The following is a 57,671-nucleotide window of genomic DNA, read 5'->3' as shown; positions in this document are numbered from 1 at the left end:
CCGGAGACGGAGGAGGTGGCGACGATCGCCCCGCCGCCGGCCTCCCGCAGCGCCGGTGCGGCGGCCCGGATCCCGAGCACCACACTGCGCACATTGATCTCGAACAGGCGGTCGAAGCGCTCGACCGCGCCCGGGGCCTCCAGCGGACCGCCGCCGCCCGTGCCCGCGTTGAGGACCGCCGCGTCCAGCCGCCCCCAGCGCTCCTGGGCGAGGGCGACCGCACGGAGGTTGGTCTCCTCGGACGACACGTCACCGGCCAGGGTCGCGATGCCGTCGACGGCGGCGAGCGCGTCCAGGCCCGCCTTGTCGACGTCCACGGCGACCACGCGATGGCCGCGCTCGGCGAACAGCCGGGCCGTCGCCTCGCCGATGCCCGACGCCGCGCCGGTCACCAGTACTACGGGGTGGGTCATTCCTGTTTCCTTCCTCTGGGCGGGTAGTGCGGGAGAGGTGGCCGGCGGCTCAGGACGTGCGCCGCTCGATCCCCTTGATCCCCTCGATCCCCTCGATCCAGCGGCGGACGGCGTCCGCGGTCGACGGGGTGTGGTGCTCCAGCACGGTGAAGTGGTCACCGGTGATGTCCTGGACCTCGTGCGGCACGGGCCAGTACGCCCGCCAGTCCTCGCGTTCCGTGCTGTCGACGACCATGCCGCGCAGCGGGGTGTCCGCCCGCAGCGCCAGGACCGGCGCCGCGACCGGGCCCGGCTGCCAGCCCGCGAACACGTTGTTGTAACCGCCCATGGCGGTGAGGCTGGCGTCGCTCCAGACCATGTCGTACTGCTCGATCCGGTCGATCATGCCGCCGAGCATCGAGTGCAGCCACCACTCCCCCATCCCCTCGCGCGCCGCGGCGTCGATCGGGTACGAGTCGACCAGGACCAGCCCGGCCACCGACCGGCCGCGCGCCTCCAGCCGCTCGGTGACGGCGTGCGCGACGCAGCCACCCATCGAGCGGCCGACGACCACGAACGGACGGTCTTCGTCGAGGAGTTCGAGCACGGCCTCGGTCTGCATGGCGAGGTAGGTGTCGAGGTCGTCGGGCAGCAGCTCGGACGGGTCCCAGCCCGGGGAGGGGACGACGAAGACGTCCCGCTCGCCCTCGAAGGCGTGCCCGAGCCGGGCGTACTCGTGCGGGCCGGAGATCGCGCTCAGCGCCGGGAAGGCGACCACGGCCAGCCCGCCGTCCCCGGAGGCGAGCCGGATCGGCTTGAGCGCGCGCTCGGCCCGTTCCTCGACGCCGAAGCGGTCCCGCAGGCCGGAGGCGACGCCGATCAGCGCCGAGGCCTCCGGGAAGCCGCCCCGGGCCGCGAGGCGGCGGTAGAGCGTGGACAGCGGGTTCCGCGGATCGTCGACCGCCCGGGCGCCGGCACCCCCGGCCGGTGCGGCGGGGACCGCCGGGTCCACCGTCGAGCTCGCGATCAACTCCGCCAGGTGAGTGGCGAGTTCGTTCGGGTCCGGGTGGTCGAACGTCACCGTCGGCGGCAGCCGCAGACCGGTGACGGCGGTGATCCGGTTGCGCAGCTCGACCGCGCTCAGCGAGTCCAGGCCCAGGTCGTTGAACGCCTTCCCGGACGGCACCGCGGCCGGCTCGCTGCCGAGCACGGCCGCGACCTCGGTGCGGACCAGCTCCAGGGCCGCCGCGACCCGCTCCTCCTCGCCCAGCGCCAGCAGCCGGGGCAGCAGGCTCGGCGCCGCGGCGGCCGGGGTCGCCGCACTCGCAGCGCGCCGGGCGGCCGGGACCAGGCCGCGCAGCAGCGGCGGCACCTCGCCCTGCGCCCGGACGGCGGCGAGGTCGAGCGGGACGGCGGCCAGGAAGCCGGCGCCGACCCGCTCGGCGGCGTCGAACAGGGCCGTCCCGCGCTCGGTCGGGATCGGCCGCAGCCCGGCGCGGGCGGCCCGGCGCAGGTCCGCCTCGGTGAGGTGCCCGGTGATGCCGCTGGTCTCGGCCCACTGCCCCCAGGCCAGCGACTGGGCGGGCAGACCGATGCTGCGCCGGTGGGCGGCGAGCGCGTCCAGGTAGGTGTTCGCGGCCGCGTAGCTGCCCTGCCCGGGGCCGCCGAGCACGGCGGCGACGGAGGAGTAGAGCACGAACGCCGCCAGGTCGTGGCCGCGCGTCAGCTCGTGCAGGTGGCGCGCGCCGTCGGCCTTGGGGGCCCAGACGGCAGCCAGCCGCTCGGGCGTGAGCGCGCTCAGCACGCCGTCGTCGACCACACCGGCCGTGTGGACGACGGCGGTCAGCGGGTGCGCCGACGGGACGGACGCGATCGCGGCGGCGAGCGCCTCGCGGTCGGCGGTGTCGGCGGCCGTGATCGTCACGTCCGCACCGAGGGAGGCGAGTTCGGCCCGCAGTTCGCCCGCGCCGGGCGCCTCCGCGCCACGACGGGACAGCAGCAGCAGATGACGCACCCCGCGCTCGGCCACCAGGTGCCGGGCCAGCAGGGCGCCGAGGGTCCCGGTACCACCGGTGATCAGCACCGTGCCCTCCGGGTCCCACACCCGCGCCGAGGTCTCGACCTCGGGAACGGCCACCCGGACCAGACGCGGCACCAGCGCCCGGCCCTCGCGCAGGGCCAACTGCGGTTCGCCGCCGGCCACCGCCGCCGCCAGCGCGGCCTGCGACGCCCCGGTGCCGTCGGTGTCGACCAGCACGATCCGGCCCGGACTCTCCGACTGCGCCGAACGCACCAGACCCCACACCGGGGCGGCGGTCAGGTCCGGCGTCTCCGAACCGTCGACCGCCACGGCCTGTCGCGTCAGCACCACGAGCGGGTCACCCTCACCGGAGTCCTGCGCCAGCCAGGCCTGGAGGGCGGCGAGCGTCTCCACCGCGTCCCCGTCGACGGGCAGCACCTCCCCCAGCGGCCCGGCCGCGCCCGTGAGCGCCACCTCCGGCCAGTCGAGCCCGAACAGCGCGTCCCGCCCGACGCCGCCCGCCGGGGCCAGCTGCTCGGCGGAGACCAGCCGGGCCCGGAGCGCCTCCACCGAGGCGACCGGCGCGCCGTCGGTGTCCGCGACGTCGACGGCCAGCACCTCCGGCTCGGTGTAGCGGAGCCGGACCCGCAGCGCGCTCGCCCCGCCGGCGTGCAGCCGCACCCCGCTGTAGGCGAACGGGAGGCGGCTCACCCCGGGCGGGCTGTCCACCAGCCGCTGGTGCACGGTGAGGTGGACCGCCGCGTCCATCAGCGCGGGGTGCAGGCCGAACCGGGCGGCCTCCCCGGCCTGGGCCTCGGGCAGCGCCACCTCGGCGTAGAAGGTGTCGCCGTCCCGCCAGGCGGCCCGCAGCCCCCGGAAGGCAGGCCCGTAGGCGAGTCCCCCGGCGGCCAGCTCCTCGTAGAGGTGCTCGATGTCCAGCGCCTCCGCTCCGGTCGGCGGCCACTGTTCCAGGCTGACCACCGGAGCGGCGGCGGGAGCGCCCAGCAGGGTGCCGCTCGCGTGCCGGGTCCAGGTGTCGTCGACGGCCGAAGGGCCTCCGGCCGGCCGCGAGTGCACGGCCACCGGGCGCGCGCCGACCGCGTCCGGCGCGCCGACGATCACCCGCAGGTGCAGCGCGCCGTTCTCGGGCAGCAGGAACGGCGCTTCGACCACCAGCTCGTCCAGGGTGCTCGCGCCGACCTCGTCGCCCGCCCGGACCACCGACTCCAGCAGCGCGGTGCCCGGGACGACCACCGTCCCCTGCACCGCGTGGTCGGCGAGCCAGGGGTGGGTGGCGAGCGAGAGGCTGCCGGTGAGCACCGCGCCCTCGCCGTCGGGCAGCGCGACCACTGCGCCGAGCAGCGGGTGACCGGTGGGCGTCAGGCCGAGGCCCCCGGGGTCGCCGGTCCGGGCGGCGGGCTCCAGCCAGTAGCGGCGGCGCTGGAAGGGGTAGGTGGGCAGCACGACGGACGGACGGGCGGCGCCCAGCAGGGCGGTCCAGTCGACCCGGTGGCCCCGGACGTGGATCCGGGCGAGCGCCGTGAGCGCCGTGCGCTGCTCGGGGCGCTCGCGGCGCAGCACGGCCGTGGCGGTCAGGTCCGGGTCGGCGGCGGTGTCGAGGATGCCTTCGACGAGGCCGGTGAGGGTGCCGTCGGGGCCGAGTTCGACGAAGGTCGTGGCGCCCTCGGCGGCCAGGGTGGTGACCACGTCGGCGAACCGCACGGCCCCCCGGACCTGGCGCACCCAGTACTCCGGATCGGTGATCTCCTCGGCGGTCGCGACCCCGCCCGTCACGTTGGAGATCACGGGAAGCGTCGGCCGGTGGAAGGTGAGCGTCCTCGCGACGGCCAGGAAATCGTCCAGCATGCCGTCCATGTGCGCCGAGTGGAACGCGTGGCTCACCCGCAGGCGACGGGTACGACGGTCCGCGAAGCGCTCCCGCACCGCCTCCACCGCAGCCTCGTCGCCCGAAACCACCACCGAGCGGGGCCCGTTGACGGCAGCGATGTCCGCGCCGTCCACCAGAACGGCCCGCACCTCTTCCTCGGTCGCCTCCAGCGCGACCATCGCCCCGCCACCGGGCAGGGCCTGCATCAACCGCGCACGGGCACCCACCAGCACCGCCGCGTCCTCCAACGACAGCACCCCCGCCACGTGCGCCGCCGCCAGCTCACCGATCGAGTGGCCCGCCACGAAGTCCGGCCGCACACCCCACGACTCGAACAACCGGAAGAGGGCCACCTCCACCGCGAACAACGCCGGCTGCGTCCACCCGGTCCGGTCCAGCCCCTCGCCGGACTCGATCACCTCCGCCAACGGCAGACCCAGGGCCTCGGCCACCGCATCGAAAGCCCCCGCGAAGACCGGCTGCGACGCGTACAACTCCCGCCCCATACCCACCCGCTGCGAACCCTGCCCCGAGAACAGGAACGCCAGACCACCCGAACCAGCCACCCCACGCACCACGTCCGCACCCTCGGGATCACGCAGCAACGCCGCATCCCCCAGCACCACCGCCCGCTCCTCCAACGCCGCGCGTGTGGCGACCAGGGACCTGGCGAGCTCCAGCGGATCGGTGACGAGAGCCAACTCCGCAACCCGGCTGCCCTGTTCGCGCAGCGCCTCCGGCGAACGCGCCGACACGACGAACGGCAGCAGCGCACCGTCCACCGTCGGCACCACAGTCGTCGCCGTCGTGGACTCCTCCACCGGCGCCTGCTCGACGATCACGTGCGCGTTGGTGCCGCTCGCACCGAACGCGGAGACGCCGACCCGGCGCGGACCGTCCACGGCCGGCCAGTCCCGGGCTTCGGTCAGCAGTTCCACGGCGCCCGCCGACCAGTTGACGAAGGGGGTCGGCTCCTCGATGTGCAGGGTCTTCGGCAGCACGCCGTGGCGGATCGCCTGCACCGACTTGATCACGCCCGCCACACCGGCCGCCGCCTGGGTGTGACCGATGTTGGACTTCAACGAGCCCAGCAGGAGCGGCCGTTCGGCATCCCGTTCGCGGCCGTAGGTGGCCAGGATCGCCTGCGCCTCGATCGGGTCGCCGAGCCGGGTGCCGGTGCCGTGCGCCTCGACGGCCTGGACGTCGGCGGCGGACAGCCGGGCGTCGGCCAGGGCGGCGCGGATCACCCGCTGCTGGGCCGGACCGTTGGGGGCGGTGAGGCCGTTGGAGGCGCCGTCCTGGTTGACCGCGCTGCCCCGCAGCACCGCCAGCACCTCGTGACCGTTGCGGCGCGCGTCCGAGAGCCGCTCCACCAGCAGCAGACCCACGCCCTCCGCCCAGCCCGTCCCGTCCGCACCCGCCGCGAACGCCTTGCACCGCCCGTCGGCGGACAGGCCGCGCTGCCGGGAGAACTCCACGAAGCCCTGCGCCGTCGACATCACGCTGACCCCGCCGGCCAGGGCGAGGTCCGACTCGCCGGAGCGCAGCGACTGCGCGGCCAGGTGCAGCGCCACCAGCGAGGAGGAGCAGGCCGTGTTGACGGTGACGGCCGGGCCCTCGAAGCCGAAGGTGTAGGAGATCCGGCCGGAGGCCACGCTGTCCAGTCCGCCGATACCGAGATAGCCCTCCAACTCGCCCGGGGCGTCGTGCAGTCGGGGCGTGTAGTCGGTCCCGGCCAGGCCCGCGAAGACCGCCGTCCGACTGCCGCGCAGCGCCGTCGGGTCGATGCCGGCCCGCTCGAACGCCTCCCAGGCGGTCTCCAGCAGCAGCCGGTGCTGCGGGTCGGTGGCGAGGGCCTCGCGGGGCGAGATGCCGAAGAACTCGGCGTCGAACTCGGCGGTGGTGTCCAGGAATCCGCCGTGCCGGGTGTAGGAGGTGCCGGGGTGGTCGGGGTCCGGGTCGTAGAGGGCGTCGAGGTCCCAGCCCCGGTCGGCCGGGAACCCGGTGATGGCGTCGCCGCCGTCGGCCACCAGCTGCCAGAGGTCCTCGGGCGAGGCGATGCCGCCGGGCAGGCGGCAGGCCATGCCGACGATCGCGATCGGTTCGCGCTTCGCCCGCTCCACCTCCTCCAGACGGCGGTTGGCCTGGCGCGCGTCGGCCAGGGCGCGCTTCAGATAGTCGCGGAGCTTCTGGTCGTTGGACATCGGTGCCTCTCGCAGGTGCGGTCGTACGGGTGCTGGCGGGTGGGGGCCCGACGGCCGCCGCGAGGGGCGGCCGTCGGGGAAGGCGGACGGCAGAGGGGTCAGGCGGACGGGGAGGCGTCGCGGTCCATCAGGGCGAACAGCTCCTCGTCCGTGGCGTTCTCCAGGTCCAGGTCGTCGAGGTCCCCGCCGTCCTCCGCGTCGGCCCCGTCGCTCCGGCCGGTGTCCCAGCGGTCCACCAGCGCCTTCAGCCGGGCGAGCACCGAGGCCCGCTCCCCCTCGGGCCCCGCCGGGCCGGCCAGGGACCGTTCCAGGGCGGCCAGGGCCGCGTCCGGGTCGGGCTCCGCACCCACCGGCACCCGCTCGGGGTCCGGGAGTTCGGTGAGCAGGTGGGCGGCGACGGCGGCCGGGGTCGGGTGGTCGAAGACCAGCGTCGCGGGCAGCTCCAGACCGGTGCCGGCGCCGATCCGGTTGCGCAGTTCGACGGCGGTGAGCGAGGTCAGCCCCAGTTCGCGGAAGGCCCGGTCGGCGGCGACGGCGGCGATTCCGGCGTGGCCGAGCACGGCCGCGGCCTCCCGGCGGACCAGGTCGAGCAGCACCGCCTCCCGCGCCTCCGGACCGTCCGCGCCCTCCAGCCTGAGCAGCCAGGGCGCGGGCCCGGCGGCCGCGCCGCCGGTGCCGGTCGCGGCTGCCACCGATCCGGCCACCGTCGTATTGGTGACGGTCGCGTCCAGCCAGTAGCGCTGCCGCCGGAACGGATAGGTGGGCAGGGCCACCGGTCGCGGACCGGTCCCGGCGAAGACGGCCGACCAGTCGAACGCCACGCCCCGCACCCACAGTTCGGCGGCGGAGAGCAGGAACCGGTCCGGCCCGCCGTGGTCCCGGCGGAGCGTGCCCGCCACCACCGAGCGCTTTCCGGCGCCGACGGAGGCGAGGGTGTCCTCGATCGGCACGGTCAGCACGCCGTGCGGGGACACCTCGACGAACACGGTGTGGCCGTCCTCGGCGAGGCGCCGGGTGGCCTCCTCGAAACGGACCGTCTCGCGCAGGTTGGTCACCCAGTACTCCGCGTCCAGCCCGGCCGTGTCGAACCAGTCGCCGGTGACGGTGGACAGCAGCGGCACGGTGCCGGTGCGCGGCCGGACCGGGGCCAGCAGCTCCACCAGCTCCTCCCGCAGACCGTCCACCTGGGCGGAGTGCGAGGCGTAGTCGACCGGGATCGTGCGGGCCCGGACGCCCTCCGCCCGGTAGGCGTCGACCAGTTCGGCCAGCGCCGCCGGCTCGCCGGAGACCACGGTCGCCGCCGGGCCGTTGACCACGGCTATCGAGAGCCGGTCGCCGCGGTCGGCGATCCGCTCCGCCACCCGGGCGGCGGGCAGGGCCACCGAGGCCATGCCGCCGGCGCCGGCCAGCGCCAGGATCGCCCGGCTGCGCAGGGCCACCACCCGGGCGCCGTCGGCGAGCGAGAGCCCGCCCGCGACCACGGCGGCCGCGATCTCGCCCTGGCTGTGGCCGACCACGGCGTCCGGCCGCACCCCGTGCGCCCGCCACAGCTCGGCCAGCGAGACCATCACCGCCCACAGCACCGGCTGGACGACGTCCACCCGGTCCAGTCCGGGGGCGCCGGGGGCACCGCGCAGCACGTCCGGCAGCGACCAGTCCGTGTGCGGGGCCAGCGCGGCCGCGCACTCCTCGATCCTGGCGGCGAACACCGGCGCGGTGTCGAGGAGTTCGACGGCCATGCCGGCCCACTGCGAGCCCTGGCCGGGGAAGACGAACACCGTGCGGCCGCTGACGTCGGCGGTGCCCGTGACCAGGGCGGCGGCCGGGTCCCCGGCGGCGAGCGCCCGCAGGGCCTCCGGATCGCCGACGGCGACGGCCCGTTCCTCCAGCGCGCCGCGGGCGGTGGCGAGGGCGTGCGCGACGTCGAGGTCCCGGCCGTCGGGCGCCGGGAGCAGCTCCGCCACCTGGGCGGCCTGGGCGAGCAGCGCGGCCGGGGTCCGGGCGGAGACCAGGTAGGGCAGCGGGCCGGGCGCGTCGGCGGCGTCGGTGGCCTCGGCGGCGACCGGCGCCGGGTCCGGGGCCTGCTCGATGATCACGTGGGCATTGGTGCCGGACACCCCGAAGGAGGACACGGCCGCGCGGCGCGGCCGCCCCAGCTCCGGCCAGTCCCGCTGCTCGGTGAGCAGCTCGACGGCGCCCGCCGACCAGTCCACGTACGGCGAGGGCTCGTCCACGTGCAGGGTGCGCGGCAGCACCCCGTGCCGGATCGCCTGGACCATCTTGATCACGCCCGCCGCACCGGCCGCGGCCTGGGTGTGGCCGATGTTGGACTTCAACGAGCCCAGCCAGAGCGGCTGTTCGGCCGGCCGCTGCTGCCCGTAGGTGGCGATCACGGCCTGGGCCTCGATCGGGTCGCCGAGGGTGGTGCCGGTGCCGTGGCCCTCGACCGCGTCCACGTCGGCCGCGCCGAGCCCGGCCCGCTCCAGCGCCTGGCGGATCACCCGCTGCTGAGCGGGACCGCTGGGCGCGGTCAGGCCGTTGGAGGCGCCGTCCTGGTTGACCGCGCTGCCGCGGACCACCGCGAGCACCGGGTGACCGTTGCGGCGCGCGTCGGAGAGCCGCTCGACCAGCAGCAGCCCGACGCCCTCGCCCCAGCCGGTGCCGTCCGCGGCGTTCGCGTACGCCTTGCAGCGGCCGTCGGCGGACAGGGCCCGCTGCCGGGAGAACTCGACGAAGGTGGTCGGGGTGGACATCACGGCCACCCCGCCGGCGAGGGCGAGGTCGCACTCGCCGGAGCGCAGCGACTGGGCGGCCAGGTGCAGCGCCACCAGCGAGGAGGAGCAGGCGGTGTCCACGGTCACCGCCGGGCCCTCGAAGCCGAAGGAGTAGGAGATCCGGCCGGAGGCCACGCTTCCGGCGGTGCCGTTGCCGAGCCAGCCCTCCAGTTCGGCCGGCACCTCGCGGACCCGGGGCGCGTAGTCGTGGTACATCACGCCCGCGAAGACACCGGTCCGGCTGCCGCGCAGGGCCGTCGGGTCGATGCCCGCGCTCTCCAGCGCCTCCCAGGTGGTCTCGAGCAGCAGCCGCTGCTGCGGGTCGGTGGCGAGGGCCTCGCGCGGCGAGATGCCGAAGAACTCGGCGTCGAACTCGGCCGGCCGGTCGAGGAACCCGCCGTGCCGGGTGTAGGAGGTGCCGGGCTTGTCGGGGTCCGGGTCGTAGAGCGCGTCGAGGTCCCAGCCGCGGTCGTCCGGGAAGTCGGTGACGGCGTCCCGGCCCTCGCTCACCAGCCGCCACAGGTCGTCCGGGGTGGCCACGCCGCCGGGCAGGCGGCAGGCCATGCCGACGATGACGACCGGGTCGTCCTCGACGGCGGGGGCGATGCCGACGGCGGGGGCGGTCCCGGCAGCGGCGGCGGGGCTCACCTCGGCGGTGGCGCCGACCAGTTCGGCCCGCAGGTGCTCGGCGAGCGCGGTCGGGCTGGGGTGGTCGAAGACCAGGGTGGCCGGCAGCCGCAGGCCGGTGGCGGCCGCGACCCGGTTGCGCAGCTCGACGGCGGACAGCGAGTCCACGCCGATGCTGGTGAACGACCGCCGGGCGCCGACCGCTTCGGCCTCGGTGCCGAGCACGGCGGACACCTCGGCGCGGACCAGCCGGAGCAGCTCGGCCTGCCGCTCGGCGTCGTCGGGCAGGGCGGCGAGCCGCTGGGCGAGCGCGGCCCGGCCGTCCGTGCCGGGGGCTGCGGCGGCGGTGCCGGGCAGCGCGGCGCCGGCGGTGCGCCGGGCGGGCCGGACCAGGCCGCGCAGCAGCGGCGGCACCTCGTGCCGGGTCCGGTCCTGCTGCGCCCGCACGGCCGCGAGGTCGAGCGGGGCGGGTACCAGGGCCGCCCGGTCGCCCAGCCGCTGGGCGGCGTCGAACAGGCGCATGCCCTCGGCGGAGCCGATCGGCCGGATGCCGAACCGGGCCAGCCGGGCGTGGTCGGTGGCGCTGAGGTGCTCGGTGATGCCACTGGCCTCGGCCCACTGCCCCCAGGCCAGGGACTGGGCGGGCAGGCCGATCGCGCGCCGGTGGGCGGCGAGCGCGTCCAGGTAGGTGTTCGCGGCCGCGTAGCTCGCCTGCCCCGGGCTGCCGAGGGTGGCGGCGACGGAGGAGTAGAGGACGAAGGCCGCCAGGTCGTGGGACCGGGTGAGTTCGTGCAGGTGGCGGGCGCCGTCGGCCTTGGGCGCCCGGACGGCGGTCAGCCGCTCGGGCGTGAGGGCGGTCAGCACGCCGTCGTCGAGGACGCCGGCGGTGTGGATCACGGCGGTCAGCGGGTGGGCGGCGGGGACGGCCGCGATCGCGGCGGCGAGGGCCTCGCGGTCGGCGGTGTCGGCGGCCGTGACGGTCACCGTGGCGCCGAGGGCGGTGAGTTCGGCCCGCAGCTCGGCCGCGCCGGGCGCGTCGATGCCGCGGCGGGAGAGCAGCAGCAGGTGGCGGGCGCCGCGCTCGGTGACCAGGTGCCGGGCCAGCAGGGCGCCGAGGGTCCCGGTGCCACCGGTGATCAGCACCGTGCCCTCCGGGTCCCAGGCCCGGGCCTCGACGTCGGAGGCGGCCACCCGGGCCAGTCGCGGCACCCGCGCCCGGCCCTCGCGCAGAGCCAACTGCGGTTCGCCGCCGGCCACGGCTGCCGCGAGTACGGCTTCCGAGGCCCCGGTGCCGTCGGTGTCGACCAGCACGATCCGGCCCGGACTCTCCGACTGCGCCGAACGCACCAGACCCCACACCGGGGCGGCGGTCAGGTCCGGCGTCTCCGAACCGTCGACCGCCACGGCCTGCCGCGTCAGCACCACCAGCGGCGCTCCGGCACCGTCGTCCTGCGCCAGCCACTCCTGGAGGGCGACCAGGGTCCCGGTCACGTCCCCGTCCACCCGCAGCACCTCGCCCGGCAGCGCGTCGGCCGCGTCAGCGACCGCCACCTCCGGCCACTCGACGGCGAACAGGGTGTCCCGGCCCACGGCGGGCCCGGCGCCCGGGCCGTCGGTGGGAACCGGCCGGGTGACCAGCGACTCGACGGTGATCACGGGCCGACCGGCCGGATCGGTGGCTTCCAGGCGGTAGGAGTCGGCTCCGGTCGCGGTGACCAGGACCCGCAGCTCGGTCGCGGCGGCGGCGTGCAGGGTGACGCCCCGGTAGGCGAACGGCAGCCGGCGGGTACGGGCGGCGGCCGGGTCGCCGTCGGCGGGGTCGTGCTCCGCCCCGTCGAGGGCGGGCAGCTGGGCGGCGGCGTCCAGCAGCGCGGGGTGCAGGCCGAACCGGGCGGCGTCCCCGGCCAGGGGCTGCGGCAGGACGGCGTGCCCGTGCAGCGTCGCACCGTCCCGCCAGACCTCGCGCAGCCCGCGGAAGGCCGGACCGTAGTCCAGCCCGACGGCGGCCAGCAGCTCGTACGCCTCCTCGGGGGTGAGGTGTTCGGCGCCGTCGGCGGGTGCACGGACGGTGGGCGCGGCCGCGCCGGACCGGTCGGCGGACAGCAGACCGCTCGCGTGCCGGGTCCAGGCGCCGTCCCCGGCGGCCTCCGACGGCCGGGAGTGGATCGTCACCGGACGCACGCCGGCCCCGTCCGGCGCGCCGACCGCCACGTGCAGCTGCAGGGTGCCACGCTCGGTCAGCACGAGCGGGGCCTCGACCACCAGCTCGTCCAGGGTGCTCGCGCCCACCTCGTCGCCCGCCCGGATCGCCAGCTCGACCAGGGCCGCACCGGGCGCCAGGACGGTGCCCAGCGCCACGTGGTCGGCGAGCCAGGGGTGGGTGGCGAGCGAGAGGCTGCCGGTGAGCAGCACACCCGCCGAGTCGGCCGGGGTGACGGCCGCGCCGAGCACGGCGTGCTCGACGGCCGTCAGGCCGAGCCCGCGCGCGTCGGCGGCGGTCCGGGCGGCGGGCTCCAGCCAGTAGCGGCGGCGCTGGAACGGATAGGTCGGCAGGGCGAGCCTCGGGCGGTGCCCGCCGCCGAACAGGGCGGTCCAGTCGACCCGGTGGCCCTGGACGTGGATCCGGGCGAGCGCCGTCAGCGCCGTCCGCTGCTCGGGGCGCTCGCGGCGCAGGACCGGGACGGCGGTGACGGTGTCGTCCAGAACGGCGCCGACGAGGCCGGTGAGGGTGCCGTCGGGGCCGAGTTCGACGAAGGTCGTGGCGCCCTCGGCGGCCAGGGTGGTGACCACGTCGGCGAACCGCACGGCCCCCCGGACCTGGCGCACCCAGTACTCCGGATCGGTGATCTCCTCGGCGGTCGCGACCCCGCCCGTCACGTTGGAGATCACCGGGATCTCGGGGCGCCGGAAGGTCAGACTCTGTGCGACGGCCAGGAAATCGTCCAGCATGCCGTCCATGTGCGCCGAGTGGAACGCGTGGCTCACCCGCAGGCGACGGGTACGACGGTCCGCGAAGCGCTCCCGCACCGCCTCCACCGCAGCCTCGTCGCCCGAAACCACCACCGAGCGGGGCCCGTTGACGGCAGCGATGTCCGCGCCGTCCACCAGAACGGCCCGCACCTCTTCCTCGGTCGCCTCCAGCGCGACCATCGCCCCGCCACCGGGCAGGGCCTGCATCAACCGCGCACGGGCACCCACCAGCACCGCCGCGTCCTCCAACGACAGCACCCCCGCCACGTGCGCCGCCGCCAGCTCACCGATCGAATGGCCCGCCACGAAGTCCGGCCGCACACCCCACGACTCGAACAACCGGAACAGGGCCACCTCCACCGCGAACAACGCCGGCTGCGTCCACCCGGTCCGGTCCAGCCCCTCGCCGGACTCGATCACCTCCGCCAACGGCAGACCCAGAGCGTCGGCCACCGCATCGAAAGCCCCGGCGAAAACAGGCTGCGACGCGTACAACTCCCGCCCCATACCCACCCGCTGCGAACCCTGCCCCGAGAACAGGAACGCCAGACCACCCGAACCAGCCACCCCACGCACCACGTCCGCACCCTCGGGATCACGCAGCAACGCCGCATCCCCCAGCACCACCGCCCGCTCCTCCAACGCCGCGCGGCCCACGGCCAGCGACTGGGCGAGCTCCGCCGGATCGGCGGTGAGCGCCAACTCGGCCACCCGGTTGCCCTGTTCGCGCAGCGCCTCCGGCGAACGCGCCGACACCACGAACGGCAGCAGCGCACCGTCCACCGTCGGCACCACAGTCGTCGCCGTCGTGGACTCCTCCACCGGCGCCTGCTCGACGATCACGTGCGCGTTGGTGCCGGAGACACCGAACGCGGACACCGCGGCCCGGCGCGGACGCTCAAGCGCCGGCCACTCCCGCTGCTCCGTGAGCAGCTCCACCGTGCCCGCCGACCAGTCCACGTGCGGAGACGGCGCATCCACGTGCAGAGTGCGCGGCAGCACCCCGTGCCGGATCGCCAGCACCGACTTGATCACACCCGCCACACCGGCCGCCGCCTGGGTGTGCCCGATGTTCGACTTCACCGAACCCAGCCACAGCGGCTGTTCGGGCGATCGCTGCTGACCGTAGGTCGCGATCAGCGCCTGCGCCTCGATCGGGTCGCCGAGGGTGGTGCCGGTGCCGTGCGCCTCGACCACGTCGACCTCGTCGGGCGCCAGGCCAGCGTTTGCCAGCGCCGCCCGGATCACCCGCTGCTGCGAAGGACCGCTCGGGGCGGTGAGGCCGTTGGAGGCACCGTCCTGGTTGACCGCGCTGCCGCGCAGCACCGCCAGCACCTCGTGACCGTTGCGGCGCGCGTCCGAGAGCCGCTCCACCAGCAGCAGACCCACACCCTCCGCCCAGCCCGTCCCGTCCGCACCCGCCGCGAACGCCTTGCACCGCCCGTCGGGCGACATGGCGCGCTGGCGGGAGAACTCGACGAAGGTGGTCGGGGTGGTCATCAGCAGCACGCCGCCGGCGACGGCGAGGTCCGACTCGCCGGAGCGCAGCGACTGCGCGGCCAGGTGCAGCGCCACCAGCGAGGAGGAGCAGGCGGTGTCCACGGTCACCGCCGGGCCCTCGAAGCCGAAGGAGTAGGAGATCCGGCCCGAGGCGACGCTGCCCGCGTTGCCGATGCCGAGGTAGGCCTCCAGTTCGGCCGGGACCTGCTGGGCGCCGCTCGCGTAGTCGCGGCCGGAGATGCCCGCGAAGACGCCGGTCCGGCTGCCGCGCAGCGCCGTCGGGTCGATGCCGGCCCGCTCGAACAGCTCCCAGGTGGTCTCCAGCAGCAGCCGCTGCTGCGGGTCGATCGCGGGGGCCTCGCGCGGCGGGACGCCGAAGAACTCGGCGTCGAACTCGCCGATGCCGTCGAGGAATCCGCCGTGCCGGGAGTAGGAGGTGCCGGGCTTGTCGGGGTCGTCGGGCGCGTACAGGGCGTCGAGGTCCCAGCCCCGGTCGGCCGGGAACCCGGTGATGGCGTCGCCGCCGTCGGCCACCAGCCGCCAGAGGTCCTCCGGCGAGGCGACACCGCCCGGGTAGCGGCAGGCCATGCCGACGATGACGATCGGATCGGTGTCCACAGCCGTGCCGGGGGCCGGGGCGGCCGTCCGGTCGGCCCGGGAGCCGGCCTGCGGGTCGGCGTCGGCCGCGCCCCACAGCTCGTCCGCCAGCCAGTCCGCGAGCGCGGCGGGCGTCGGGTGGTCGAAGACCGCGGTCGCGGGCAGGCGGCGGCCGGTGACCGCACCGAGGCGGTTGCGGAACTCGACGGCCGTCAGCGAGTCGAAGCCCTGCTGCTGGAAGGCCCGGGCCGGGTCGACGGCGTCCGCCGAGCGGTGCCGCTGCACGGCCGCGGCCTCGGCCCGGACGACGCCGAGCAGGCTGCGGCGGCGCTCGGCGGCGGGCAGCGCGCCGAGCCGGACGACGAGGTCGGCCCCGGTGGACACGTCTCCGCCGTCCCGGTGGGCCGGACCGTCCGCGCCGTCGCGGGGCAGCAGTTCGGCCACCAGGCGCTGGTCCCGGCCCCGGAAGAGCGCCGCCCAGTCGACGTCGGCGACCACGAGGTGGCTCTCGCCCAGGTCCAGTGCGGCGCCGAGCAGTTCGACGGCCTGCGCGGGCGGCAGCGAGGCGAGCCCGTGCCGGAGCAGTTGCCGTTCGGCGCCGTCGGCGGCGATCCCGGCGCCCGCCCAGTGGCCCCAGGCGATCGAGGTGGCGGGCAGTCCGGCGGCCCGGCGCTCGGCGGCGAGGGCGTCCAAGTAGGCGTTGCCGGGCGCGTAGTTGGCCTGGCCGGGGATCCCGGCGACGCCCGCGAGCGAGGAGAACAGGACGAACGCGGTCAGCGGCAGGTCCGCGGTGAGCTCGTGCAGCAGCCGGGCGGCGCCCGCCTTGGCGCGCAGGGCGGCGGCGAGCCGGTCGGCGCCGAGGGTGGGGAGCAGTCCGTCGTGCAGGGCGGCGGCGGTGTGGACGACGGCGCCGAGCGGCAGGTCGGCGGGGATCCCGGCGAGCACGGCCGCGAGCTGCTCGCGGTCGGCGACGTCGGCCGCGGCGAAGGTCACCCGGGCGCCGAGGGCGGCGAGTTCGGCCTCCAGCACGGCGGCGCCGGGCGCCTCGGCCCCGCGCCGGCCGACCAGCAGCAGGTGTTCGGCGCCGCGCGCGGCCAGCCAGCGGGCGACGTGGCCGCCGAGCGCGCCGGTGCCGCCGGTGATCAGGGTGGTGCCGCGCGGCTCCCAGGGCTGCTCCGCCGGGGCGGACGGCGCGGCGGGGGCCAGCCGGCGGGCGAAGGCGCCGGCCGGGCGCAGGGCGAGTTCGCTCTCCCGGTAGGGCGAGCGGTCGGTGACCAGGGCGGCGACCTGCTGCCAGGTGTGCCGGTCGGGCTCGGCGGGCAGGTCGAGCAGGCCGCCGTGCAGGGCGGGCTGCTCGGCGGCCAGGATCGCCCCGAAACCCCAGGTCAGGGCCTGCTCGGGGGCGGTGACGGGGTCGGTCGCGGAGTCGGCGGGCCCGGTGCTGACGGCGCCCCGGGTGAGGTACCAGACGGGGGCGGGCGCGGCCGCGTCGTCGAGGGCCTGGGCCAGGGCCACCTGGGCGGCGTGCGCCCAGGGCAGCTCGGGGTGCTCGGGGTGGGCGCCGGGGCGCAGGGCGAGCAGCGAGACGACGCCGCTGAACGGGCCGTCCGCGGCGGTCAGCCGGGCCAGTTCGGCGGCCAGGGCGGGCCGGTCGGCGCCGGCGGTGAGCACCGCCACGGTGGCGCCGAGCGCGCCGAGCGCCTCGGTGAGCGCGTCGGCCCACGGGTGGCGGGCCGGGTCGAGAGCCTCGTCCAGGCCCTCCGGCAGGACGAGCAGCCAGCGGCCCCCCGCGGCGGTCGCGGTCGCCGCCGGGGTGCCGACCGGCCGCCAGACGACGCGGTACCGCCAGCCGTCGGCGGCGGTGGCGGCGCGGCGCCGGTCCCACCAGGAGGCGAGTGCGGGCAGCACAGGGACCAGCCGGTCGCCGTCCACCCCGATCGCCTCGCCGAGGCGGCCGGCGTCCTGCTCGCCGACCAGGTCCCAGAACACGCTGTCCCCGGCGGGCCCGCCCGGGGCGGCGGCCAGCTCCGGGGAGCGGCTGGCGTCCAGCCAGTAGCGCTGCCGCTGGAACGGGTAGCCGGGCAGCTCGGCGTGTGCGGGCCGGGCGCCGGCGAAGGCGGCCGTCCAGTCGACGGCCACGCCGCGCACGGACAGCTCGGCGACGGAGGTGAGCCAGCGCTCGCGGCCGCCCTGCCCGCGCCGCAGCGAGCCGGTGACGACGGCGGACGCGGTGGCGCCCGGGGTCACGGCGTCGAGGGTGTCCTCGATCGCGCCGGTGAGCACCGGGTGCGGGGAGACCTCGACGAACACGGTGTGGCCGGTCTCCGCGAGCCGGCGGGTGGCCTGCTCGAAGCGGACGGTGTGGCGCAGGTTGCGGTACCAGTAGCCGGCGTCCAGGGCGGCGGTGTCCTGCCAGTCGCCGGTGACGGTGGACAGCAGCGGCACGGTACCGGTGCGCGGGCGCAGGTCGGCGAGCAGGGTGAGGAGTTCCTCGCGCAGCGCCTCGGTCTGGGCGGAGTGCGAGGCGTAGTCGATGTTGACCGGCCGGACGGTGGCGCCCTCGGCGGTGTACGCGGCGGTGAGTTCGGCGAGCGCGTCGAGGTCGCCGGAGACGACGGTGGCCTGCGGGCCGTTGACGACGCCGACGGAGAGCCGGCCGGGCCAGGCGGCGATCCGCTGCTCGACCTCGGCGAGCGGGCGCGGCACCGAGACCATGCCGCCGCGGTGGGAGATCCGGGCCAGCAGCTTGGCCCGGAGGGCGACGATCCGGGCCGCGTCGGCGAGGTCGAGACCGCCCGCGACGTACGCGGCGGCGACCTCGCCCTGGCTGTGGCCGACGACGGCGTCCGGGCGGACGCCGTAGGCCCGCCAGAGTTCGGCGAGCGAGACCATCACCGCGAACAGCACCGGCTGGACGACGTCCACCCGGTCCGGGTCGGGGCCGTCGGCGGCGCCGCGGACGACGTCGAGCAGCGACCAGTCGGTGTGCGGGGCCAGCGCCTCGGCGCAGCGGGTGAGCGCGGCGGCGAAGGCGGGTTCGGTGTCGAGCAGTCCGGCGGCCATGCCGGCCCACTGGGAGCCCTGGCCGGGGAAGACGAAGACGGTCCGGCCCGGGGTGGCGGCCCGGCCGCGGACGACGCCGGGGCCGTCGAGCGCGCGCAGGGCCCCGGCGGCGTCGGCGGCCGGGGCGACGACGACGGCGCGCTCGTCGAGTGCGGCGCGGCCGGTGGCCAGGGTGTGCGCGGCGTCGACCGGCCGGGTACCGGGCAGCCGGTCGGCGATCCGGGCGGCGTGGGCGATGAGGGCCGCGGGGGTGCGGGCTGAGAGCACGTACGGGAGGACGGCGGGGGCGGCGGCGGGCTCGGGCGCGCCGGGGTCGGCGGCGGGCTGCTCGGCCGGGGCCTGCTCGACGATGACATGGGCGTTGGTGCCGGAGACACCGAACGCGGAGACGGCGGCCCGGCGCGGACGCTCCAGCGCCGGCCACTCCCGCTGCTGGGTGAGCAGCTCGACCGTGCCCGCGGACCAGTCCACGTGCGGAGACGGCGCATCCACGTGCAGGGTGCGCGGCAGCACCCCGTGCCGGATCGCCAGCACCGACTTGATCACACCCGCCACACCGGCCGCCGCCTGGGTGTGCCCGATGTTCGACTTCACCGAACCCAGCCACAGCGGCTGTTCGGCACTGCGACCCGCACCGTAGGTCGCGATCAGCGCCTGTGCCTCGATCGGATCGCCCAGCCGGGTACCGGTGCCGTGCGCCTCGACCACGTCCACGTCCCCGGCGGTGAGCCCGGCGGAGTCGAGCGCCGCCCGGATCACCCGCTGCTGCGAGGTCCCGCTCGGGGCGGTGAGCTGGCTGGAGCGGCCGTCCTGGTTGACGGCGGAGCCGCGCAGCAGGGCGAGCACCCGGTGGCCGTTGCGGCGGGCGTCCGAGAGCCGCTCCAGGACGAGCAGGCCGGCGCCCTCGCCCCAGCCGGTGCCGTCGGCGGCGGCGGCGAAGGGCTTGCAGCGGCCGTCGGCGGCCAGGCCGCGCTGACGGCTGAACTCGATGAACATGCCCGGCGCGGCGAGCACGGTGGCGCCGCCGGCCAGGGCGAGCGAGCTCTCGCCGGAGCGCAGCGAGCGGGCGGCGAGGTGCAGCGCGACCAGCGAGGAGGAGCAGGCGGTGTCGACGGTGACGGCCGGGCCCTCCAGGCCGAGGGTGTAGGCGATCCGGCCGGAGGCGACGGAGGTGGTGGTGCCGGTGAGGACGTAGCCGTCGGTCTGCTCGGCGGGCAGGTGGTGCATGCTCGGCCCGTACTCCTGGGCGATCACACCCGCGAACACGCCGGTGCGGGTGCCGCGCAGGGCCTCCGGGTCGATCGCGGCGTCCTCCAGGGCCTGCCAGGCGGTCTCCAGCAGCAGGCGCTGCTGGGGCTCGGCGGCGAGCGCCTCGCGGGGCGAGATGCCGAAGAAGTCGGCGTCGAACTCGCCCGCGTCGTAGAGGAATCCGCCCTCGCGGGCGTAGCTGCGGCCGGCCCGGTCGGGGTCGGGGTCGTAGAGGTGGTCGAGGTCCCAGCCGCGGTCGGTCGGGAAGGGGCCGACGACGTCGCGCTCCTCGGTGACCAGCCGCCACAGCGCGTCGGGGGTGTCGGCGCCGCCGGGGAAGCGGCAGGCCATGCCGACGATGGCGATCGGCTCCTCCGCGGCGGGGCCGGTCGCGCCGTCGGCGGCGGTGTCGCTGACGGCGGCGCGGGCCTCCGCGTCGCGCAGGCGGCGGCGGGTCTGGTGCAGCTCGGCGGCAACCTTGTTGAGGTAGTCGCGCAGCTTCTGCTCGTTGGTGCTCATCTCTGCGGTGCCTCTCTCAGGAAATGCCGAGCTCGTTGTCGATGAAGTCGAAGATGTCGTCGTCACTGACATCGGTGATGCGGGTGGCGAGGTCGCCGTCGCCTTCACCAGGGGGCGGGCCGGTCAGGCCGGCGAGCAGCGCGGTGAGCCGGTCGACGGCCCCGGCGCGGGCGGCCGGGTCGGCGGCGAGGGCGGTCAGGGCGCGCTCCAGCCGGTCGAACTCGACGGCCGCGTCCACGGGTTCGACCGCGTCGGCGGGGCCGGCCGGCGCTGCTGACGCTTCGGCCGGTGCCGGGGCGAGCCGCTCGCGCAGATGGGCGGCGAGGGCGGCCGGGGTGGGATGGTCGAAGAGGGCGGTGGTGGGCAGTCGCAGACCGGTCGCGGTGTTGATCCGGTTCCGCAGCTCGATCACTCCGAGGGAGTCGAACTCACTGTCCATGAAGCCGAGTTCCGGCCGGATCGCAGTCGCGTCCGGGTGGCCGAGCACGGCCGCCGCGGTGGTGCGGACCAGCGCCAGCAGCTGCCGTTCCTGCTCGGCCGCCGGCTGCCCGGCCAGTCGGGCCAGCAGCGCGGCCGGGCCGTCGGCGCCGCCCCGGGCGGCCGGGCGGGGCCGGTGCCGGGCGAGTCCGCGCAGCACCGGTGCCAGCCGGTCGGCGGGCACGGCCGCCGGGTCGAGCCGGGCCGCCACCAGGGCGGCGTCCGGGACGCCCCGGGTTCCCGGAGCGGCCGTCGGGGAGCCGAGCGCGGCGTCGAACAGCGCGAGCGCCTGCTCGTCGGTCATCGGCGCCAGACCGGTGGCGCCCAGGCGCTCCCGCTCGGCGGCGCCGAGGCCGGCCGCCATACCGCCCTCGGCCTGCGCCCAGTGGCCCCAGGCGAGCGAGACCGCGGGCAGCCCCCGCACCGTCCGGTGCTGCGCCAGCGCGTCCAGCTCGGCGTTGGCGGCCCCGTAGTTGGCCTGGCCCGGATTGCCCAGCAGGCCCACGGCGGAGGAGAACAGGACGAACGCGGCGAGGTCCTGGGAGCGGGTCAGCTCGTGCAGGTGCCGGGCGCCGTCGGCCTTGGGGCGGCCCACGGTGCGCAGCCGCTCGGCGGTGAGCGAGCCGAGCACGGCGTCGTCCAGTACTCCGGCGGTGTGCACCACGGCGGTCAGCGGGCGCTCGGCGGGGACGGCCGCGAGCAGTTCCGCGACGGCGTCCCGGTCGCCGAGGTCGGCGGCCCGCACGGTCACCTCGGCACCCGACTGCGCCAGTTCGGCGACCAGTTCGGCCACGCCCGGGGCCGACGGCCCGCGCCGGCTCGCGAGCAGCAGGTGCCGCACGCCGTGCCGGTCGACCAGGCGGCGGGCGACGAGCCGGCCGAGGGCGCCGGTACCGCCGGTGACGAGCACGGTGCCCTCGGGGTCGAGCGGGGCGGGCAGGGTCAGCGCGAGCTTGCCCGTGTGCCGGGCCTGGCTCAGCCGGCGCACCGCCTGCGGGGCCTGCCGGACGTCCTGGGCGTGCACCGGCAGCGGGCGCAGCGCGCCCTCGGCGAAGAGCCCGGCGAGTTCGGCGAGGATCGCGGCGATCCGGTCGGGGTCGACGTCGAACAGGTCGAAGGCCAGGTAGGCGGCGCCGTCGTGGTCGGCGGCGACGACGGCAGGGTCGCGCGGGTCGGTCTTGCCCATCTCGACGAACCGGCCGCCGGGGGCGAGCAGGCGCAGCGAGGCGTCGGTGAACTCGTGGGCCAGCGCGTTGAGGACGACGTCGACGCCCCGGCCGCCGGTGGCCGTGCGGAAGGCCGGTTCGAAGTCGAGGGTGCGGCTGGAGGCGACCCGGTCGCCGACCAGGCCGAGCCCGCGGAGCACGCCCCACTTGCCGGGACCGGCCGTGGCGAGCACCACCGAGCCGCCGTGCCGGGCGAGTTGGACGGCCGCCTGGCCGACGCCGCCGGTCGCGGCGTGGATCAGCACGGACTCGCCGGACCGCAGCCGGGCGAGGTCGTAGAGGCCGTGGTAGGCGGTGAGGAAGGCGACCGGGGCGGTGGCGGCCTCGGCCCAGCTCCAGCCCTCGGGGACGGGGAGGAGCAGTCGGTGGTCGGTGACGGCGACCGGGCCGAGGGTGCCCTGCACCAGGCCCATCACCCGGTCGCCGGGCCTCAGTCCGGTGACGCCGGGGCCGGTCTCCAGGACGGTACCCGCTCCCTCGGCGCCGATCCGGGCGCCGCCCGGGTAGAGGCCGAGGGTGATCAGCACGTCCCGGAAGTTGAGGCCGGCGGCGCGCAGGGCGATCCGGACCTCCCCGGCGGCCAGTGGCCGGCGGGCCTCGGGGGCGGGCAGCAGGGCGAGCGAGTCCAGGCTGCCGGGGGTGGCGGTGTCGAGCCGCCAGGTGTCGGCGGCGCCGGGGTCGAGCCGGTCGCCCGGGCGGGGGCGGCCGATCCTGGGGACGAGGATCTCCCCCGCGCGGAGGGCGAGTTGGGGCTCGCCCTCGGGAGCGGTGCGCTGCGCGGCGGCGAGCGCCGCACCAAGGGCGGCGCGACTCGCGGGGGTGCCGTCGGTGTCCAGCAGGACGAAGCGGTCGGGGTGTTCGGCCTGGGCGGTGCGGACCAGGCCCCAGACCGCGCCGGCCGCCGGTTCGGGGACGTCCTCGCCGGGGTGGGTGGCGACGGCGTGCTCGGTGAGCAGCGCGAGGATGCCGGTGTGCGTGGCGTCCAGCCAGCCGTGCAGCAGGGCGAGTGCCTGTTCGGCGGTGCGGACGGGGGCCAGCACGCTCTGCCCGGGGGCGGCCCCGGCGAGGGAGGCGAGCACGGGCTGTCCCTCGACCGGGTCGGCCGGGTCGACCGGCGCGGCGGACTCGGCGGACTCGGCGGACTCGGCGGACTCGGCGGCTGAGGCTGCTGAGGCCGGGTCGGCCAGCAGGGCCCAGTCGACGGGCGGGGCGTCGGCGGCCGTCAGCGGGTGCCAGTCCAGCCGGTGGAGCGAGTCCGGGCCGGCGGCGGCCGGGGCACGCAGGGTCAGTGCGCCGACGGTAGCGACCGGCAGCCCGGCCGGGTCGGTCAGCTCCAGCGCGACGGTGTCGGGCCCGGCCGGGGTGATCCGGGCCCGCAGGGCGCCGGTCCCGGTACCGGTGCGGTGCACGGTGACGTCCCGCCAGGAGAACGGCAGCACCGTCCGGTCGGCGTCCAGCACGACGGCGTGCAGCACGGCGTCCAGCAGGGCCGGGTGGAGGGCGTAGGCCTCGGCCCCGACGGCGGGCAGCACCGGCGGCGCGGTGACCTCGGCGTAGCGCCGCTCGCCGTCGACGGCGGCGGCGGTGAGGCCCCGGAAGGCGGGCCCGTAGTGGTAGCCGCGCTCGGCGAGGCGGTCGTAGGCGTCGGCGAGGTCGAGCGGCACGGCGGCAGCGGGCTCGGCGGAGGCGTCGGGCCCGGCGGAGGCGTCGGGCCCGGCGGGCTCCCCCGGGGCGACGGCGACCGCGCCGGTCGCGTGGGTGGTCCAGTCGGCGTCCCCGGAGTCCCCGGCCTCGGGCTGGGAGCGGATCCGCAGCGGGCGGCGTCCCTCCTCGTCGGCGGCGCCCAGCAGCACCTGGAGCCGCACCCCCGCCCTCGCGGCGGCCGGCAGGGCCAGCGGCGCGGCCAGGTCCAGCGTCTCCACCCGGGCGGCACCGGACCGCAGCGCGGCCTGCACGGCCAGCTCAAGGAAGGCGGTGCCCGGCAGCAGGACGGCACCGGCCACGGAGTGGTCGGCCAGCCACGGGTGGGTCCGCAGCGAGAGCCGGCCGGTGAACAACCAGCCCTCGCCGTCGGGGAGTTCGGTGACGCCGGTGAGCAGCGGGTGGCCGGTCGGGGCGAGACCGCCGGGGCCGTCGGCAGTGTGCCCGGCCGGAGTGTCCAGCCAGTGCCGGCGGCGTTCGAAGGGGTAGGTGGGCAGCTCGGGGCGGCCGGCCCCGGGGGCGGCCGGCAGGGCGGCGGCCCAGTCGACCGGCACCCCGTGCACGTGCAGCCGGGCCAGCGCCTCGGCGACGGTCGCCCGCTCCGGCCGGTCGGCGCGCAGCAGCGCCGCGATCGCCCGCGCGGGCGGGGCGGGGAGGGCCGTGTCCGCGTCGGCGAGCGCCTCCTCGGCGAGGGCGGTCAGCACGGGGCCGGGGCCGAGTTCCAGGTAGGCGGTGGTGCCGAGGCCGTCCAGGGTGCGCACGCCGTCGTGGAAGCGGACCGCCTCCCGGATGTGCCGCACCCAGTAGCCGGGGTCGGTCAGCTCCCCGGCCCGGGCGAGGCCGCCGTGCAGGTTGGAGACGACGGGGGTGTGCGGCTCCTGGTAGTCGAGCCGCTCCGCGACCGCGCGGAACTCGTCCAGCACGGCGTCCATGTGCGGCGAGTGGAACGCCCGGCCGACCGTCAGCAGCTTCACCCGCCGTCCGCGTGCCCGCCAGTCCTCGGCCAGTCGGCGGACCTCGGTCTCGTCACCGGAAAGGACCACGGACGACGGGCCGTTGACGGCGGCGATCGCCACCCGGTCGGCGAGCGCGGCAAGTTCGGGCGCGACCTCGGCCTCGGTGGCCCCGATCGCGGCCATCGCGCCGTGCGCGGGCAGCGCCTCCATCAGCCGGCCGCGCGCGGCCACCAGCGCCACCGCGTCGGGCAGGGTGAGCACACCGGCCAGGTGCGCGGCGCTCAACTCGCCGATGGAGTGGCCGATCAGCCGCTCCGGACGCAGGCCGTACGCCTGGACGGCGAGCCGGTGCAGGGCGACGTGCAGGGTGAACAGGGCGGGCTGGGTGTAGGCGGTGGTGTCCAGCAGGGCGGCCGGTGCGGTGCCGGGTTCGGCGAACAGCACCTCGGTCAGCGGCGTGGCCAGGTGCGGGGCGAACAGCTCCGCGAGCTCGTCCACGGCGGCCCGGAACACCGGCTCCCCGGCGTACAGTTCGCGGCCGGCGCCCGGCCGCTGGCTGCCCTGGCCGGAGTAGAGGAAGGCCGGTCCGGACGGGCGGGCGGCCTCGGCCCGGAGCAGGCCGGGCGCGTCCTGCTCGCCCTCGGCGAGTGCCCGCAGGGCCTCGGTGCGGGCCTCGACCGGGCCGGCCAGGACGGCGGCCCGGTGCGCGAAGTGGGTGCGTCCGGTGGCCAGGGCCCGGGCGACACCCGGGGCGTCGGGCGCGACCGCGTCCAGCAGCCGGGCGGCCTGGGCCCGCAGGGCGGCGGGCGTCCGGGCCGACAGCAGCAGCGGGGCGTCGGACAGCGCCGTGTGCTCCTCGGAAAGCTCGGGCTCCTCCGGTGCCGCCTCCAGGATCAGGTGCGCGTTGGTGCCGCTGATCCCGAACGAGGACACCGCCGCCCGGCGCGGCCGGCCCGTGACGGGCCAGGCGCGCGTCCCGTCGAGCAGTTCCACGCTGCCCGCCGACCAGTCGACGTGCGGCGAGGGCGCGTCCAGGTGCAGCGTGCCCGGCAGTTCGCCGTGCCGCAGCGCCTGGACCAGCTTGATCACCCCGGTGACCCCGGCGGCGGCCTGGGTGTGCCCGAGGTTGGACTTCGACGAGCCCAGCAGGACCGGCTGTCCGCCCGGGCCCCGCTGCCCGTAGGTGGCGAGCAGCGCGCGGGCCTCGATCGGGTCGCCGAGCGCGGTACCGGTGCCGTGCGCCTCCACCGCGTCCACCTCGGCCGGGGTGAGACCGGCGGCGTCGAGCGCCTGGCGGATCACCCGCTCCTGGGCCGGGCCGTTGGGGGCGGTCAGCCCGTTGGAGGCGCCGTCCTGGTTCACGGCACTGCCCCGCAGCAGCGCCAGCACCCGGTGCCCGTTGCGGCGGGCCGCGGAGAGCCGCTCCAGCAGCACCAGCCCGACGCCCTCGGCCCAGGCGGTGCCGTCGGCGGCGGCCGCGAACGGCTTGCAGCGGCCGTCCGGGGCCAGGCCGCGCTGACGGCTGAACTCGGTGAACATGCCGGGCGAGGACATCACCGTGGCACCGCCCGCGAGGGCGAGGTCGCACTCCCCCGCGCGCAGCGCCTGCGCGGCCAGGTGGATCGCGACCAGCGAGGACGAGCAGGCGGTGTCGACGGTGATCGCCGGCCCCTCCAGCCCGAGCGCGTAAGCGAGCCGACCGGAGGCGACGGAGGTCAGGGTGCCGGTGAGGGCGTGCCCCTCGTACCCGGGCGGCGTCTCGTGCAGGCGCGGGCCGTAGTCCTGCGGCATCACGCCGACGAACACGCCGGTGCGGGTGCCGCGCAGGGCCGCCGGGACGATGCCGGCCCGTTCGGTCAGCTCCCAGGCGGACTCCAGCAGCAGCCGCTGCTGGGGGTCGGTCGCGGCCGCCTCGCGCGGCGGGATGCCGAAGAAGGCGCCGTCGAACTCGTCGGCGTCGTGGAGGAATCCGCCCTGGCGGGTGTAGGAGGTGCCGGGCCGCTCGCCGTCCGGGTCGAACAGGGCGTCGAGGTCCCAGCCCCGGTTCTCCGGGAACGGGCCGATGGCGTCCCGGCCGTCGCGCAGCAGCTCCCACAACTGCTCGGGGGTGTCGGCGCCGCCCGGCCAGCGACCGCTGAGGGCGACCACGGCGACCGGGTCGTCCGCCTCCCGTGCGGCGGCCGTTCCGTGAGCGGCAGGACCGGATCCCGCACCCGCACCTCGGGCTCCCGCACCGGTGGCCTCCGGCCGGGCGGCGTCCGGCCGGGCGGCGAGGAACGCCGCGACCGCGCGCGGAGTCGGCCGGTCGTACACCAGGCTGGTCGGCAGGGCGCGGCCGACCGAGCCCGCGAGGCGGTCGCGGAACTCGACCGAGGCGACGGAGTCGAAGCCGAGGTCCTTGAAGGTGCGGTCCGGGTCCACGGCCTCCGCCCCGCCGGGCTCGCCCAGCACGATCGCCGCGCCCGCGCGGACGGCGGCCAGGGCGGCGGCCTCGTCCAGGGCGGGCGCCTCGTCCACGGTGGGCGCCCCGTCCGGGGCGGGAGCCTCCGGGACGGCCACCGGCTCCTCGGTCACCGGACGGCCCGGCCCGGTCGCCACCGCGACCGGCCCGCCGTCCGGCAGCCAGAGCCGGCGCCGCTGGAACGCGTACGTCGGCAGCCCGGTGAGCCGCTGCCCCGGCCCGGACCAGGCGTGCCAGTCGACCGCGCCGCCGCGCACGAACAGCTCGGCGACGGAGCCGCCGAACTGGTCCAGGCCGCCGTGGTCGCGGCGCAGCGTTCCGGTGACCGCGGCCGCGCCGTCCGTCAACTCGCCCAGGCCGAGGGTGAGTACGGGGTGGGGGCTGCTCTCGACGAAGGCCCGGTGGCCGTCGGCCAGGGCGGCCCGCACGGCCCGGTCCAGCCGGACGGTGCCGCGCAGGTTGCGGAACCAGTACCCGCCGTCCAGCCCTGCGGTGTCGAGGCGGCCGCCGGTGAGCGTCGAGTAGAACGCGACATCACCGGTGCGCGGGCGGATCCCGGCCAGCAGTGCGGGCAGGGACTCGCGCAGCGGCTCCATCTGTGCGGAGTGCGAGGCGTAGTCGACGGGGACGAGCTTGGCCCGCACGCCCTCCGCCCGGTAGCGCTCGACCAGCGCCTCGACGGCCTCCCGCTCGCCCGAAACCACCGTCGAGGTGGGGCCGTTGACGGCGGCTACACCGATCAGGGCCGGGTCCGGCACGGCGGCGATCGCGGCCTCGACCTCGGCGACGGGCAGCGGGACGGCGGCCATCGCGCCCCGGCCGGTCAGGCCGAGCCCGGCGATCGCCCGCGACCGAAGGGCGACCACGGCGGCCGCGTCCTCCAGCGAGAGCGCGCCGGCCACCTGCGCGGCGGCGATCTCGCCCTGGGAATGGCCGATCACGGCATCGGGCCGCACCCCCGCCGCCTCCCAGAGCGCGGCCAGGGCCACCATCACGGCGAACAGGGCGGGCTGGACGACGTCGACCCGGTCCAGGCCGGGCGCTCCCGCCCGGCCGCGCAGCACCGCGTCGAGCGACCAGTCCACGTGCGGGGCGAGGGCCCGCTCGCAGTCCTCGATCTTCGCCGCGAACACCGGTGCGGTGTCGAGCAGTTCGCGCGCCATGGCGTCCCACTGGGCCCCCTGGCCGGGGAAGACCAGCACGGTGCCGCCCGACGCCGACAGCGGCGACGGCAGCACCGCCCGGCCCTGCACCAGACCCGGCAGCTGGCCGCCCCCGGCGAGGGCGTCCAGACCGGCGAGCAGCTCGGACCGGTCGGTGCCGGTGACGGCGGCCCGGTACTCGAAGGCGGTCCGGGTGGTGGCCAGCGCCCGCCCGAGGTCCGCCGGCGCCAGATCCTCCCGCCCGGCCGCGAACTCCCCGAGGCGGAGGGCCTGTTCGCGCAGCCCGGCCGGGGTCCGCGCGGACAGCGGCCAGAGCGCCGGCCACGGCGTCGGCTCCGCCGGGGTGCCTCCCCCGGCCGCGCCCGGGGCCGCCTCCGGAGCCGCCTCCGGAGCTGTCTCCGGGGCGTCGGCGACCAGGACGTGGGCGTTGGTGCCGCCCACGCCGAAGGAGCTGACCCCGGCGATCAGCCGGCCCTGCGGGTCCGGCCACGGACCGGACCCGGTACGGACGGCCAGGCCGAGCCGGTCGAAGTCGATGTCCGGGTTGGGCGTACGGAAGTTGAGGCTGGCGGGCAGCCGGCGGTGGCGCACCGCCAGGACCGTCTTCAGCAGGCCGACCAGGCCCGCCGCGCCCTCCAGGTGGCCCACATTGGTCTTCGCGGAGCCGACCAGCAGCGGCCGGTCCGCCGGGCGGCCCGCGCCCAGCGCGGCACCGAGGCCGGCGGCCTCGACCGGGTCGCCGACCCGGGTGCCGGTCCCGTGCAGTTCGACGTACTGGACCAGGCCGGGGGCGACGTCCGCACGCCGGGCGGCGGCGCGGATCACCGCGGCCTGGGCCTCGGCGCTCGGCACGGTGAGTCCGTCGGTCCCGCCGTCGCTGTTGACCGCGCTGCCGAGCAGCACGGCGTGCACCGGGTCGCCGTCGGCGACGGCGCGGGCGAGCGGCTTCAGCACCAGCAGCACCGCGCCCTCACCGCGCGCGTAGCCGTCGGCCCCGGCGTCGAAGGTGGCGCAGCGGCCCTCGGGCGACAGGGCGCCGAACCGCTCGACGGTGAGGGTGGACCCGGGGGCGAGGTTGAGGTTGACGCCGGCGACCAGGGCGACGTCCGACTCGCCGGTGCGCAGGCTCTCCAGCGCGAGGTGGACGGCGACCAGCGAGGAGGACTGCGCGGAGTCGACGGTGAGGCTGGGGCCGCGCAGGTCGAGGGCGTGGGAGACGCGGTTGGCGATCAGGCCCCGGTTGACGCCGGTGAGGCTGTGCCGGGTGATCGCGTCGGCCCCGGTGGTGAGGGTGCTCCAGTCACCGGCGATGGCGCCGACGAAGACGCCGGCCCGCCGCCCGGCCAGGGCGGCGGGAAGGATGCCCGCGTCCTCCAGGGCCTCCCAGGCGAGTTCCAGCACGAGCCGCTGCTGCGGGTCGGCGGCGGCGGCCTCCCCGGCCGCGAGGCCGAAGAACTCGGCGTCGAAGAGGTCGACCCGGTCGAGCCAGCCGGCGGCCAGCCGCGGACGGGTCGCGTCGGCGAACCGGCCCGGCGGGACGGTGCCGACACTGCTGGTGCCGGTGTCGAGCAGCCGCCAGAACGCCTCGGGGTCCGCCGCGCCGGGCAGGCGGCAGGCGGCGCCGACGACGGCCACCGCCTCCGGCGGGCCGGACTGCGGGACGGACGGGTCGAGGGGTTCCAGGGGCGCCATGGTGGTTCCACTCCTGAGGGCCGGCGGCTCGGGTGACGGACCTCAGCGTTCCGTGGCCCCCGGCCCACCGGCCCCCTAGCCAACCCCTGTCGAACCCCTATGACGCCTCCGACCAGGCCGGGAACGGCCTCCGGCCGCCCCGGGAGGCCGTCGGCACCCGGTGCGCCGACGGCCCGTCACCACCGGCCGACGGTCCGTCACCGCCGGGAGCCGGCCGCGAGCCGGGCGGGACCCCGACCGCGAGCCGGAGGCCGACCCCGACCGGACCGCCGGCCGGGAGCCGACCCCGCCAGGGCCGCCCGTCACCGCTCGGCGACGGCCTCCAGCGGCCCCAGACCGGCGGCCCGGCGGGCCGGGACGGCGGCGGCGAGCGCGCCGACCACCGGCGACGCCAGGCAGATCAGCAGCAGCGTCGGCCAGGGCAGCTCCAGCCGGTACTGCGGGACGGCCCCGCCCGCCAGGGCGCCGACCCCCCAGGCACCGAACAGTCCGGCCGCCAGGCCCAGCACGGTGCCGAAGAGCGCCACCGTCACCGCCTCCAGCCGGATCGTCCGGCGGACGGCGGCCCGGTCCATGCCGACCGCGCGCAGGACGCCGATCTCGCGGGTGCGTTCGGTGACCGACATGACCAGGGTGTTGACGATCCCGAGGGCGGAGATCAGGACCCCGATCCCGAGCAGCCCGTACGTCAGGCTGAGCAGGCTGCTCGTCACGCCCCCTGCCGCCCGGACCAGCTCGGCCCGGCTCTCCACCCTCAGCAGCGGGTTGTCGCCGACGGCGGTGCGCAGCTGCCGCGCGGTGGCCCCGTCCGCGCGGACCAGGATCCGCTGGACGCTGCCGGGGCGGAAGGCGTCCCGCTGGACGTCCTCGCGGACGGCGAGCGCGTCGCGGGCGGTGGGGTTGTCCTGGTAGACGCCGACGACGGTGACGGTGGCGGGCTCGCGGTTGCGGCCGATAGACGTGGTGACCCGGTCGCCGGTGGTCAGTCCGTTCTCCCGGGCGGTGCTGCGGGAGACGGCGATCCGGCCCGGACCGAGGTCCTGGAGGGAGCCGCTGACGAAGTCGAGCCGCAGGACGCGCCCGGCCGTCGCCGGGTCGACGCCGGAGACCTCCCGGACCGTGCCGCCGAGGAACAGCGTGGAGTCCGCGACGGCCGCGGCCGTCCGCACCCCCGGGACGGTGGCGACCCGCCGCACGGCCTCCGGGTCGATGCCGGTCATGGTGCTGCCGGTGGCGACCACCCAGTCCGCGTCGAGCCCGGCCGCGGCCTGCCGGTCGAGCGCCCGCCCGGTGGAGTGGCCGACCGTGGCGAGCCCGCCGACCAGTGCGGTACTGACGAGCAGGGTGGCGGCGGTGGCCGCGGTGCGGCGCGGGTCGCGCAGCACGTTCTGCCGGGCGAGCAGGCCGGTGACGCCGAAGCGCCGGGTGAGCGGCCCGGTCAGCCGGACGGCCGGGGCGGCGAGGGCGGGCGCCAGCACGATCAGGCCGACGACGAGGGCACCGCAGGCCAGCATGGCATTGCGCAGGTTGGCCTCGGAGGCGTCCTCCGCGTGACCGGCGAGGGCGACCAGCAGGCCGGCCCCGAGCAGCAGCAGTCCGGCCCCGGCGACGGGGCGCAGCCGCGAGCGGGCGGCGGGGCGCTCCGCCGCGCGGAGTGCCTCGACGGGGGCGATCCGGGCGGCCCGGCGGGCCGGCAGCCAGGCGGCTAGCACGGTCACGCCGACACCGACGAACAGTGCCGCCGCGACCGGCCGGGGCCCGATCACCAGCGGGCCCTCCGGCAGCCGGTCGCCGTCGGTGCCCAGCAGGCCGGGCAGCAGTTCGGCGATGCCGAGGCCGAGGACGAATCCGGCCGCGGAGGCGGCCAGGCCGACCAGCAGCGCTTCGGCGAGCAGCGAGCGCACCACCTGGCGGCGGGTGGCGCCGACCGCCCGCAGCAGCGCGATCTCCCGGGTGCGGCGGGTGATCAGCATGGTGAAGGTGTTGACGACCAGGAAGGAGCCGATGAAGAGCGAGACACCGGCGAAGACCAGCGGCAGCTTCTGGTAACCACGGGTCAGGGTGCCGACGTAGCGGGCCTGCTGGTCGGCCAACGCGAGGCCGGTGGTGGCCTCGGCCCGGTCGGCGGGGAGCAGTTCGGTGATCCGCCGCGCCAGCTCGTACTGACCGGTGCCGGGGGTGGCGGAGACGTCCAGGGCGGTCCAGTGGCCGGGGGTGGCGAACAGCCGCTGGGCGGTCGCCCGGTCGAACAGGACGAGGGTGCCGCCCGCGGTGATCCGGGTGTCCGTGGTGGTGACGAGGCCGGTCAGACGGGCGGTGCGGGCCGGGCCGTCGGTGGCGAGGGTGACGGCGTCGCCGAGGCGCAGGTGTCCGGCGGCGGCGGTGCCCCGGTCGAGGGCGATCTCGTCGGCGCCGACGGGGGCGCGGCCCTCGACCAGGGGGTGCCGGGGGTCGGTGCCGTCGGCGCCGGGCGTGTACGCGGCGGCGAGGTTGGCGCCGGGCCGGACCCGCAGCGGGCCGCCGTCGGCGGCGTTCAGCACGGCAGTGCCGTCGGCCCGGGGCCGGACGGCGGCCACGCCGGGGACCTCCGCCAGCTTCGCGGCCAGCGCGTCGTCGAGCACGCCGTCCGGTCCGCCCCCGGCGGCCGTGCCCGGCGGGGGTTCCGCCGCGGTGACGGGGGTGAGCGCGGTGACGGTCACGGCGGTGTCGGCGAAGTCCTTGGAAGCGGCGGCCCGGTGGGCGGCGGCCGTGGAGTCGGCGAACACGAGGGTGCCGGAGGCGAAGGCGACGCCGAGGCAGATCGCGAGGACGGTCATCAGCAGGCGGGCCTTGTGCGCCAGGACGTTGCGCAGGGCTGTTCTCAGCATGGCGGGGCTCTCGGTGGCGGTGGTGGCGGGCGGAGGGTCCGGCGTGTTCGCGAGCGCGGCCACGGTCACGGTCGGGGTCGCGGTCACGGTCGGGGTCGCGGTCACGGTCGGGGTCGCGGTCGCGGTCGCGGTCGCGGTCGCGGTCGCGGTCGCGGTCAGGGTCGCGGTCGCGGTCAGCCGGTGCGCACGCGGGTGTCGACGGTCCGCATCACGTCGAGCACCCGCTCGGGCGTCGGGTGGGCCAGCTCGTCCACCGGGCGGCCGTCGGCCAGGAACAGCACCCGGTCCGCGTAGCCCGCCGCGACCGGGTCGTGGGTGACCATGACGACCGTCCGCCCCAGCTCGTGGACGGACTCGCGCAGGAAGCCGAGCACCTCGGCCCCGGCCCGCGAGTCGAGGTTGCCGGTGGGCTCGTCGGCGAACACGATCGCGGGCCTCGAGGCCAGGGCGCGGGCGACCGCCACGCGCTGCTGCTGGCCGCCCGACAGTTCGGCGGGCCGGTGGCCGAGGCGTTCGCCCAGGCCCACCATGGCGACCACCCGGTCCAGCCACTCCGGGTCGGGCCGGCGCCCGGCCAGCGCGAGCGGGAGCGTGATGTTCTCCAGCGCGCTGAGCGCGGGCAGCAGGTTGAACGCCTGGAACACGAAACCGAGCCGGTCCCGGCGCAACCGGGTGAGCTCACGGTCGCGCAGGCCGCCGAGTTCGGTGGTGCCGATCCGGACCGAGCCGGCGGTGGGGGTGTCCAGACCGGCGGCGCAGTGCAGCAGGGTGGACTTGCCGCAGCCGGACGGGCCCATGATCGCGGTGAACTCGGCCTCCCGGAAGGCCACGGTGACCGCGTCGAGCGCGGTGACCCGGGTGTCCCCGCGACCGTAGACCTTGGTGAGGCCGGTGGTGGCGGCGGCGATCCCGGGCGCCGGGTACGGGGCGCGGGCCGGGCGGGGGGCGAACGGGTCGGTGATCACGGGGCGGAACTCCTCCTCGGGTGCGTTCGGTGCACTTCGAAGGGTGTCCGGGCGACGTATCGGCCGACCGCGCCGCGACGTATCGGCGCGGGCTCCGGTTCGCGTCGGTTCCGCAGCAGGAGTTCGGGGCCGCCGGGCGGCGGGCCGGAAGGCCGAGTCCTGGTCCTCCGGGACGGCCGCCGCCCGGTCGCCGACGTCAGTCCGGCAGGTGGAGGGTGGCGACGGCGCCGCCGTCCGGGGCGTTGGCGAGGCGCAGGTCGGCGCCCAGCAGGCGGGCCTGGCCGAGTGCGATGGTCAGGCCCAGGCCGTGGCCCGCGCCGCGTTCGGCGGCGCCGGTGTGGAAGCGGCGCGGGCCGTGCCGGAGCAGGTCCGCGGGGAAGCCGGGCCCGTGGTCGCGGACCCGCACGGTGGAGCCCTCGACGGTGACGAGCACCGGCGCGCCGCCGTGCCGGTGGGCGTTGACGACGAGATTGCCGACGATCCGTTCGAGTCGGCGCGGGTCGGTCTCGACGGCCCCGGCCGCGCCGGTGTCCAGTCCGGTGTCCAGGCCGGTCCGCCGGACGGCCTCGCGGACGACCTCGCCGAGCGGGATCCGGGCCCGCACCGGCTGCTCGGCCCCGGCGTCCAGCCGGGAGATCTCCAACAGGTCCTCGACCAGCGCCCGCAGGTCGCGCACCCGGGCCCGGACCCGGTCCTCCGTCCCGCCCTCCGGCAGCAGGTCGGCGGCGGCCAGCAGGCCCCCGACGGGCGTGCGCAGCTCGTGGGCCACGTCGGCGGTGAACTGCCGCTCGACCCGCAGCCGGTGGGCGAGGCTGTCGGCCATCAGGTCGACGGTGACGGCGATGTCGGACACCTCGTCGCGGCCCCCGGTGGGCCCGGTGCGGGCGTCGAGGTCCCCGGCGGCGATCCGGTCGGCGGTCGCGGCGACCAGCCGCAGCCGGCGGGCGAGCAGGCCCGCCCCGTAGGCGGCGAGCGGGGTGGCGGCCGCGAGGGCGATCAGCGAGGCCACGGCCATCGCCGCGTCGAGCCGGGGCAGGTCGGAGAGTTCCGGGCCCATGTTGACCTGGACGGCGAGGACCGGGCTGCCCGGGCCGCCGGTGCGCTGGGCGGCCCAGACGCTCGGGCCGACGTTGCCCTCGACGCGGTCGACGACCGCGGTGTGCCGGTCGCCGTCGGCCGGGTGGCGCAGGGCGGCGGGCAGCTCCGCGGGGTCGAGAACCGCGCCGTCGGACAGGGCGCCGGTGCGGCGGTAGACGTCCATGGCCGCGTACACCGAGTTGAACGCCCGGGCCTCGGCGCGGGAGCGGATGTCGTGCTCGGTCCAGACGTGGACCAGGACGCCGACCGCGGCGGCGACCAGGCAGGCGGTGGCGGCGGCCAGCGCCGCGATCTTCCGGCGCAGCGAGATCCGGCGGGGGCGGCGGTCCCGGCGGGGGTGCGGGCGCGGGCGGAGGTACGGACGCACCGGGCTCAGCGCCTGAGCTTGTAGCCGAAGCCGCGGACCGTCTCGATCCGTTCCCGGCCGAGCTTGCGGCGCAGGCGCTGCACACACAGGTCGACCACCCGGCTGTCGCCGTCCCAGCCGTAGTCCCAGACGTTGCGCAGCAGGGTGTGGCGCTCCAGTACGACGCCCGGGTGGGCGGCGAACTCCAGCAGCAGCTTGAGTTCGGTCGGGGTCAGGGCCACCGGGCTCCCGGCGACGGAGACCTCCATGCCCGCGGTGTCGACGGTGAGGTCCCCGAAGACCAGCACCGCGTCCCCGGGCTCAGGGTCCGGGGATCCGGCGGGCGCGGGCGCGGGGGCGTAGGTGGCCCGCCGCAGCAGCGAGCGGATCCGCGCCACCAGCACGAAGGTGTCGACGGGCTTGACCACGTAGTCGTCGGCGCCGGCCTCCAGTCCGGCCACCACATCCAGCCCGTCGCCGCGCGCGGACATCATCAGCACCGGCACCAGGCTGGTCTCGCGGACCCGGCGGCACAGGCCGATGCCGTCCAGACCGGGCAGCATGACGTCCAGGACCAGCAGGTCGAAGGTTCCGTCGCGGAAGAGTTCGAGGCCGGTGAGGCCGTCGGCGGCGGCCGTCATCGTGTAGCCGTAGCGCTCCAGCGCCGTGGTGAAGGAGCGGCGCATCAGGTCGTCGTCCTCGACCAGCAGCACGCGGACGGGGCGCGAGGGATCGGGCGACGACACGGGCGGACGGCTCCTGTTCGGGCGGGGCGGCGACGGCGGGGCGGGGACGACGGGGCAACGACGAGGGGACAGCGACGGCGGGGCGGGGACGGCTCGACGGCGGACGGCACGACGGCGGACGGCCGATGCGGGGCCGGCGGCGCGACGGGCCGTCCCAGGGAACGATACGACAGGCGGCCGACCGGTCCGCGGTCCGGCGACGGCGCGTACGGCCGCCGCCGCACCGCCGGGCCCGGGCGCGGATCCGCAGGTCGGACGGGCTGCCCGGGCCCGGCGGCGGAGTCCCGGACGCCCCGGGGCGGGGCCCGACCGGGGCGTCCGGGCCGCCGATCCGATGCACGGTGGAGCGCCGCCCGATACCCGGCGGACACAGAGCCGCCGGACCGCTCCGGCCTCAGCCGGCGACCAGGTCCGCCCGGTGGGGGAAGCCCGGGTGCGGCGGGATGCCGTCGGCGGCGGCCGGCGGGACCGGGCCGAGCAGCCGGGCGAGGTCGAGCCGGCGGCGCACGCCGAGCTTGCGGTAGACCCGGGTGAGGTGCTGCTCGACGGTCGACACGGTGATGTAGAGCTTGCGGGCGATGTCCCGGTTGGACAGGCCGCGCGCGGCGAGCTCGGCGACCCGGCCCTCGGCCTCGGAGAGCGCGCCGACGCCTTCCGCCGGGGTGGCGGCCGGAAGCGCCCCGGCCCCGGGCACACCCGTCACGGGCGCCGCGGCCACCGGCACGGCGGTCACGGGCACGGCGGTCACGGAGGCTCCGGCCACCGGGACTCCGGCCATCGGGAGGGGACCCGCCACCGGCAGCAGCGACACCGGCGCGGCCGTCTGCGCCCGGACCGGCACCGGCACCACCGCCAGCACCGGCGTCCGGCGCAGCCGCCGGTCCGCCCGGCGGGCCCGGCCCGGGTCGCCGTCGTGCTGGTGGGCCTCGCTCAGCTCCCCCAGCGCCGCCGCCAGCTCGGACTCCGCCCCGGCCTCCTCCAGCAGTCCGACGGCGCGTTCCAGCAGTTCGGTCCGCTCCGCCGGTCCGCCCGCCGCCGCCCGGATCCGCAGCGCCAGGCCGCGGATCCTCGGGTGGCCGACCGGCCCCAGCCGGGCGAGCTGCTGGTCCGCGAGCGCGGCGGCGCCGCCCGGCCGGCCCAGGGCGAGCTGGGCGCGGGCCGCCCCGAGCCGCCAGGGCGCGATGGCCGGCAGGTGGTCCACTCCCCAGCGGGCCATGGTGTCGCCGCAGGCGCGGTAGTCGGCGAGGGCCTGCTCGGCCCGGCCGAGGGCGAGCCGGTGACCGGCCAGCGCGTACCGGTGGTGCAGGCCCGCGGGGGTGTGCTCCAGGCCCGCCGGGGTGGCCAGCTCCAGGAAGTGCGCCGCGTCCTGGTGCAGGCCGAGCGCGGTGCGGGCGGCCGCCATGGTCGCCAGCGGCAGCCCCACGGCCACCCCCCAGGCCTCCGGACGGACGTGCGCGAACGCGGCCCGACCGGCCTCGTCGGCGCTCCGCAGGTCGCCCTGGCGCAGCGCCGCCTCGGCGCGCAGCGCGGCCAGCAGGGCGTTCCAGTGGGCGCCGCAGCGGGCGCCGGCGCGTTCGGCGAGCGGGGCGCACCAGTGGACGGCCCGGTCGGCGCGGTCGGCGTAGAGCAGGACGGTGAGCGCGGCGGTGAGCGATTCGGTGCGCACGCCGCCGAGGAGTCCGGCGCGCAGCACGAGTTCGGCGCGGACCACGGCGTCCTCCGGGGACACGGTACCGGCGAACAGGGCGGCGAGCAGCCGCATGCCGTCGCTCCGGTCGGCGGTGGCGCCGTCGGCCGGACCGCTCCGGCGGGCGGGGTTGGGGAGCAGCGCGGGGTACCAGTAGGCGAGCCAGTGGCGCAGGGCCTCGGTGTGGACGGCCTGGCCGGGGACGGCTTCGAAGCGGGCGAGCGCGGTGGTGCCCTCGTCGATCCGGCCGTGCCAGAAGTGGTGGCGCAGGCGCTTGAGTTCGTGGCGCCGCGCGGTGTCGGCATCGGTGACGGTACCGGGGAGGGTGGGGACGCACTCGACGGCGGGGCCGGTCGGCGCCGGGCCGGACCACAGCCGCAGCGCGTGGTCCGGCACCGGTCCGAAGCCACCGGTCGCGGCGGTCTCCTCCGGCTCCGGCTCCGCGGCCGCGACCTCGGCCGCGACCGTGGCCTCGGCCTCGGTGGCATCCGCCGCCACCCCGGCCCCGTGGCCGGGCCCCTCCCACGCCCCGCCGCCGCCGAACTCCGGCAGCACCGCGCCGGGATCCCCGGCTCCGGCGGCGGGCGCCGGTCCGAGCGAGCTGCGCAGATGCCCCTCGGCCACCCGGGCGTGCCCGTCGACGGTGGCCGCCGTCGCACCGGCGGCGCGCAGCAGCCGGCCGGCCCGCTGGTGCAGGGCCGCGAGTTCGAGCGGCCGCATCGCGGCGAGCAGGTCCCCGGCGGCGGTGGGGTGGCGGAAGCCGCCGTCGCGGAAGAGCCCGGCCGCGTGCAGCAGGTACAGCGCCCGGGGCAGCGCGTCGGGGGCGAGCAGCAGCAGTTCGGCGAGGAGTTCCGGGGTGGCGCCGCCGCCGAGGACGGCGACGCCGCGCGCGTAGTGCAGGGCGAGCGGGTCGATCCGGTGCAGGCAGTGCATCAGACCGCGCCGGTAGCCCTCGCCGACGACCAGGGTGCCGGGGCTGCCGGCCCGTTCCTGGTCGCCGACGAGGCTGTGCACGAGCAGCGGGTTGCCGCCGGTGAGGGCGTGCGCCTCGACGGCGTGCCGTTCGGCGGCCGCGGCGCCGAGGCGGGTGCGCAGCACCTCGGCGACGAGGTCGGTGCCGAGCAGGTCGAGCCGGATGTGCTGGTGGTGCGGCTGGCGGGCGAGTTCGACCTCGAACAGCGGGTGCGCCGGGGTCATGGTCTCGCGGGAGCTGAGGACGGTGAGCACGCCGGTGCCCCGGGTGCGGCGGACCAGGTAGAGCAGGAATTCCAGGGACTGCGGGTCGGCGTCCTGCCGGTCGTCGACGGCGATCAGCACGGGGGCGCGTTCGGCCAGGCCGCGGACCAGCCGGAACAGACCCTCCAGGACGCGCTGGCCGAGCCGTCCGGCAGGGCGGTCGGACGGGGCGGGAACGGTGCCGGAGGCCGCGCCCTCGGCGAGCAGGGCCTCGGCGGCGGCGGCCTCCTCCGGCGCGAGGTCGGCACCCTGGAGGAGCTGCCGGGCCAGGCCGAGCGGGAACTCGCGTTCGAGCGGCGAGCCGGTGCCGACCAGGACCTGGACGCCGCGCTCGGCGGCGCTGTCGGTGAAGGCGTAGAGCAGGTCGCTGCGCCCGCTGCCGACCGAACCGTGCAGCACGATCACGCTCCCGGCGCCGGCCGAGCAGCGGTCGAGGGCGTGGTGCAGCCGCCGGTACTCGGACTCGCGGCCGGCCGGCGGGGTTCTCGACGGATCGTACGGATCGTGCGGCGGGGACACGGGAAGGGGGGACATCCGTTCTCCTGGTGCAGGGCGCACGGGAGGACGGGCCGCTGGGCGCTCCTCCTCGCGCGGGTTCGTGGGCGAGGGAATCGGACGGACCGACCGGGGCGGGCGGACGCCCGGCCGGCCGACCGGCTCAGCGACAGAGGGAGCTGGCGCGCCGCAGCAGGTCGACGTCGAGGCGGGCGACCAGGCGGAGGTCGGCACGGAGCAGCGGGGCGGCGGACGTCGTACGCGAACCGATGAGCGGCGACGACTGCGAACCGGCGCGCTGTCCGCCTGCCCGCTGTGCCACGACGTTCTCCGTTCCCCCGCGCCCTCCCGGGCCCAGCACCGCGCTTGTGACGGTCCGTCGGTCCGACGAACCCTCACCTGGCTTATCCCCGGGGCACCCCACCGCAGTGTGGGGGTTGCCGGTCAGCCGGCCGGGGCCTTGTGGCTGACACTCTTCGCCGCCCCGAGTCTAGGAAGTGCCCGGCGAGCGAGTCAATCGGCTGCGAGGCCCGGAATCCGGGCCACCGGCCGGTTCGCCACGGGGCGCAACGGTCGCGCAACACGGCCGCGACACACCGCGACACACCGTGACGCACCGCTGCGCAGCCGCCACGGTGCGGCTCGGGGCCCCGGGCACGGGCCCCGGCCTCCGGCTCACCCCGCCAGGCCGTGCCCGGCCAGCCGGCGGCGCAGTCCGGCGAGTTCGCGCCGGACCAGCGGCGGCAGCCCGTCCACCCCGCCGCCGGCCGCCGCGAGTACCGGTCCGAGCAGGTCAGCGGCGGCCCGCGGGTCCTGGGCGAGCAGGTGGCAGTCGGCCACCCGGACGGTGAACAGCAGGCGGGCGGAGGGAAGTTGGTCGGGGGCGAGCAGCGCCAGCGCGGTCTCGGCGGCGTCGACGGCCCGGCGGGCCAGCCGGGGGTCGTCGACGGCGGCCGCCGCGTCGCGCAGGGCGGCGGCGGCCCCGGCCTCGACCCGCAGCCGCATCGAGGCGATGGAGAGCCAGGCGGCGTCGGACTCGTCGTGGACGCCGATGTGGTCGAGGTGGAGCCGGGAGCGGCCGAGGTGGCGGACGGTGGCGCGGACGTCGCCGGTCATGGCGTGGGCGCGGGCCCGGGCGATCTGGCCCATGGCGCCGGCCCAGTGCCGGGCGGGGGCCACCCGGGAGATCTCACGGGCGTAGCCGAGGGCGGCGTCCGGGTCGCCGTCGAGGCGGGCGAGGAAGCTCATGTCGCTGAGCGCGGCCACCTGGGTGGCGTGGTCCCCGGCGAGTTCGGCCCAGCCGAGGGCGCGGGTGAAGCAGGCCATGGCGGTGGCGTTGCGGCCGTCCTGCATCCGCAGGGCGCCGGCGGCGTGGGCGTACTCGCCGGCGAGCCGGGCCAGCGGGCGGCGGTCGGGGCCGGCCGGGTGGGCGGCCAGGCGGCGCAGCACGACCCGCAGGGTGTCCTCGACGGCCGCGGTGCCGGGGGCGGTGGGGCTGTCGCCGGCCCGCAGGTGGGCGGCGAGCAGGCCGGCCAGCGCGTGGGCGGTGTCCGGGTCGACGGGGGCGGCGGTGTCGGGGTCGGCGGCACGGAACGCGGTGTGCAGGGCGGCCAGGTCGGCCGGGGCGGGGACGGCGCAGCCGGCGGCGTCGTGCAGCGGGCAGAGCAGCCCGTAGTCGGGGAGGCGGTGCGGCAGGTGGGCGGCGAGGCCGGCGGGCAGGACGGGGCCGAGGGCGGCGACGGGCGGGCCGGGCAGCGGGGGGCGGGTCCAGTCGCCGGGCGCCGGTGCGGGGGGTGCCTCGACGGCGGGCGCGGGGGCGGGGGCCGGGGCGGGGCCCTCCTCGGCGAGGCGGCAGGCGGCGCGCAGTTCGCCGCCCGCCCGCAGCAGGTCGTCGAGGCGGTCGGCGATCCGGGGACTGGTGCGGCGGGTGCCGTGCTCCAGTTTGCTGACGGCGGTGTGGTCGTAGCCGATCTCGGCGCCGAGCTGGGCCTGGGTCAGTCCGGCGCGGCGGCGCCACTGGCGCAGCTGCCGGCCGAAGGCCTGCCAGAGGTGGTCCTCGACGGGCGTGGTCGCCGCCCGGTTGCGGTGCACGGGGCTGCCCTCCCGAGTGCGTTCCGGGCCCTCCGGTGGGAGAGGTCCGCTGAGGAGGACGGTACTGGACGAGGGCCCCCGCCGTACATGATGTGGTCTCAACCACTTCCGCACTCTGGTCTCAACCTCTCCACATGATGGTCTCAACCTCTCCTCTCTATTGGTCTCTACCTTACGGGCCACCGGTCTCTACCTCTCCGAGCACTCCGACCTGCCGAAAAACCCTTCGCACCGTCAGCTGCCGCACACTCAGGGCTGCTTGACAATCCGGGGCGGCACTTGACGGAACTTGCCAACCCCCCGTTCCGCGCGTCCAGCCCGTTGACCGTGGCATGACGGCGTGTGAGGGTTCCGGCACCCGAGCGCGGACGCCCGCCGGCCAGTCCCCCCAGCGTCCTGCGGTGAGCGCCCCTCCGGCGCACCGTCCGCGGTCGAGCACCCCCACGTTCGAGGAGCCTCGGAATGAAACGCAGATTGCTGACGGCGGGGACCACCCTGACCGTCCTGGCCGGCATGCTGACCGCCACCGCGGTCGGACAGGCCGGTGCCGCCCCGGGTGCGGCCGCCCCCGCACCCCCCAGCGCACTGGCCGCCGCCGTGAACGCCGCCGACCAGGCGGCCGCGGCCGGCCAGGACGCCCTGGCCAAGGGACCCGGCGAGACCTACGAGCGCCAGTCCGTGACCCCCTGGCTGGGCGGTCTCTACTCGGTCGCCTACGAGCGCACCTACAAGGGCCTGCCGGTGGTCGGCGGCGACGCCGTCGTGATCGCCGACGGCCAGGGCCGGGTGCACGGGTCCCAGTCCGCCAACACCGGCGCGATAGGCGTGCCCACCACCGCCCTGATCAGCGCCGCCAACGCGGAGCGCACCGCCCGCACCAAGCTGGCCACCGTGGACGGCGTGCAGTCGCGCCGACTGGTCGTCCGGGTCAAGGACGGCGCCGGGCGGCTCGCCTGGGAGACCGTGCTCACCGGCCGCACCGCGACCGCCCCGAGCACCCTGCACGTCTTCGTCGACGCCCGCAACGGCGAGGTCGTCGACAGCTACGACGACGTGCGGGCCGGGACCGTCAACAGCAAGTGGAACGGCCCCTCGCCGGTCATCAGCACCACGGCCTCGGGCAGCACCTACTCGCTGCGCGACCCGAACCGGCCCGGCCTGACCTGCGCCGACTACTCGACCGGCCAGATATTCAGCAAGTCCTCGGACTCCTGGGGTACCGGCAACCCCACCAGCAAGGAGACCGGCTGCGGCGACGTCATGTTCGCGGCGCAGAAGGAATGGGACATGCTCAAGGACTGGTTGGGCCGCAACGGCCACAACGGTACCGGGGGCAGCTGGCCGGTCAAGGTCGGTCTCAACGACGTCAACGCCTACTGGGACGGCTCCTCGGTCTCCATCGGCCACAACAACGCCAACGAGTGGATCGCCGCGATCGACGTCGTCGGCCACGAGTTCGGACACGGCATCGACCAGTACACCCCGGGCGGCGCCAACAACGAGAATGGCCTGGGCGAAGGCACCGGCGACATCTTCGGCGCGCTGACCGAGGCGTACGCCAACGAGCCCTCCCCGTACGACAGCCCGGACTACACCGTCGGCGAGATGATCAACCTGGTCGGCCGCGGCCCGATCCGCAACATGGCCAACCCCTCGCTCGTCAACGGCGACCCCAACTGTTACTCCTCCTCGATCCCGAGCACCGAGGTGCACGCGGCCGCCGGCCCGCTGAACCACTGGTTCTACCTGCTCGCCGAGGGCTCCAACCCGGGCGGCGGCAAGCCCACCAGCCCGACCTGCAACAGCTCCACGGTCACCGGCGTCGGCATCAAGGACGCGGGCCGGGTCTTCTACGGCGGCATGCTGCTCAAGACCAGCGGCATGACCTACAAGAAGTACCGGACCACCACCCTGACCGCGGCCAAGAGCCTCGACCCCTCCTGCAACCTCTTCAACCGCACCAAGGCGGCCTGGGACGCGGTCAGCGTGCCGGCCCAGACCGGTGACCCGAAGTGCGACGGCCCGACCGGCCCGGACTTCTCGATCAACTCCAGCCCGACCTCCGGCACCGTCCAGCCGGGCTCCTCGGCCACCGCGACGATCGTCACCCAGGTGACCCAGGGCGGCGCCCAGACCGTCAACCTGACCGCCACCGGCGCCCCGAGCGGCGCGAGCGTCAGCTTCAGCCCGTCCTCGATCCAGTCCGGGACGAACGCGACGATGACGGTCGCCACCAGCGCCAACACCGCGCCCGGCAGCTACGTCATCACGGTCACCGGCACCGGCCAGACCACCCACACCGCCCAGTACACGCTGACGGTCGGCGGCGGCAACCCCGGCGGCCAGGCGCCCGACATCAGCGTCGCCAACGTCCAGGCGCACCTGGCCCAGCTCAACACCATCGCCTCGCAGAACGGCGGCAACCGCCGTACCGGCACCGCCGGTTACAGCCAGTCGCTGGCCTACGTGAAGGCCAAGCTGGTCGCGGCCGGCTACCAGGTCAGCGAGCAGACCTGCGGCTCCTGCACCTACACCGCCAACAACCTGATCGCCGACTGGCCGGGCGGCCCCGCCGACCAGGTCACCATGTTCGGCGCGCACCTGGACGGCGTCAGCGCCGGCCCGGGCATCAACGACAACGGCTCCGGCTCGTCCGTCCTGCTGGAGACCGCGCTCGCGCTGGCCCAGCAGAACCCCACCATGACCCGCCACGTGCGCTTCGCCTGGTGGACCGGTGAGGAGCAGGGCCTGCAGGGCTCGCAGTACTACGTCAGCCAGCTGGGCTCCACCCAGCGCAGCGCCATCAAGGGCTACTACAACTTCGACATGGTCGGCTCGCCCAACGCCGGCTACTTCATCAACAACGTCAACTCCGCCACCTCGGCGCCGATGAAGGCCTACTGGGACTCGCTGAACCTCCAGCCGGAGGAGAACGTCGAGGGCCAGGGCCGCTCGGACGACGCCTCGTTCCAGTCCGCCGGCATCCCGACCTCGGGCTACGCGGCGGGCGCCAGCGCCACCAAGACCGCCAACCAGGCGGCGAAGTGGGGCGGCACCGCGAACCGGGCGTACGACTCCTGCTACCACTCCGCCTGCGACACCACCAGCAACATCAACGCCACCGTGCTGGACCGCAGCGCCGACGGCGTCGCCTACACGCTGTGGAAGACCTCGGTCGGCAGCGGCCCGATCCCGACCAACGACTTCTCGGTCGCGGTCAACCCGGCCACCGGCAGCGTCAAGCCGGGCGAGTCGGCCAGCGCCACGGTGAACACCCAGACCACCTCCGGCTCCGCCCAGACCGTGAACCTCACGGTCACCGGCGCGCCGGCCGGTGTGACGGCCACCGTCAGCCCCGCCTCGGTGCAGTCGGGCGGCTCCGCGACGCTGAACATCTCGGTCGCGGCCTCGGTCCCCGCCGCGACGTACAACCTGACCGTCACCGGCACCGGTTCGGTCTCCCACTCCAGCAGCTACTCGCTGGTGGTCACCTCCGACCCCGGCCCGGGCAACGGCACCTGGGCCGCGGGCACCACCTACAAGGCAGGTGACACCGTCACCTACAACGGAATCAGCTACCGGTGCATCCAGGGCCACACGGCCCAGGTGGGCTGGGAGCCGCCGATCGTCCCGGCCCTCTGGCAGCCGATCTGAGCGGACCGGATCGTCTCCGGGACGGGATGAAAAAGGGCGGTGCCGCGGTTCGTCGAGGGGGACGGACCGCGGCACCGCCGCATTGTGTGTCGCGCGGGCGCCGGCCCGGCGGTCGCGGCCGGCGCCTCCTCGGCGGCGACGGTCACCGCCGGCCCCACTGACGTAGAGTCAGCGCGGACACCGCGGCCGGACATCCGACCCGGCCGGGCTCGGCCGGCCCGCCGCCGACCGAGGAGGCACCCCCGTGACCACCGCCGCGAACCCCGGCCCCTCCCCCGCCACCGCCCCGCCCGTCCCCGAACTGCCCCCCGGGGCCGTCGAGCAGTGGCGCAGCGAGGAGGCCGAGCTGATCGACCTGCTGGCCCGCACCCGGCAGCGGCTCGGCGGCGTCGCCGCGTTCCGGATCGGCCCCCGCCCCACCGTCCTGGTCACCGACCCCGAGGCCGTGCAGCACGTCCTCGGCCGCCACCCCGAGCGGTACGTCAAGCGCTCGCACCGGGCCCGGCTGCTCGCCGGCGAGGGTGTCCTGACCGCCACCGGCGAGGCCTGGAAGCGCCAACGGCGCATGCTCCAGTCCCAGTTCACCGGGACCGGGATGCGCCGGTACGAGCAGCGGATCGCCGCCGCCGCCCACCGCGCCGCCGACCGCTGGGCCGGGTACGCCCGCACCGGCGAGCGGATCGACCTCGGCGAGGAGATGCGGCACTTCGCCCTCGACACCATCTGGCGCGCGCTCACCGGCCACCCCCTGGACCGGGACACCGAGCGCGAACTCGACCGCATCGCCACCGTCGTCGCCGCCCTCCCCCAACTCCCCGACGGCGAGCAGGCCGGCGAGGCCGTCGCCGAGGACCTGGCCCGGATCGACGCGGTGGCGCACGCCGCCGTCGCGGCCGCCCGCCGCCACGAGGACGGCCCCGACGGCCCCGGCGTCCTGCGGGTGCTGCTCGAAGCGGCCGAGCGGCACCCCGAGTACACCGAGCGGCTGATCCGCGACGAACTGGTCACCCTGCTCGTCGCCGGGCACGAGACCACCGCCACCACCCTCACCTGGCTGTACCTGCTGCTCGACCGGGAGCCCGGCGCCCGGCGGTGGGCCCTCGACGCCGGGCCCGAGGGCTCGCCCGAGCGGCGCGAGGCGGTGCAGGCGCTGGTCTCCGAGACGCTGCGGCTCTACCCGTCCGCCTGGATCCTCCCCCGGCACGCTCTCACCGAGGACACCCTGGCCGGCCACCGGGTCGAGGCCGGCACCGACCTGCTGGTCTGCCCCTACCTCACCCACCGCGACCCGGAGCTCTGGCCCGACCCCGAGCGCTTCGACCCGGCCCGCTTCGGCCCGGACGGCGTCCGCCCAGCACACCTCGGCGGCTACCTCCCGTTCGGCCTCGGCGCCCGGGCCTGCCTCGGCACCCAGTTCGCGCTGCGCGAGTCCGTCGCGGTGCTCGAACTCCTGCTGCCCGCCTTCACGGTGCGCTTCCTCGAGCGGCCCACCGGGGCCGTCTACAGCATCACCGTCCGGCCGGACGGCCCGACGCCGGTGGTGGTGACGGCGGCGGGGTGACGACGGCGACCGGCCCGGTGGTGGACCCGGCTCACAACCGCCAGATCCGTTCCGGCTCCCAGCGGGCGAGCGCCGCCCGGACGGCGTGCGGCGGGACGCCCACCGTCCTGAGGTTGCAGATCCGCAGCATCCCGCGCTTGTCGTCGTACATCTCCATCGTCGGCCGGGTCATCAGCAACGGCGAACCCTTGCCCAGGTACGCCACCAGCCAAGTGCCGCCGAAGGTCGTCGACCGCAGCCCCACCGCCGTCAGCTCCGACCACGGCAGTACAGCCCGGCCCCGCGGCCCGCTGAACACCAGTGCCTGCGCCGAGAACTCCAGCCGCCCACGGCCCCGCCCGGCCGCCATCACCAGGGCCGGCGCCACGAACGCCAGCAGCAGTACGGCCAGCCCCACCCACGTGCCCAGCGGGTGCGCGTCGAACATCGAGGGGTCCGCGGGGCCCGGATTCCACTTCCTGGTGGCCGACCCCGGCCGAGACATCACCAGCGCCCCCGCCCCGGCCACGAACACTCCGCACAGCAGCACCATCAGTGCGGCGCCACGCCGACCGGCCCGCAGACCGCCCAGCACCGTCACATCGGCCGACGACAGCAGCACAGCGACCGGCACCGGCGGCACCGGCGGCACCGGCGCGGCACCGACGACGGCGGCCGGGGAACGCAGCTCCCGGTAGGTCTGGAACACCAGTACACCCGCCAGCAGCGCGCACGCCACCGCCGCCACCACCCACCAGAAGGGCGACAGCGACACCTCGTTGGTGACCAGGTTCGCCACCACCGCGAACAGAGCCGGACAGACCGCCAGCAGCACCGGCCACAACCGCGTCCTCATCTCGACCCCCTCCTTGCCGGACCGTTCCCGATCGCTCCCGATCACTCCCGAGAGAAACACCGGACGCCCCCGGAGACTCGGTCACCGGACCGAATCCCGCCGATCGGCCGGCGGGCCCGGCCCCGACAAATCGGTGGCCCGCCCGGCGGCCGCGCACTACGCTCCCGGCCACCACCCCTCGACCACCCAGCCCGAACCGGAACCCCCATGACCGACGCCCTGTTCTCCGGCCTCCTCGCCGGCTACGGCATCGCCGTGCCGGTCGGGGCGATCTCCGTCCTGATCGTCACCCTCGCCTCCCGCGTCTCGCTGGCCCGGGGCATGGCCGCCGCCCTGGGCGTGGCCACCGCCGACGGCCTGTACGCCCTGCTCGCGCTGGTCGGCGGTGCGACGCTCGCCCCGCTGCTCGCACCGGCCGCGGGCGCCCTCGAACTCGTCGCAGCGGCCGTCCTCGTCCTCCTCGCCGCGCACGGGCTGCGCGCCACCCTCCGGACCCACCGGGCGGGCCGGGAGCCGGCCGGGCCACCGCCCCCGGCGCCCGCCTCCCCCTGGCGCACCTACGCCTCACTGCTCGGCCTGACCCTGCTCAACCCGCTCACCGTGGTCTACTTCAGCGCCCTGGTGCTCGGCGGCCGCACCGGCCCCGGCAGCCTCGGCCCCGGCCTGGTCTTCGTCCTGGCCGCCTTCGCCGCCTCGGCCAGCTGGCAGGCCCTGCTCGCCACCGGCGGCGCCCTGCTCCGCCGCCTCCTCACCGGCGCCCGCGGCCGTCTCCTCACGGGTCTCACCGGCAACCTGGTCGTCCTGGCCCTGGCGCTGCGCCTCGTGCTCCAGCGCTGACCCGGCGGGCCGCGGACCGGCCGACGGGCTCCATCGCGGCGGCCGGAGGGCGTGCGGTTCCACGACCTGCCGACGGTCTCGCCGGGCGGCAACGGCCAGTACGAGCAGCCGGCACCTGCCCGTCACTGACCCCCGGCGCGGCGGAACTCCGAGGGCGGGCAGCCGAAGCGGGCGCGGAAACGGCGGGTGAGGTGGGCGTGGTCGGTGAAGCCCGCGGCGGCGGCGACCTCGGCGAGCGGCAGGGCGGTGCGGGCGGTCAGCTGGCCGGCCACCTCCAGCCGCACGCCGAGCAGTTCGGCCCGGAAGGAGGTGCCCGCGTCGGCCAGGCCGCGTTGGAGGGTGCGCGGGCTCAGACCGAGCAGGGCCGCCGTCTCGCCCAGCCGCCAGGGGTGGGCCGGATCGTGGGCGAACCGGGCCCGCGCGGTCTCCAGCGGGTGCGGAGCGGCGGCGACGGCCGGCGGGGCGGACCAGTGCAGGCGCCACCCCGCCACCCGGGCCGCGCCCGCCCGCAGGACCTCCTCGGGCCGCCCCGCCGCACCGTCCGCCCGGACCTCGACCCGGGCCGCGCGGCCGGCCGGACCCGCCGTGGCCACCACGTCGATCGCGCACACCAGCAGCGACTCCGCCGGGCCGGGCTCCCCGCCGAGCGCCGGGACATGACGGACCGTCAGTCCGCTTTCGCCGATCGTCCGGGCGGTCCGGTGGCCCGCGTGGAACCAGGGCTCCACCAGCCGGGCCCGGTCGAGGAGCCGGGCGAGGTCGGCGCAGCCGGGGAGGGCGGCGAGCAGCGGGTCCCCGGCGAGCAGCCGCTCGGCGGCCGAGAGCAGCGCCGGCCAGCCCCGGGCCGCCGCGAGCGCGGCCGTCAGCCGGGCGTGCAGGCGTTCCGGCACCGGGAGTCCGTCGCCCAGCAGCCGTTCGGCCCGCTGCCCCGCCGCCCCGGCGCGCGGGCCGAGTTCGCGCAGGACGGCGAGCGCCATCGCCGGGCGGACCGAGCGCGCCATGTCGACACCGGTGCGGGACATGGCGCGATCGTACAAGCGGACCGGACACCCCCGCTCCACCATGGGCGGCGTGAACCTCAGCTCGAAGCGCATCCTCGTCACCGGCGGCACCGGCGGTGTCGGCCTGGCCCTTGCCGACCACCTCCGCTCCCTCGGCGCCGCCGTCGTCACCTGCGGCCGCAGCGCGCCGCCGGACGCCCCGCACGCCGTCCGGGCCGATCTGGCGCTGCCCGGCGAGGCGGCCAGGGTGGTGGCCGGGGCCGTCGGACGGCTCGGCGGCCTGGACGTCGTGGTCGCCAACGCCGGTGTCCAGTACCCCACGCCGCTCACCCTCGGCCCCGACCCGCGGACGCTGGCGCAGGCCCGCGAGGAGATCGAGGTCAATCTGGCCTCGGTGGTGGAGCTGGCCGCCGCCGCCTGGCCGCACCTCGCGGCGGCCGCGCCCGAGGCCGCGTTCGTCGCGGTGACCTCGGGGCTGGCGTTCGCGCCCAAGCGGAGCGCGCCGGTCTACTGCGCCACCAAGGCGGCCGTGCACATCCTGCTGGAGTCGCTGCGCCACCAGGCCCGGACCGCTACCCCCGGCGTCCGGGTCCAGGAGATCGTGCTCCCCCTGGTCGACACCGCGATGACCGCGGGCCGCGAGGGTCCGGCGAAGAAGCTCACCCCGGCCGCCGCGGCGGCCGCCGTCGCCCGCGGTATGGCGGGCCGGCGGGACGTCGTCCCGGTGGGGGCCACCCGGGCACTGCTGGCGCTGCTGCGGGTCGCCCCGCCGGTGGGGCGGCGGGTCCTGCGCGACGGCTGAGCCGCGCCGCCCCGGCGGCCCGCCGGATCGCGGGCCGCCGGGGCGGCGTTCGGGGAAGGCGCCCCGGCGCCGTCCCGGAGGGCCGGTTACGGGTAGGAGGTGACCGTGGACGGGACGGTGGAGGTGCCGGAGGTCGCGCCGCCGGTGCCGTTGATCACGTGCTCGTACTGACCGTTGCCGCCCAGCGAGACCACCAGCAGGTCGTGGAACCGCACCCCGGGCCGGACCGGGGCCTCGAAGCCGTGGTCCATCCGGATGCTCGGGTCCACGTTGAAGTAGCAGTAGCTGCCGAGCCCCCAGCCCTCGTGGGTGGTGACGCCGTCGTCCACCTTGTAGGCGGCCCATCCCCTGGTCGCGCCGTTCTGCACGGCGGCCTGGTTCGGGGCGTCGTAGGCGATCTCGTTCTGGAAGAAGATCGTCCGGCCGCGTTCGCCCGACCATTCGACGTCGTACTTCTTGAAGTGCTCGACGAACAGCCCGGTGCCGAGCACGTCGTCGCCGCGCACCAGCAGGCCGTAGTCGGCGGGGTTGACCGTCCAGCCGACGCCGGCGCCGTGGTCGGCGCGCCAGATCCAGGTGTGGTCCACGATGACGTCGTCACTGTTGACCACGATCCCGGCGGTGGCCGAGCCGGCGCCCGCGCCGCCGACCCGGACGAACACGTCCTGGAGGGTGGTCGGGTCGGCGGCGTGGTCGGCCGCGGCGTTGTCCGGGCCGATCTGCACCAGGACCGGCGAGTTGACCGGTCCGGCGTCGACCAGCAGCCCGGCCAGCCGGACGCCGTCCACGTCGGCGACCCGGATCGCGGTCACCCCGTTGTCGGGCACCACCGTGGCCAGGCCGAGGCCGAGCACCACGGTGTCCGGGCGGGTCACCTCGATCGGCCGGTCCACGTGGTAGACGCCCGGGGTGAACAGCAGGTCCAGGCCCTGCGCCAGCGCCTGGTTGATGGTGGCCGCCGTCGCGCCCGGCTTGACCAGGTAGAACTGGTTCAGCGGCCGCGAGGTGCCCTGCGGCACGCCGTCCCAGGAGACGCCCCGGGCATCGGTCCGCTTCGCCGGGACGAACACCCGGTACTCGTTGCCGTCCAGGTACAGGAACGGCTTCTCGCGCGACACCGGGGTGGTGTCGAGGGTGGTGTAGGGCGGGTTCGGGAAGGTCTGCGCGGGCGCACCCTGGACACCGGAGAACACCTGGTTCCAGACCCCGTTGGAGAAGCCGCCGATCGCGCTGTCCCTGGTGTACCACTGCTGCTGCGAGTAGTTGCCGATCTGGCCGTCCACCCGGCTGTCGGCGATGTAGCCGCCGCTGGCCCAGCCGTAGCCGTTGGGCGCCAGGTTGAGCCCGCCTCGGACGTGCATCCGGCGGAACGGCGCGGCCTGGGCGACGGCCCAGCGGTCGGTGCCGTTGACCGGGTTGAGGGCGAGGTTCTCGGCGGAGCGCCAGAAGTTCTGGGTGGCGTTGCCGTTGAACCAGCCGGCGTCCACGGTGACGTCGCCGTTGAAGGTGGTGTCGTCGGGCTTGAGGCCGAGGCCCGCGATCGAGGTGTAGAAGCCGAGTTGGGCGTTGAGGTTCTGGTAGGTGCCCGGCTTGAACAGCAGCGCGTACCGCTCGGGGCCGAACTGGTTGGACTCCTGCTTGCGGAACACCTCGTCCAGCTCGGCCTGGATGCCGGGCGTGCCGGGGTCGAAGACCAGCACGTTCGGGCCGAGGTCGCCGCCGCCCTGCACCGGCGGCACGGTCGGGCCGTCGGAGGCGGCGACCCGCAGCTCCCACAGCGAGTAGCCCCAGGCGGTGCCCCGGGCCGTGCCGTTGAGCCGGACGTAGCGGCCGCTGCCGGAGACGGCGAGGGTCTCGGTGCCGCCGGTGCCGTTCGCGGTGCTGTAGAGGGTGCGCCAGGTGACGCCGTCGTCGGAGGCCTGGATCTGGTAGGCGCGACCGTAGGCCGCTTCCCAGGCGAGTTCGACCCGGCACAGCTGCCGCACCGAGCCGAGGTCGACCTGCAGCCACTGCGGGTCGGCGAAGGCGGAGGACCAGCGGGTGCCGGGGTCGCCGTCGACGGCGTTGGCGGCGGACAGGCCCGCGTTCTCGGTGGAGGAGGCGGTGGCCGGGCGGCCCCGCGCGGCGTCCGCGGCACCGCACTCGGCGGCGGCGGTGGGCGCCGTCGTGGCGGCGGAGGTGGCCGGGGCCGCCAGGGCCGCCGGTCCCGGCAGGGCGAGGGTGGTGGCCGCGAGCAGGGCGAGACCGAGCCTGGCGGCCGGCCCCCCGCGACGCGGGCGTGCTGAAGTGAGCCTCATGGGCTGCTCCTGCGGTGGGGGTGGGTGGAGGCGGAGGCGCACACCGCGGCCCGTGCCCGGTACGCCGTCGGGCGCCGGGCGGTGGGGAACGACGGGACGGCTCGACGGGTCCGCGCACCGGCCGGCTCGGGGTTCGGCCGGTGCGCGCACGGACCCGCCGCGGCGGGCGGTCACCTGGTGCGTGACGGAGCGCCGCCGGCCCGGGGTCCGGGCCCGGGGAGCGCCCCCGACCGGGAGTCTCGGGGCAGTCGATCCGGGGTGTCAACCCTTTGTGCAGGCTTTCCTCACACCGTGAACTTTCCTCCACCACAAGGGATTCCGACGATCCGGCAGCTCAGGGCAGGGGTCCGGTGGCAGTACTCAGGTCCACCGCCCGGTCGCGCCCGCGCCCACCGCGGCACCGTCCGCGCGGCGCGGGAACTCCCCGCCGGAGTCCAGGAAGTCGGAGAGCGGCAGGGTCGCCGCGCCCACCGTCACCGCCGCCGGGCCGAGCGTGCCCAGCACGATCTCGGTCTGCTCCCGCGGGAAGCGCAGCGCGTACTCGGTGGCGGCCGCACGGATCCCGGGCAGCAGCCGGGGACCGAGCAGCAGTCCGGCCCAGCCGCCGATCACGATCCGCTCCGGGTTGAACAGGTTCACCAGGTCGGCGATGGCCGCACCGAGGTACTCGGCGGCCTCGTCGAGCAGCGCGACCGCGGCCGGATCGCCCGCGCCGGCGGCCGCCAGCAGGGCCGCCAGCCCCGCCTTCTCCCCACCGCCGGGCGGCGCCGCACCCCACCGCGCGACCAGCGCCTCGGCCCCGACGTACGCCTCCAGGCAGCCGCGCGCGCCGCACCGGCAGCGCCGTCCGCCGACGTGCACCTTGGTGTGGCCCCACTCGCCCGCGCTGCTGGTGGCGCCCCGGAAGCGGGCGCCGTCGGCGATCACGCAGGCGCCGACGCCGGAGCCGAACAGGGCGACCACCGCGTGCCGCGCGCCGCGCCCGGCGCCGAACCACATCTCCGCCTGGCCGAGGGTCTTGGCACCGTTGTCGACGAACAGCGGCAGGTCGGTGCCGGCCCGCAGCATCCGGCCGAGCGGCACCGCGTCCCAGCCGACGGTCTGGCCGTGCACCACGGCCCCCGCGCCGCCCCCGAGGTCCGGCCCGACGCCCTGCCCGAGGTCCGGCCCGACGCCCCGGCCGAGGTCCGCCTGCTCGACGATGCCGGGCACGCCGACACCCACGCCGAGCACCGTGCCCGGGTCGGTCCCGGTGCGCTCCAGCACGTCGGCCAGCCCGGTCAGGATCAGCTCCGCGACATGGCCGGCGTCGTGGCCCCGGTCGTCCAACGGCCGGTCACTGGCCGCCAGTTCGGTCCTGGCCAGGTCGAACAGTGCGACCCGGACCTGGGTCTCGCCGACGTCCACGCCGACCAGATGGGCCCGGCCGGCGGCGACCCGGAGCAGGATCCGGGGCCGCCCGCCGTCCGACTCCACCGAGCCGCACTCCTCGATCAGGCCGTCGGCGAGCAGCTCGCCGGTCACATTGCTGATCGATCCGCCGCTCAGCCCGGTGATCGAGCCGAGCTCCTGGCGGCTGAGCGGCCCGTCGAAGTACAGCCGCCGCAGCAGCGTGGACCGGCTGCCTCTGCGCAGGTCACGCACCGTCTTCTTGCCTCGCGCGGTCATGGGATCTCCCTCCTGCCCCGAATCTATCGCTGTCCGAACCCTTGACGGAAGCTTTTCTCACACGTTAAATCACGCCTCGAATTAAGTATCGCAGCAGCGGACTTCACCCGAAGAGGGGATCCCTTCATGCCCATCGCCCGCGCCGCCGCAGCCGGCGTGCTCGCCACCGCGCTCGTCCTCACCGCCACCGCCTGCGGCGGGGGCTCCACCGCCGGCGGCGGGGGCGACAGCAGCCCCGGCACGCTCACCTACTGGGCCTCCAACCAGGGCACCAGCCTGGAGAACGACCGCCAGGTACTGGAACCCGAGCTGCGGAAGTTCGAGCAGCAGACCGGCATCAAGGTGAAGCTGGAGGTCATCCCCTGGTCGGACCTGCTCAACCGGATCCTCGCCGCCGCCGGCTCCGGCCAGGGCCCCGACGTGCTCAACATCGGCAACACCTGGTCCGCCTCGCTCCAGGCCACCGGCGCGCTGCGGCCCTTCGACGCCGCCACCCTCGCGAAGACCGGCGGCAAGGACCGGTTCCTGCCCGCCGCGCTCGCCTCGGCCGGCGCCGCCGGACAGGACCCGGCCGCCGTCCCGCTCTACTCGATGGCCTACGGCCTGTACTGGAACAAGAAGCTCTTCGCCGAGGCCGGGATCGACCGGGCACCGGCCACCTGGGAGGAGCTCGTCGCCGACGGGAAGAAGCTCACCACCGGCGGCCGCTACGGCCTCGCCGTCGAGGGCGGCAACATCAGCGAGAACGTCCACCACGCCTTCACCCTCGCCAAGCAGCACGGCGCCGACTTCTTCGACCCGTCCGGCCGCCCCGCCTTCGACAGCCCGGGCGCCGTCGCCGCGGTCAAGCAGTACGTCGACCTGCTCGGCACCGAGAAGATCGCCGCCGCGGGCAACGCCGAGTACGCCAACAACCAGTCCGTCACCGACTTCGCCACCGGCAAGGCCGCCATGCTGCTGTGGCAGGCCGCCGGGGCCAACCTCAAGTCCCACGGCATGGCCCCCGAGGACTACGGCGTCGCCCCCGTCCCCGTCCCCGCCGGAGCCACCGGCGAACGCGCCACCACCTCGATGGTCGCCGGGATCAACCTCGCCGTCTTCCGCGCCACCAAGAACACCGAAGGGGCGCTGAAGTTCGTCTCCTTCATGACCGGCACCGAGGAACAGACCGTGCTCAACAAGGCCTACGGCACCATCCCCCCGGTGGTCGAGGCCCAGCGCGACGCCGCCTTCGCGACCCCCGAACTCGGCACCCTGGCCGCCGTCCTGGGCCAGAGCGCCCGCCCGCTGCCCCAGGTGCCCGCCGAGAGCCAGTTCGAGACCCTGGTCGGCACCGCGGTGAAGAACCTGCTCGCCTCCGCCGCCGCCGGCAAGGCCGTCACCGAGGACGGCGTGCGCGCCGAACTCACCCGGGCCCAGCAGCAGATGCCGGCCAACTGACGTGATCCGGGGCCGAATCGACCGACTGCGCCGACGCGCCGGAACCACCGCCCTCCCCTATCTGCTGCTGCTCCCCGCACTGCTGCTCGAACTCGCCGTCCACCTGGTGCCGATGGTGCTCGGCACCGTGATGAGCCTCAAGCGGCTCACCCAGTTCTTCATCCGCGACTGGACCGCCGCACCCTGGGCCGGACTCGCCAACTTCCGTACCGCCGTGGACTTCGACGCCCCGGTCGGCCGGGCCCTGCTGCACTCCTTCTGGGTCACCTGCGCCTTCACCGTGCTGGCCGTCGGCCTCGCCTGGCTGATCGGCACCACCGCCGCCGTGCTGATGCAGGACTCCTTCCGCGGCCGCGGCCTGCTGCGCGCCCTGTTCCTGCTGCCCTACGCGCTGCCGGTCTACGCGGCGGTCATCACCTGGTCGTTCATGTTCCAGCGGGACACCGGTCTGATCAACCACGTGCTGCACGACCAGCTCCACCTGGTCGACGACAAGCCGTTCTGGCTGCTCGGCGACAACAGCTTCACCGCGCTGGTCACCGTCTCGGTCTGGCGCAGCTGGCCGTTCGCCTTCCTGACCCTCACCGCCGGGCTGCAGAACATCCCGCGCGAACTCTACGAGGCGGCCGCGCTGGACGGCGCCGGGGTCTGGCAGCAGATCCGCCGGATCACCCTGCCCTCGCTGCGGCCGGTCAACCAGGTGCTGGTCCTGGTGCTCTTCCTCTGGACCTTCAACGACTTCAACACCCCCTACCTGCTGTTCGGCCGCTCGGCGCCCGCCGCGGCCGACCTGATCTCGGTGCACATCTACCAGTCCTCCTTCGTCACCTGGAACTTCGGCGCCGGCTCGGCCATGTCCGTCCTGCTGCTGCTGTTCCTGCTGGTGGTGACGGCCGGCTACCTGCTGCTCACCTCGCGCCGGAAGGACGCCACCGCGTGATCGACCCGCCCGCCTCGTTCCGGTGGCTGCGCCGCGCCGTGCTCGCCGCGCTCACCGTCTTCACCCTCGTCCCCGTCCTGGTGATGCTCGGCAGCTCGCTGAAGCCGCTCCAGGACGTCCAGGGTCCGTTCCGCTGGATCCCCAGCACCGTGACCCTGCGTCCCTACGCGGACATCTGGCGCACCGTGCCGCTCGGCCGCTACCTGGTCAACTCGCTGATCGTGGCCGGAGGTTCGACGATCTGCTCGGTCCTGGTCGCGATCGTCGCGGCGTACGCGGTGAGCCGCTACCGTTTCCGTGGACGGCGCTTCTTCACGGTGACGGTGCTGTCCACCCAGATGTTCCCCGGCATCCTGTTCCTGCTCCCGCTCTTCCTGCTCCTCGTCAACGTCGGCAACGCCACCGGGGTCGCCCTGTACGGCAGCCGCGGCGGTCTGATCCTCACCTACCTGACCTTCTCGCTGCCGTTCTCGATCTGGATGCTGGTCGGCTACTTCGACTCCATTCCGCGGGACCTGGACGAGGCCGCGCTGGTCGACGGCTGCGGTCCGGTCCGGGCCCTGGTGCGGATCATCGTCCCGGCGGCGGTGCCCGGCATCGTCGCGGTCGCGGTGTACGCCTTCATGACGGCCTGGGGAGAGGTGCTCTTCGCCTCGGTGCTCACCAACGAGGAGACCCGCACCCTGGCCGTCGGCCTCCAGGGCTACGCCACGCTCAACGACGTCTACTGGAACCAGGTGATGGCCGCCTCGCTGGTGGTCAGCGTCCCGGTGGTGGCCGGCTTCCTGCTGCTCCAGCGCTACCTGGTCGCCGGACTCACCGCCGGGGCCGTCAAATGACCCGCGCACCGCACCCCGGCACCGCCCGCTCCCCTGTCCTCCACCGCCCCGAAAGGCCCGCCATGACCGACCCCGGCACTCAACTGGCCGCCCTGCCCGACGACTTCCTCTGGGGAGCGGCCACCGCCGCCTACCAGATCGAGGGCGCGGCGGACACCGACGGGCGCGCCCCCTCGATCTGGGACACCTTCGCGCGCACCCCGGGCCGGGTGGCCGGGGGCGACACCGGCGACACCGCCTGCGACCACTACCACCGCTGGCCCGAGGACGTCGCGCTGATGGGCCGGCTCGGCCTCGGCGCCTACCGGTTCTCGATCGCCTGGCCGCGCGTGGTGCCGCTCGCCGACGACCGGGTCAACCGGGCCGGCCTGGACTTCTACGACCGGCTGGTGGACGGCCTGCTGGCGGCCGGGATCCGCCCGTTCCCGACCCTGTACCACTGGGACCTCCCGCAGGCGCAGCAGGACCGGGGCGGCTGGCCGGTACGGGACACCGCCGAGCGGTTCGCCGAGTACACCGCCGCGGTCTCCGCCCGGCTCGGCGACCGGGTCACCGACTGGGCGACGCTCAACGAGCCGCTCTGCTCGGCCTGGATCGGCCACCTCGACGGCGCGATGGCCCCCGGGCTGACCGACCTCACCGCCGCCGTGCACGCCTCCTACCACCTGCACCTCGCCCACGGCCTGGCCGTGCAGGTGCTGCGCGAGAACGTCCGGGACGCCCGGATCGGCATCGTCAACAACCTCAGCCCGATCGAGCCGGCCACCGACTCGCCCGCCGACCTGGCC

General features: G+C 76.3%; 23 protein-coding genes and 1 riboswitch (2 of these 24 running past the window's edge). Of the genes, 8 read left to right on the top strand and 15 right to left on the bottom strand.

The genetic code is table 11. The features are described from left to right. The 11 genes from BLU95_RS33365 to BLU95_RS33310 form a co-directional block, all read right to left on the bottom strand. Positions 1-413: the 5' portion of an SDR family NAD(P)-dependent oxidoreductase gene (locus BLU95_RS33365; protein ID WP_093863261.1), read on the bottom strand. The gene continues 358 nt to the left of window position 1, outside the view; only the first 413 of its 771 coding nucleotides appear in the window; its start codon is at positions 411-413; its stop codon lies off the left edge, out of view. Between the two features lie 49 nt (positions 414-462). After that, positions 463-6,504, bottom strand: coding sequence for a type I polyketide synthase (locus BLU95_RS33360; protein WP_093863260.1), 6,042 nt, complete (start codon positions 6,502-6,504; stop codon positions 463-465). A gap of 98 nt (positions 6,505-6,602) precedes the next feature. Then, positions 6,603-19,802: a type I polyketide synthase gene (locus BLU95_RS33355; protein WP_286158596.1), complete on the bottom strand. Its 13,200-nt coding sequence runs from the start codon at positions 19,800-19,802 to the stop codon at positions 6,603-6,605. 16 nt (positions 19,803-19,818) lie between these two features. Then, complete coding sequence (locus BLU95_RS33340) at positions 19,819-29,478, bottom strand: type I polyketide synthase (RefSeq protein WP_093863259.1); 9,660 nt, start codon at positions 29,476-29,478, stop codon at positions 19,819-19,821. Between the two features lie 302 nt (positions 29,479-29,780). Beyond that, positions 29,781-32,450, bottom strand: a complete 2,670-nt coding sequence (locus tag BLU95_RS33335) for an ABC transporter permease (RefSeq protein WP_353653519.1) — start codon at positions 32,448-32,450, stop codon at positions 29,781-29,783. A gap of 68 nt (positions 32,451-32,518) precedes the next feature. Then, a complete protein-coding gene (locus BLU95_RS33330; RefSeq protein ID WP_093863258.1) occupies positions 32,519-33,310 on the bottom strand; it encodes an ABC transporter ATP-binding protein in 792 nt (263 codons plus the stop codon). Between the two features lie 196 nt (positions 33,311-33,506). Continuing rightward, positions 33,507-34,775, bottom strand: a complete 1,269-nt coding sequence (locus tag BLU95_RS33325) for a sensor histidine kinase (RefSeq protein WP_231978007.1) — start codon at positions 34,773-34,775, stop codon at positions 33,507-33,509. A gap of 5 nt (positions 34,776-34,780) precedes the next feature. Next, positions 34,781-35,500, bottom strand: a complete 720-nt coding sequence (gene cseB / locus BLU95_RS33320; protein WP_286158595.1) for a two-component system response regulator CseB — start codon at positions 35,498-35,500, stop codon at positions 34,781-34,783. A 394-nt stretch (positions 35,501-35,894) separates the two neighbouring features. After that, positions 35,895-38,957 (bottom strand): helix-turn-helix transcriptional regulator, encoded by a 3,063-nt coding sequence (locus tag BLU95_RS33315; RefSeq protein ID WP_093863257.1) that lies wholly within the window; start codon positions 38,955-38,957, stop codon positions 35,895-35,897. Positions 38,958-39,081: 124 nt separating this feature from the next. Next, entirely contained in the window at positions 39,082-39,240 is a 159-nt protein-coding gene (locus BLU95_RS42590; protein WP_159425089.1) for a hypothetical protein, read from the bottom strand. A 35-nt stretch (positions 39,241-39,275) separates the two neighbouring features. After that, positions 39,276-39,399: riboswitch (SAM riboswitch) on the bottom strand. Positions 39,400-39,593: 194 nt separating this feature from the next. Continuing rightward, positions 39,594-41,009 (bottom strand): helix-turn-helix domain-containing protein, encoded by a 1,416-nt coding sequence (locus BLU95_RS33310; protein WP_159425088.1) that lies wholly within the window; start codon positions 41,007-41,009, stop codon positions 39,594-39,596. 462 nt (positions 41,010-41,471) lie between these two features. On the opposite strand from BLU95_RS33310, the gene BLU95_RS33305 reads away from it, so the two are divergent. Then, positions 41,472-44,663, top strand: a complete 3,192-nt coding sequence (locus BLU95_RS33305) for a M28 family peptidase (RefSeq protein WP_093863255.1) — start codon at positions 41,472-41,474, stop codon at positions 44,661-44,663. A gap of 244 nt (positions 44,664-44,907) precedes the next feature. Then, positions 44,908-46,224 carry a cytochrome P450 gene (locus tag BLU95_RS33300; RefSeq protein WP_231978006.1) on the top strand — a complete coding sequence of 439 codons (1,317 nt, stop codon included), beginning with the start codon at positions 44,908-44,910 and terminating at the stop codon, positions 46,222-46,224. 31 nt (positions 46,225-46,255) lie between these two features. On the opposite strand, the gene BLU95_RS33295 is transcribed toward BLU95_RS33300, so the two are convergent. After that, positions 46,256-47,059: a hypothetical protein gene (locus tag BLU95_RS33295; protein ID WP_159425087.1), complete on the bottom strand. Its 804-nt coding sequence runs from the start codon at positions 47,057-47,059 to the stop codon at positions 46,256-46,258. A 207-nt stretch (positions 47,060-47,266) separates the two neighbouring features. On the opposite strand from BLU95_RS33295, the gene BLU95_RS33290 reads away from it, so the two are divergent. Then, positions 47,267-47,896, top strand: coding sequence for a LysE family transporter (locus tag BLU95_RS33290; protein ID WP_093863253.1), 630 nt, complete (start codon positions 47,267-47,269; stop codon positions 47,894-47,896). A gap of 122 nt (positions 47,897-48,018) precedes the next feature. Here the strand turns inward: BLU95_RS33290 and BLU95_RS33285 are convergent, their stop codons facing one another. Further along, entirely contained in the window at positions 48,019-48,918 is a 900-nt protein-coding gene (locus tag BLU95_RS33285; RefSeq protein WP_107452627.1) for a helix-turn-helix transcriptional regulator, read from the bottom strand. Between the two features lie 49 nt (positions 48,919-48,967). Here BLU95_RS33285 and BLU95_RS33280 point away from each other — a divergent pair, with 49 nt between their 5' ends. Continuing rightward, positions 48,968-49,699, top strand: coding sequence for an SDR family NAD(P)-dependent oxidoreductase (locus BLU95_RS33280; RefSeq protein ID WP_159425086.1), 732 nt, complete (start codon positions 48,968-48,970; stop codon positions 49,697-49,699). 86 nt (positions 49,700-49,785) lie between these two features. On the opposite strand, the gene BLU95_RS33275 is transcribed toward BLU95_RS33280, so the two are convergent. Then, positions 49,786-51,996, bottom strand: a complete 2,211-nt coding sequence (locus BLU95_RS33275; protein WP_093863250.1) for a discoidin domain-containing protein — start codon at positions 51,994-51,996, stop codon at positions 49,786-49,788. Positions 51,997-52,356: 360 nt separating this feature from the next. Further along, positions 52,357-53,664: an ROK family transcriptional regulator gene (locus BLU95_RS33270; RefSeq protein ID WP_093863249.1), complete on the bottom strand. Its 1,308-nt coding sequence runs from the start codon at positions 53,662-53,664 to the stop codon at positions 52,357-52,359. A 126-nt stretch (positions 53,665-53,790) separates the two neighbouring features. On the opposite strand from BLU95_RS33270, the gene BLU95_RS33265 reads away from it, so the two are divergent. From BLU95_RS33265 to BLU95_RS33250, 4 genes are all read left to right on the top strand, one after another. Further along, positions 53,791-55,104 (top strand): ABC transporter substrate-binding protein, encoded by a 1,314-nt coding sequence (locus BLU95_RS33265; protein WP_093863248.1) that lies wholly within the window; start codon positions 53,791-53,793, stop codon positions 55,102-55,104. A 1-nt stretch (position 55,105) separates the two neighbouring features. After that, the gene (locus BLU95_RS33260) at positions 55,106-56,044 is read left to right on the top strand and encodes a carbohydrate ABC transporter permease (RefSeq protein ID WP_231978005.1); all 939 of its coding nucleotides are present in this window, start codon (positions 55,106-55,108) and stop codon (positions 56,042-56,044) included. Beyond that, entirely contained in the window at positions 56,041-56,883 is an 843-nt protein-coding gene (locus tag BLU95_RS33255) for a carbohydrate ABC transporter permease (protein WP_093863247.1), read from the top strand. The genes BLU95_RS33260 and BLU95_RS33255 overlap by 4 nt, the downstream gene beginning before the upstream one ends. A gap of 62 nt (positions 56,884-56,945) precedes the next feature. Continuing rightward, a protein-coding gene (locus BLU95_RS33250; RefSeq protein ID WP_093863246.1) for a GH1 family beta-glucosidase crosses the window boundary here: on the top strand, positions 56,946-57,671 show its 5' portion. It continues 627 nt past the right edge of the window; only the first 726 of its 1,353 coding nucleotides appear in the window; the start codon lies at positions 56,946-56,948; its stop codon lies off the right edge, out of view.

It is taken from the genome of Streptomyces sp. TLI_053 (assembly GCF_900105395.1).
Lineage (GTDB): Bacteria > Actinomycetota > Actinomycetes > Streptomycetales > Streptomycetaceae > Kitasatospora.
Note: the sequence above shows the minus strand (reverse complement) of the source record. Positions and strands in the feature narration are given on the sequence as shown.

What these genes read in the sequence shown, in the direction of transcription:
- BLU95_RS33360 (WP_093863260.1), bottom strand. Translation starts at nt 6,504, where the DNA reads ATGTCCAACGACCAGAAGCTCCGCGACTATCTGAAGCGCGCCCTGGCC.
- BLU95_RS33355 (WP_286158596.1), bottom strand. Translation starts at nt 19,802, where the DNA reads ATGAGCACCAACGAGCAGAAGCTGCGCGACTACCTCAACAAGGTTGCC.
- BLU95_RS33340 (WP_093863259.1), bottom strand. Translation starts at nt 29,478, where the DNA reads ATGGCGCCCCTGGAACCCCTCGACCCGTCCGTCCCGCAGTCCGGCCCG.
- BLU95_RS33315 (WP_093863257.1), bottom strand. Translation starts at nt 38,957, where the DNA reads ATGTCCCCCCTTCCCGTGTCCCCGCCGCACGATCCGTACGATCCGTCG.
- BLU95_RS33305 (WP_093863255.1), top strand. Translation starts at nt 41,472, where the DNA reads ATGAAACGCAGATTGCTGACGGCGGGGACCACCCTGACCGTCCTGGCC.
- BLU95_RS33295 (WP_159425087.1), bottom strand. Translation starts at nt 47,059, where the DNA reads ATGAGGACGCGGTTGTGGCCGGTGCTGCTGGCGGTCTGTCCGGCTCTG.
- BLU95_RS33290 (WP_093863253.1), top strand. Translation starts at nt 47,267, where the DNA reads ATGACCGACGCCCTGTTCTCCGGCCTCCTCGCCGGCTACGGCATCGCC.
- BLU95_RS33285 (WP_107452627.1), bottom strand. Translation starts at nt 48,918, where the DNA reads ATGTCCCGCACCGGTGTCGACATGGCGCGCTCGGTCCGCCCGGCGATG.
- BLU95_RS33275 (WP_093863250.1), bottom strand. Translation starts at nt 51,996, where the DNA reads ATGAGGCTCACTTCAGCACGCCCGCGTCGCGGGGGGCCGGCCGCCAGG.
- BLU95_RS33270 (WP_093863249.1), bottom strand. Translation starts at nt 53,664, where the DNA reads ATGACCGCGCGAGGCAAGAAGACGGTGCGTGACCTGCGCAGAGGCAGC.
- BLU95_RS33265 (WP_093863248.1), top strand. Translation starts at nt 53,791, where the DNA reads ATGCCCATCGCCCGCGCCGCCGCAGCCGGCGTGCTCGCCACCGCGCTC.